General features: G+C 67.0%; 53 protein-coding genes, 1 other RNA gene and 1 pseudogene (1 of these 55 cut by a window edge). 16 read left to right on the forward strand and 39 right to left on the reverse strand.

Features of this window, described 5'->3' with window-relative positions; translation table 11 throughout:
• The 6 genes from ftsA to murC form a co-directional block, all read right to left on the reverse strand.
• Positions 1–715: the 5' portion of a cell division protein FtsA gene (gene ftsA / locus ACT53N_RS18100; RefSeq protein WP_476065184.1), read on the reverse strand. 614 nt of this gene lie to the left of the window's left edge; 715 of the gene's 1,329 nt are visible here — the first part of the coding sequence; it begins with the start codon at positions 713–715; its stop codon lies off the left edge, out of view.
• A gap of 30 nt (positions 716–745) precedes the next feature.
• On the reverse strand, positions 746–1,654 hold the full coding sequence (gene ftsQ, locus ACT53N_RS18105; RefSeq protein ID WP_476065185.1) for a cell division protein FtsQ: 909 nt from the start codon (positions 1,652–1,654) through the stop codon (positions 746–748).
• Complete coding sequence (locus tag ACT53N_RS18110) at positions 1,623–2,582, reverse strand: D-alanine--D-alanine ligase (protein ID WP_476065186.1); 960 nt, start codon at positions 2,580–2,582, stop codon at positions 1,623–1,625. Before ACT53N_RS18110 ends, ftsQ begins: the two co-directional genes overlap by 32 nt.
• Positions 2,583–2,806: 224 nt before the next feature.
• Positions 2,807–4,210, reverse strand: coding sequence for a M28 family metallopeptidase (locus ACT53N_RS18115; protein WP_476065187.1), 1,404 nt, complete (start codon positions 4,208–4,210; stop codon positions 2,807–2,809).
• 129 nt (positions 4,211–4,339) lie between these two features.
• Positions 4,340–5,242 (reverse strand): UDP-N-acetylmuramate dehydrogenase, encoded by a 903-nt coding sequence (gene murB / locus ACT53N_RS18120; protein ID WP_476065188.1) that lies wholly within the window; start codon positions 5,240–5,242, stop codon positions 4,340–4,342.
• Positions 5,239–6,657 carry a UDP-N-acetylmuramate--L-alanine ligase gene (murC, locus tag ACT53N_RS18125; protein ID WP_476065189.1) on the reverse strand — a complete coding sequence of 473 codons (1,419 nt, stop codon included), beginning with the start codon at positions 6,655–6,657 and terminating at the stop codon, positions 5,239–5,241. The genes murB and murC overlap by 4 nt, the downstream gene beginning before the upstream one ends.
• 195 nt (positions 6,658–6,852) lie before the next feature.
• Between murC and ACT53N_RS18130 the strand changes: the two genes are divergently transcribed.
• The gene (locus ACT53N_RS18130) at positions 6,853–7,308 is read left to right on the forward strand and encodes a hypothetical protein (RefSeq protein WP_476065190.1); all 456 of its coding nucleotides are present in this window, start codon (positions 6,853–6,855) and stop codon (positions 7,306–7,308) included.
• 13 nt (positions 7,309–7,321) lie between these two features.
• Here the strand turns inward: ACT53N_RS18130 and ACT53N_RS18135 are convergent, their stop codons facing one another.
• The 3 genes from ACT53N_RS18135 to ftsW all read right to left on the reverse strand — a co-directional run bounded on the left by ACT53N_RS18135 (position 7,322) and on the right by ftsW (position 10,112).
• The gene (locus ACT53N_RS18135; RefSeq protein WP_476065191.1) at positions 7,322–7,765 is read right to left on the reverse strand and encodes a pseudoazurin; all 444 of its coding nucleotides are present in this window, start codon (positions 7,763–7,765) and stop codon (positions 7,322–7,324) included.
• An 86-nt stretch (positions 7,766–7,851) separates the two neighbouring features.
• Complete coding sequence (murG, locus tag ACT53N_RS18140) at positions 7,852–8,940, reverse strand: undecaprenyldiphospho-muramoylpentapeptide beta-N-acetylglucosaminyltransferase (protein ID WP_476065192.1); 1,089 nt, start codon at positions 8,938–8,940, stop codon at positions 7,852–7,854.
• Positions 8,940–10,112, reverse strand: coding sequence for a putative lipid II flippase FtsW (gene ftsW / locus ACT53N_RS18145; protein ID WP_476065193.1), 1,173 nt, complete (start codon positions 10,110–10,112; stop codon positions 8,940–8,942). Before ftsW ends, murG begins: the two co-directional genes overlap by 1 nt.
• Before the next feature lie 91 nt (positions 10,113–10,203).
• On the opposite strand from ftsW, the gene ACT53N_RS18150 reads away from it, so the two are divergent.
• Positions 10,204–10,602: a hypothetical protein gene (locus ACT53N_RS18150; protein ID WP_476065194.1), complete on the forward strand. Its 399-nt coding sequence runs from the start codon at positions 10,204–10,206 to the stop codon at positions 10,600–10,602.
• A 97-nt stretch (positions 10,603–10,699) separates the two neighbouring features.
• Positions 10,700–11,716, forward strand: coding sequence for a sensor histidine kinase (locus ACT53N_RS18155; RefSeq protein WP_476065195.1), 1,017 nt, complete (start codon positions 10,700–10,702; stop codon positions 11,714–11,716).
• A 3-nt stretch (positions 11,717–11,719) separates the two neighbouring features.
• On the opposite strand, the gene ACT53N_RS18160 is transcribed toward ACT53N_RS18155, so the two are convergent.
• The 13 genes from ACT53N_RS18160 to ACT53N_RS18220 all read right to left on the reverse strand — a co-directional run bounded on the left by ACT53N_RS18160 (position 11,720) and on the right by ACT53N_RS18220 (position 25,729).
• Complete coding sequence (locus ACT53N_RS18160) at positions 11,720–13,576, reverse strand: chloride channel protein (protein ID WP_476065196.1); 1,857 nt, start codon at positions 13,574–13,576, stop codon at positions 11,720–11,722.
• A gap of 3 nt (positions 13,577–13,579) precedes the next feature.
• Complete coding sequence (gene murD / locus ACT53N_RS18165; RefSeq protein ID WP_476065197.1) at positions 13,580–14,995, reverse strand: UDP-N-acetylmuramoyl-L-alanine--D-glutamate ligase; 1,416 nt, start codon at positions 14,993–14,995, stop codon at positions 13,580–13,582.
• A gap of 14 nt (positions 14,996–15,009) precedes the next feature.
• A complete protein-coding gene (gene mraY, locus ACT53N_RS18170) occupies positions 15,010–16,122 on the reverse strand; it encodes a phospho-N-acetylmuramoyl-pentapeptide-transferase (RefSeq protein WP_476065198.1) in 1,113 nt (370 codons plus the stop codon).
• Positions 16,122–17,510, reverse strand: a complete 1,389-nt coding sequence (locus tag ACT53N_RS18175; protein WP_476065199.1) for a UDP-N-acetylmuramoyl-tripeptide--D-alanyl-D-alanine ligase — start codon at positions 17,508–17,510, stop codon at positions 16,122–16,124. Before ACT53N_RS18175 ends, mraY begins: the two co-directional genes overlap by 1 nt.
• Positions 17,503–18,963 carry a UDP-N-acetylmuramoyl-L-alanyl-D-glutamate--2,6-diaminopimelate ligase gene (locus tag ACT53N_RS18180; protein WP_476065200.1) on the reverse strand — a complete coding sequence of 487 codons (1,461 nt, stop codon included), beginning with the start codon at positions 18,961–18,963 and terminating at the stop codon, positions 17,503–17,505. Before ACT53N_RS18180 ends, ACT53N_RS18175 begins: the two co-directional genes overlap by 8 nt.
• On the reverse strand, positions 18,960–20,729 hold the full coding sequence (locus ACT53N_RS18185) for a peptidoglycan D,D-transpeptidase FtsI family protein (protein WP_476065201.1): 1,770 nt from the start codon (positions 20,727–20,729) through the stop codon (positions 18,960–18,962). The genes ACT53N_RS18180 and ACT53N_RS18185 overlap by 4 nt, the downstream gene beginning before the upstream one ends.
• Positions 20,726–21,172: a cell division protein FtsL gene (gene ftsL, locus ACT53N_RS18190; protein ID WP_476065202.1), complete on the reverse strand. Its 447-nt coding sequence runs from the start codon at positions 21,170–21,172 to the stop codon at positions 20,726–20,728. Before ftsL ends, ACT53N_RS18185 begins: the two co-directional genes overlap by 4 nt.
• Entirely contained in the window at positions 21,169–22,104 is a 936-nt protein-coding gene (gene rsmH, locus ACT53N_RS18195; RefSeq protein ID WP_476065203.1) for a 16S rRNA (cytosine(1402)-N(4))-methyltransferase RsmH, read from the reverse strand. Before rsmH ends, ftsL begins: the two co-directional genes overlap by 4 nt.
• Positions 22,101–22,568 (reverse strand): division/cell wall cluster transcriptional repressor MraZ, encoded by a 468-nt coding sequence (locus tag ACT53N_RS18200; RefSeq protein ID WP_476065204.1) that lies wholly within the window; start codon positions 22,566–22,568, stop codon positions 22,101–22,103. Before ACT53N_RS18200 ends, rsmH begins: the two co-directional genes overlap by 4 nt.
• A 385-nt stretch (positions 22,569–22,953) precedes the next feature.
• Positions 22,954–23,336: RNase P RNA component class A (gene rnpB, locus ACT53N_RS18205), an RNA gene on the reverse strand.
• 172 nt (positions 23,337–23,508) lie between these two features.
• Entirely contained in the window at positions 23,509–24,111 is a 603-nt protein-coding gene (locus tag ACT53N_RS18210; RefSeq protein ID WP_476065205.1) for an FMN-binding negative transcriptional regulator, read from the reverse strand.
• On the reverse strand, positions 24,111–24,839 hold the full coding sequence (locus ACT53N_RS18215) for an N-acetylmuramoyl-L-alanine amidase (protein ID WP_476065206.1): 729 nt from the start codon (positions 24,837–24,839) through the stop codon (positions 24,111–24,113). Before ACT53N_RS18215 ends, ACT53N_RS18210 begins: the two co-directional genes overlap by 1 nt.
• Positions 24,836–25,729, reverse strand: a complete 894-nt coding sequence (locus ACT53N_RS18220) for a DMT family transporter (RefSeq protein WP_476065207.1) — start codon at positions 25,727–25,729, stop codon at positions 24,836–24,838. The genes ACT53N_RS18215 and ACT53N_RS18220 overlap by 4 nt, the downstream gene beginning before the upstream one ends.
• A 197-nt stretch (positions 25,730–25,926) precedes the next feature.
• Here ACT53N_RS18220 and ACT53N_RS18225 point away from each other — a divergent pair, with 197 nt between their 5' ends.
• Positions 25,927–27,423: a flavin-containing monooxygenase gene (locus tag ACT53N_RS18225; protein WP_476065208.1), complete on the forward strand. Its 1,497-nt coding sequence runs from the start codon at positions 25,927–25,929 to the stop codon at positions 27,421–27,423.
• 75 nt (positions 27,424–27,498) lie between these two features.
• Positions 27,499–28,437, forward strand: a complete 939-nt coding sequence (locus ACT53N_RS18230; protein ID WP_476065209.1) for an oxygenase MpaB family protein — start codon at positions 27,499–27,501, stop codon at positions 28,435–28,437.
• Here ACT53N_RS18230 and ACT53N_RS18235 read toward each other — a convergent pair.
• From ACT53N_RS18235 to ACT53N_RS18245, 3 genes and pseudogenes are all read right to left on the reverse strand, one after another.
• Positions 28,437–28,529, reverse strand: a pseudogene (locus ACT53N_RS18235) (hypothetical protein); the annotation flags it as partial. The gene ACT53N_RS18230 and the pseudogene ACT53N_RS18235 sit on opposite strands and share 1 nt — an antisense overlap.
• Positions 28,530–28,686: 157 nt before the next feature.
• Positions 28,687–29,280, reverse strand: coding sequence for a DUF3052 domain-containing protein (locus ACT53N_RS18240; protein ID WP_476065210.1), 594 nt, complete (start codon positions 29,278–29,280; stop codon positions 28,687–28,689).
• Between the two features lie 4 nt (positions 29,281–29,284).
• Positions 29,285–30,082, reverse strand: coding sequence for a crotonase/enoyl-CoA hydratase family protein (locus ACT53N_RS18245; RefSeq protein WP_476065211.1), 798 nt, complete (start codon positions 30,080–30,082; stop codon positions 29,285–29,287).
• Positions 30,083–30,254: 172 nt separating this feature from the next.
• On the opposite strand from ACT53N_RS18245, the gene ACT53N_RS18250 reads away from it, so the two are divergent.
• Genes ACT53N_RS18250 through ACT53N_RS18260 form a run of 3 tightly spaced genes read left to right on the forward strand, consistent with a single transcriptional unit; the run spans position 30,255 to position 34,162 of the window.
• Positions 30,255–30,617, forward strand: a complete 363-nt coding sequence (locus ACT53N_RS18250) for a response regulator (protein ID WP_476065212.1) — start codon at positions 30,255–30,257, stop codon at positions 30,615–30,617.
• 51 nt (positions 30,618–30,668) lie between these two features.
• Entirely contained in the window at positions 30,669–31,283 is a 615-nt protein-coding gene (locus ACT53N_RS18255) for a pyridoxamine 5'-phosphate oxidase family protein (protein ID WP_476065213.1), read from the forward strand.
• A gap of 26 nt (positions 31,284–31,309) precedes the next feature.
• Positions 31,310–34,162, forward strand: a complete 2,853-nt coding sequence (locus ACT53N_RS18260; RefSeq protein ID WP_476065214.1) for a M16 family metallopeptidase — start codon at positions 31,310–31,312, stop codon at positions 34,160–34,162.
• A 100-nt stretch (positions 34,163–34,262) separates the two neighbouring features.
• Here ACT53N_RS18260 and ACT53N_RS18265 read toward each other — a convergent pair whose 3' ends face one another.
• The 3 genes from ACT53N_RS18265 to fliX all read right to left on the reverse strand — a co-directional run bounded on the left by ACT53N_RS18265 (position 34,263) and on the right by fliX (position 37,069).
• Complete coding sequence (locus ACT53N_RS18265) at positions 34,263–35,867, reverse strand: M28 family metallopeptidase (protein ID WP_476065215.1); 1,605 nt, start codon at positions 35,865–35,867, stop codon at positions 34,263–34,265.
• Positions 35,868–35,993: 126 nt separating this feature from the next.
• A complete protein-coding gene (dksA, locus tag ACT53N_RS18270; protein WP_476065253.1) occupies positions 35,994–36,422 on the reverse strand; it encodes an RNA polymerase-binding protein DksA in 429 nt (142 codons plus the stop codon).
• Between the two features lie 212 nt (positions 36,423–36,634).
• Positions 36,635–37,069, reverse strand: a complete 435-nt coding sequence (gene fliX / locus ACT53N_RS18275; protein WP_310209637.1) for a flagellar assembly regulator FliX — start codon at positions 37,067–37,069, stop codon at positions 36,635–36,637.
• A 230-nt stretch (positions 37,070–37,299) separates the two neighbouring features.
• Here fliX and ACT53N_RS18280 point away from each other — a divergent pair, with 230 nt between their 5' ends.
• From ACT53N_RS18280 to flbY, 3 genes are read left to right on the forward strand one after another with little or no spacing between them, the layout of a single operon-like run.
• The gene (locus tag ACT53N_RS18280; protein WP_476065216.1) at positions 37,300–38,412 is read left to right on the forward strand and encodes a flagellar basal body P-ring protein FlgI; all 1,113 of its coding nucleotides are present in this window, start codon (positions 37,300–37,302) and stop codon (positions 38,410–38,412) included.
• The gene (locus tag ACT53N_RS18285) at positions 38,412–38,744 is read left to right on the forward strand and encodes a rod-binding protein (RefSeq protein ID WP_476065217.1); all 333 of its coding nucleotides are present in this window, start codon (positions 38,412–38,414) and stop codon (positions 38,742–38,744) included. The genes ACT53N_RS18280 and ACT53N_RS18285 overlap by 1 nt, the downstream gene beginning before the upstream one ends.
• Positions 38,745–38,748: 4 nt before the next feature.
• Positions 38,749–39,198 carry a flagellar basal body protein FlbY gene (flbY, locus tag ACT53N_RS18290; protein WP_476065218.1) on the forward strand — a complete coding sequence of 150 codons (450 nt, stop codon included), beginning with the start codon at positions 38,749–38,751 and terminating at the stop codon, positions 39,196–39,198.
• Between the two features lie 2 nt (positions 39,199–39,200).
• On the opposite strand, the gene ACT53N_RS18295 is transcribed toward flbY, so the two are convergent.
• The 5 genes from ACT53N_RS18295 to ACT53N_RS18315 all read right to left on the reverse strand — a co-directional run bounded on the left by ACT53N_RS18295 (position 39,201) and on the right by ACT53N_RS18315 (position 43,070).
• Positions 39,201–39,830: a class I SAM-dependent methyltransferase gene (locus ACT53N_RS18295; RefSeq protein WP_476065219.1), complete on the reverse strand. Its 630-nt coding sequence runs from the start codon at positions 39,828–39,830 to the stop codon at positions 39,201–39,203.
• Between the two features lie 16 nt (positions 39,831–39,846).
• Positions 39,847–41,106 carry a DUF3422 domain-containing protein gene (locus tag ACT53N_RS18300; RefSeq protein ID WP_476065220.1) on the reverse strand — a complete coding sequence of 420 codons (1,260 nt, stop codon included), beginning with the start codon at positions 41,104–41,106 and terminating at the stop codon, positions 39,847–39,849.
• A gap of 61 nt (positions 41,107–41,167) precedes the next feature.
• Positions 41,168–42,775, reverse strand: a complete 1,608-nt coding sequence (locus tag ACT53N_RS18305) for an ABC-F family ATP-binding cassette domain-containing protein (RefSeq protein ID WP_476065221.1) — start codon at positions 42,773–42,775, stop codon at positions 41,168–41,170.
• A complete protein-coding gene (locus tag ACT53N_RS18310; protein WP_476065222.1) occupies positions 42,732–42,845 on the reverse strand; it encodes a hypothetical protein in 114 nt (37 codons plus the stop codon). Before ACT53N_RS18310 ends, ACT53N_RS18305 begins: the two co-directional genes overlap by 44 nt.
• Before the next feature lie 63 nt (positions 42,846–42,908).
• Positions 42,909–43,070: a hypothetical protein gene (locus ACT53N_RS18315; protein WP_476065223.1), complete on the reverse strand. Its 162-nt coding sequence runs from the start codon at positions 43,068–43,070 to the stop codon at positions 42,909–42,911.
• Between the two features lie 268 nt (positions 43,071–43,338).
• On the opposite strand from ACT53N_RS18315, the gene uvrA reads away from it, so the two are divergent.
• Positions 43,339–46,245 carry an excinuclease ABC subunit UvrA gene (uvrA, locus tag ACT53N_RS18320; RefSeq protein ID WP_476065224.1) on the forward strand — a complete coding sequence of 969 codons (2,907 nt, stop codon included), beginning with the start codon at positions 43,339–43,341 and terminating at the stop codon, positions 46,243–46,245.
• Positions 46,246–46,337: 92 nt separating this feature from the next.
• On the opposite strand, the gene ACT53N_RS18325 is transcribed toward uvrA, so the two are convergent.
• On the reverse strand, positions 46,338–47,237 hold the full coding sequence (locus ACT53N_RS18325; protein ID WP_476065225.1) for a hypothetical protein: 900 nt from the start codon (positions 47,235–47,237) through the stop codon (positions 46,338–46,340).
• A gap of 167 nt (positions 47,238–47,404) precedes the next feature.
• On the opposite strand from ACT53N_RS18325, the gene ACT53N_RS18330 reads away from it, so the two are divergent.
• Positions 47,405–48,019: a glutathione S-transferase family protein gene (locus tag ACT53N_RS18330; RefSeq protein WP_476065226.1), complete on the forward strand. Its 615-nt coding sequence runs from the start codon at positions 47,405–47,407 to the stop codon at positions 48,017–48,019.
• Positions 48,020–48,021: 2 nt separating this feature from the next.
• Here ACT53N_RS18330 and ACT53N_RS18335 read toward each other — a convergent pair whose 3' ends face one another.
• The 3 genes from ACT53N_RS18335 to ACT53N_RS18345 all read right to left on the reverse strand — a co-directional run bounded on the left by ACT53N_RS18335 (position 48,022) and on the right by ACT53N_RS18345 (position 50,757).
• On the reverse strand, positions 48,022–48,906 hold the full coding sequence (locus tag ACT53N_RS18335) for a hypothetical protein (RefSeq protein WP_476065227.1): 885 nt from the start codon (positions 48,904–48,906) through the stop codon (positions 48,022–48,024).
• A 9-nt stretch (positions 48,907–48,915) separates the two neighbouring features.
• Positions 48,916–49,668, reverse strand: coding sequence for a hypothetical protein (locus tag ACT53N_RS18340; protein WP_476065228.1), 753 nt, complete (start codon positions 49,666–49,668; stop codon positions 48,916–48,918).
• Positions 49,669–49,818: 150 nt separating this feature from the next.
• Positions 49,819–50,757, reverse strand: coding sequence for a hypothetical protein (locus ACT53N_RS18345; protein ID WP_476065229.1), 939 nt, complete (start codon positions 50,755–50,757; stop codon positions 49,819–49,821).
• Positions 50,758–50,855: 98 nt separating this feature from the next.
• On the opposite strand from ACT53N_RS18345, the gene trmFO reads away from it, so the two are divergent.
• Positions 50,856–52,265 (forward strand): methylenetetrahydrofolate--tRNA-(uracil(54)-C(5))-methyltransferase (FADH(2)-oxidizing) TrmFO, encoded by a 1,410-nt coding sequence (gene trmFO, locus ACT53N_RS18350; RefSeq protein WP_476065230.1) that lies wholly within the window; start codon positions 50,856–50,858, stop codon positions 52,263–52,265.
• Between the two features lie 7 nt (positions 52,266–52,272).
• On the opposite strand, the gene ACT53N_RS18355 is transcribed toward trmFO, so the two are convergent.
• Positions 52,273–53,046: a DUF1365 domain-containing protein gene (locus ACT53N_RS18355; protein WP_476065231.1), complete on the reverse strand. Its 774-nt coding sequence runs from the start codon at positions 53,044–53,046 to the stop codon at positions 52,273–52,275.
• Entirely contained in the window at positions 53,043–54,371 is a 1,329-nt protein-coding gene (locus ACT53N_RS18360; protein WP_476065232.1) for an NAD(P)/FAD-dependent oxidoreductase, read from the reverse strand. Before ACT53N_RS18360 ends, ACT53N_RS18355 begins: the two co-directional genes overlap by 4 nt.
• A gap of 119 nt (positions 54,372–54,490) precedes the next feature.
• Between ACT53N_RS18360 and ACT53N_RS18365 the strand changes: the two genes are divergently transcribed.
• The gene (locus tag ACT53N_RS18365; protein ID WP_476065233.1) at positions 54,491–55,534 is read left to right on the forward strand and encodes an SAM-dependent methyltransferase; all 1,044 of its coding nucleotides are present in this window, start codon (positions 54,491–54,493) and stop codon (positions 55,532–55,534) included.
• A complete protein-coding gene (locus ACT53N_RS18370) occupies positions 55,531–55,938 on the forward strand; it encodes a DUF2177 family protein (RefSeq protein WP_476065234.1) in 408 nt (135 codons plus the stop codon). The genes ACT53N_RS18365 and ACT53N_RS18370 overlap by 4 nt, the downstream gene beginning before the upstream one ends.
• Positions 55,939–55,983 lie beyond the last annotated feature (45 nt).

Genomic DNA, 55,983 nt, shown 5'->3' on the forward strand with positions numbered 1-55,983 from the left:
ACACGGCCACGGAGGTCGAACCGCCGCCCATGTCGATGCAGACGGCGCCCAGATCCATCTCGTCCTCTTCCAGGGCCGCCAGGGCCGAGGCGAACGGCGCGGCGACAATGCCTTCGAACGACAGGTGGGCGCGCTCGACGCAGTGGGCGAGCGTATGGAAGATGTTCTCGTTCACCGAGACGACCAGCAGCTCCAGACCCAGTGCGCGGCCGAACATGGCGCGCGGGTCGCGGATGCCGCGCTGGCCGTCGACCGACCAGGCGATCGGCAGGAGGTGGATCGGCTTGCGGCCCGGAATACGGACCTGGGCCAGGGCCGAGGCGATGGCGCGCGACAGGTCGCCGTCGCCGATCGGACGCGCGCCCAGCGAGACCTGGGTGTGGACGCGGTGGCTGGCGAGCTGGCCGCCCGCGGTGCAGACGCTGACGCCCTGCACGTGGACTCCGGCCACGGTCTCGGCGCGCTCCACGGCCTGGGCGATCGCTTGAGCGGCCTCGTCCAGATTGACGATCGCGCCGCCACGCACGCCGCGCGACTGCACATAGCCGACGCCCGCCGTGGTCAGGGTGCGGTTATCCCGGTGGATCCCGTCGGCCTTCATGATGAAGCACGTCACCTTCGACGCGCCCAGATCGACGGCCGCGATGGCGGGCTGGCGCACGAGCGTCGCCTTCAGGCCTTCACGGGCCTGTTTCCGATCCTCCATTCGCGACATTGCTATTGCCACCTCAGCCCATCACGTCACTTACGCCCCGTCGGCCGCAGGCTGCCCGGGCAGCACCGCGTCGCGGGGTCTCACAGCCACCATTTCGGGGTCGCGCAGATCGATCCGCGCAAAACCCATGTCCAGGATTCGCTGCCGTTGGTCGAGCTGATCCAATTGAATCAGCGCGGATTCTTCGTCGATCGCCGGTAGCTGGATCAGCGAGCCGTCCTTCAGCCGCAGATCCCAGCGACGGTCGTCCACCCGAACCATCGCTTCCAGGCGATCGCGCAGGCGCGGCCGCGAGGCGACCGCAGGCAGGATCAGGCCAGCGGCCTGGTCGGCGCCCTGCCCCACCACCAGCGGCAGTTGCGGGAACCGCGCCGGATCCGCCTCGGTGATGACCTGGCCCTCGCCGTCGATCACCTTCATGCGACCCTTGTTCTGCCAGACCGCGAGCGCAGGGCGCTCCTCGACGGCGATCAGGACGGTGTCAGGCAGCATGCGCACGACCTTGGCGTCCTTCACCCAGCCCACGCCCTGAACGCGCGTCCGAATGTCGGCGAGGTCCATCCCCAGGGTCGGTTGGTCGAGATAGAGGCCCGACGCCTTGAGGATATCAGCCTGCGCCGTCGCCGAGGCGCCGCGGATGTGAACCGTCTTCAGCTTGAAACCGGCGGAGGCGAAGCTGTTGTCGACGCCATGGACCATGGCCGCGCCGATACGCTCGGCGCGGTGGCCGGTCGCCAGCATCACCACAAGGCCAAGGCCCAAGGCCGCGCCCGCCACGGTCAGGGCCACCGTGGGCGACAGGCCCACGCCCCGCGCGGCGTGCAGCTTCGCAGCCGGCTGCGCCTTCCGGGGCGCCGGCTTGCCTTTGCTCGGACTTACGGGCGCTTCGGCCCGGGGTCGCCTAGGCTTAGGCGGTCCCCCCCGCACTACAGCGGGCATAAGCGTCCTCCACGATCCACAAAACTAACTGGTCAAACGGGATCCCGACGTGGTCGGCCTGCTCGGGAGCGAGCGAGGTCGGCGTCATGCCGGGCTGCGTGTTGACCTCTAGAAGGACCAGAAGGTCGTTAATGTCGTCATAACGGAAGTCCGACCGGGTTACCCCTCGGCAACCAAGAGCGGTATGGGCCAGCTCGGCCATCCGCATCGCGCGATCCCTTACAGCATTGGGGATTGGGGCCGGCAGAACGTGGATCGAGCCCCCTTCGGAGTACTTGGCCTCGTAGTCATAAAAACCTGTGGATGCACGGATATCGGTTACCGCGAGCGCCCTGGGACCATTTGACTCACCCAGAACGGCGACCGCCAGCTCCAGGCCTTGGATGTAGGGCTCGACCATCACCTCCTCGCCGAAGGTCCAGGCGGGCGAGGCCAGGTCTTCCGGCGGCCGGTTGGCGCCTTCGTGGACGATGAACACCCCGACCGACGAGCCTTCGGCGTTGGGCTTCACGACGTAGGGGGGCTGCAGCACATGGTCGCGCGCGACGTCGTGACGATTGAACAGGCCGCCGCCCGGCACCACCACGCCCGCTGCAGCCAACACCGCCTTGGCCTTGGCCTTATCCATCGCCAGAGCCGAGGCCAAGACGCCCGAGTGGGTGTAGGGCAGCTTGAGGGTTTCCAGCACGCCCTGGACGCAGCCGTCTTCGCCCCACTCGCCGTGCAGAGCGTTGAAAACGAGATCGGGCTTGGTCGCCGTCAGCACCTGGGCGACGTCGGGGCCGGGATCGATGCGCGAAACCTTGGCGCCCAGCCGCTCCAGAGCGTCGGCGCAGGCGGCGCCCGACACCAGGCTGACCTTGCGTTCCGACGAGGGGCCGCCAAGCAGGACGGCGATATGGCGGCCGGACAGGGGCTGCTGGGTCATTTGGCGGGAGACTCTTTGGAAAGGGCTGCGACGTTCAGCCACTCCTAGTCAGCCCGGACGCGCCTGCCAACCGCAAGACGCTGAACCAAGTCATGTCATCCCGGCCAAGCGCGAAGCGCGCAGCGCCGGGACCCAGGGGCCACCGCATTGCCGTTGCCCCCTGGGTCCCGGACAGCCTCTGCGAGGCTTCCGGGATGACACCGGTTTGGAACCTCGACCGACGCCTACTTCGCCGCCGGCGCCGCCGGCTTCAGCGCGCGGAAATCGACGTCGCTGTCGGCCACCAGATAGACCAGCGATGTCCAGGCTGCGACGTTCTGGGCCAGTTCGGCGGGGCGAACCTTGTCCAGCGTGTCGTCCATGGTGTGGTGGTAGTCGAAGTAGCGGCTGGCGTCCTGGTTCAGGTTGATGACCGGAACCCCGGCGCGCTCGATGCCGCTGACGTCGGCGCCGGCGCCGGCGGCGGGCGTGCGATCCACGTAGATCTTCAGCGGCGCCAGCACGCTGGCCGCAGCCTTGACTACAGGATGGTCCAGCGAACCCGCCGGAACCTGCAGGCTGTAAATGCGGTCCGCACCGCTATCGCTCTCGCCGGCCAGGACCATCTTGGAAAGCTCGTCCTTGTGGGCGGCCAGATAGGCCTCCGACGAACCACCGCTCTCTTCCGAACCCCACATGACCACGCGGACCGTGCGCTTGGGACGCTTGGGCAGGTCGCCGATCAGCTTGGCCGCGGCCGTGGTGATGGCGATGCCGGTGGCGTCGTCCAGCGCGCCGGTGCCGACGTCCCAGCTATCGAGGTGACCGCCGATGACGATGACCTCGTCCGGCTTTTCCGAGCCCTTGATATCGCCCGAGATGTTCCAGGCGACGTTGTTCGGATTGACGCTCGACTCCAGCTTCAGCTTGACCCGCATCGGGACTTTGCGCGCCGCCAGGCGCTCCAGCTGTTCTGCTTCGGGGACGCCGATCGCGGCGGCGGGAATGGTCGCCACGCCTTCCCCGCTGGCGGTGCCGCCGGTGTGCGGGACCGTCGAGTCGGAGGTCGAGATCGAGCGGATCAGCATGGCCACCGCGCCGCGCTTGGCGGCTTCCACCGGGCCGATACGACGCGAGATGCCCGCCGCGCCATACCCGGCGCCGTTCTGGGTGCGGACCATGGGCTGGGTGATCACCACGATCTTGCCCTTCAGAGCGCCTTCAGGCGCGACCATCATGTCGGCGAAGGTCTTGAACAACGCCACCTCGGCCTCGATGCCGCCGGCCGGCGTCGACACCGTGCGGCCCAGGCCCACCGCGCCTAGCTTCATGGCGTACGGCGCGACCAGCTCGGCGCTCTCCTCGCCCCGGCTCCACGACGGCTTGGCGAATTCCTCGACCTTGATGTTGGTGAAGCCCAGCGCCTTGAACTTGGCGACGCCCCAGTCTTTCGCCTTGGCCATGGCCGGCGAGCCAACGAGGCGCGGGCCGATATTGGTGGTCAGGTCCTCGGTGATGTCCCAGGCCAGATAGTCGCGCAGGGCCTTGTCCCGCAGCGCCTCAGCGGTCTTGAGATCCTGGGCGTGGGCGACGCCCGACATGAGGGCGATAGCGGCGGAAGCGATCAACAGACGACGGAACATGAGCAAAGATTCTCCCCAAAGGCGGGGGAGTCATAACACTCGTGCGCGTCGGGGGGAGTCAGCAATGGGGCGGGGGGAGATGAAGAGCCCGCGCGCTGCTCAAAATCCTCCGCCGCTAGGGGGAGGATTGGGTCACTACCCCACACGCCCAATGCGCTTGATTTCCCAATCCAGCTGGACGCCGGTCTTGGCCAGGACATCAGCGCGCACCGCCTCGCCCAGGCCCTCCAGATCCGCCGCCGTCGCCTCGCCGGTGTTGATCAGGAAGTTGCAGTGCAGCGGCGAGAACATCGCTCCGCCAAACGGCTTGCCCCGCCAGCCGGCCTCATCGACCAGCTTCCACGACGAATGGCCCGGCGGGTTCTTGAAGGTTGAGCCGCCGGTCTTTTCGCGGATCGGCTGGGTGGTCTCGCGCCGGCTGGTGATCTCGGCCATGCGAGCCTTGATCGCCTCGGGTTCGTCGGCGGTCCCCTCGAAGATCGCGTCCAGCACGATGACGGTGTCGCCGTCCTGAAGGGCGCTGTGGCGGTAGGTGTAGTGCAGATCCTCGACCGTCAGTTCGCGGACGCCGGAACGGTCCATCACACGCACCGACTTGACCACATTGACGGTCTCGGAGCCGTAGCAGCCAGCGTTCATGATCACCGCGCCGCCGATCGTGCCCGGCACGCCGACATAGAATTCAAGCCCCGCGATCCCGGCTTCGGCGGCCTTGCGGGCCAGGATAGCGTCGGGCACGGCGCTGCCGGAGCGGATCCGGTTACCGCCCAGCGCCTCGACCGTGTTGAAGCCCTTGCCCAGACGGATGATCACGCCCTCGACGCCGGCGTCGCGGACCAGCAGGTTGCTGCCGACGCCGATCGCCATGACGGGAACCGAGGGATCCAGCGCTTTCAGAAAGTCCGACAGATCCTGCTCATCTGCGGGCAGGAACACCACGTCAGCGGGACCGCCCACGCGGAACCAGGTGAACGGCGCTAGCGGCTCGTCGATCAGCAGCTTTCCACGGACAGTCGGGAGTTTGGTCTTCCAGCTCACTTGGTCAGCGCTTCCAGCTGCCCCGGCAGGGCGTAGGACCAGGTGGTGATGTCGCCGGCGCCCAGCAGGACGACGAGGTCTCCGCTTTGGGCCTCGGCTGCGATCAGGCGCGGCAGGGCCGTCGGATTCTCCAGCGGGAGCGCGCGGCGGTGGCCGAACTTCTTGAGACCCGCGACCAGCGCGTCGCGATCCACGCCCGGAATCGGCTGCTCGCCAGCCGTATAGACGTCGGCGACGATCACCGTGTCCGCGTCGTTGAAGCAGCTGGAGAATTCGGTCATCAGGTCGCGCAGGCGCGTGTAGCGGTGCGGCTGGACCACGGCGATCACCTTGCCGGTCGACACCGCGCGGGCGGCCTTCAGCACGGCGGCGATCTCGACGGGGTGGTGGCCATAGTCGTCGACGACGCGGATACCGTTGGCCACGCCCGTGGTGGTGAAGCGGCGCTTGACCCCGCCAAAGCTAGCCAGACCGCGCGCGATGGCTTCGGCGTCGACGCCAAGCTCGCGGGCCACGGCCACGGCGGCGGCGGCGTTCAGCACGTTGTGATGGCCGGCCATGGGCATCTTCAAGCCGTCATAGCGGACGACCTCGCCGTCGCGCGGCGAGACCACGATGTCGAACGTCGCGCCCTCCGGCCCCATGGCGATATTGGAAACCCGCACCTCGGCCTGCGGATTCGTGCCGTAGGTCACAAGGCGGCGGTTCTCGATCCGCGCGGTCAGGGCCTGCACTTCGGGATGGTCGGTGCAGACGGCGGCGAAGCCGTAGAACGGGATGTTCTGAATGAAGTCCTGGAAGCCCTTCTTGACCGCGTCGAAGTCGCCCCAGTGGTCCAGGTGCTCGGCGTCGATATTGGTGACGATGGCCACCGTCGACTTCAGGCGTAGGAACGAGCCGTCGCTCTCGTCGGCCTCGACGACGATCCAGTCGCCCTCCCCGACCTTTGCGTTGGTGCCGTAGGCGTTGATGATGCCGCCATTGACGACTGTAGGATCCAGCCCGCCGGCGTCCAGCAGGGTGGCGACCATCGAGGTCGTGGTGGTCTTGCCGTGCGTGCCGCCCACGGCCACCGAGAACTGCAGGCGCATCAGCTCGGCCAGCATCTCGGCGCGGCGCACCAGCGGAAGCCGCTTGTCGCGACCGGCGACCATCTCGGGGTTATCAGCCTTGACGGCCGTCGAATAGACGATGGCCGACGCGCCTTCGACGTGGGCGGCGTCGTGGCCGATGAAGATCCGCGCGCCCAGCTTTTCCAGCCGCTCGGTATTGGCGCTGGCCTTGGCGTCACTGCCCTGAACGGTGTAGCCGATACGCAGCATGATCTCGGCGATGCCGGACATGCCAATGCCGCCGATGCCGATGAAGTGCACGGGGCCGAGTTCGAAGGGGACGGGGCGTCGACGCTGGATCATGAAGAGCCGATTAGACCATTTGAAACGGCGACGGAACGGTCAGCGCGCGAAATCCTCGTCCTTCGACAGGCTCAGGATGAGGATTTTCGAATGACGCGCCGAGCCGACCGCGGACCTATGCCTGAGACCATCAATAGACCTCATCCTGAGCCTGTCGAAGGACGAGGTCGGCCCCTGCCCTTGCTGGGTGCGCTCTTGGCGACGCTGATCGCATCCTCCGCTGCCGCCCAGACCCCCGCCCAGCTTGAGCTGCGCCTGGCCGATGTAGGGCGCTTCGCCATGTTCGTCGACATGGGCGGCGTCCAGTGGACGGGCCGCACCGCGCGGCTGCGCGTGCTGCAGGTCACCGAAGGCGGCTTCAAGGCCGGCGCCGAAGAGTTCTGGGGCGGCTGGCGGCACGAAGTCATCGACTGCGACGCCCGCACCATCGCCCACGCAGGCTTTGGCAGCGTCCGGGCGGGCGGGCGCGAAGGCCCAGTGACGGGCGCTCAACGTCCGGCCCAGCCGCTGCCTGTGGGCAGCGCCGACGAAGCAGCGGCAAGGATCGTCTGCGACGGATGGAAGCCCTACGCCAAGGTCCCGGTGGCGCGCAGCGTCGAGGAGGCTGTACGGATCGGCCGCCCGCTTATCGAGACAGGGGCCGAGCCGTAAGCGCTGCTAAGCCCTATCGTAGCGCGTTGAACGCCGCCGTCAGACGGCGCTCGGTCATCGGCGGGGCGGAGGCGAGAACCTTGGCGGAGACCGCCGGATCCACCTTGGCGTCGCCGACCTTGGCCACGAAAACCATGCCCATGCCCCAGTGCGGAAGGCATTTGAAGCCGTAGACGCCTGGCTTGGCGACCTTGACGACGACCTCCTTGCCCATGAGGCCCTTCACCGGCGCGACGCCAGCCGGCGCAAGGCCCGGAATGGTTTCAGCGTTGTGTCCGGCGTCGGTCGGCACAAAGCGGATCGTATCGCCGGGTTTGAGCTTGGCGGTCGAGGGCTCGAACACCATCGGCCCCTCGGGGCCCTGGTTGCGCATCTTGACGGTGAGCTCGGTGGCCGAGGCCGAGGCGGCATGGGCGGCGACCGCAACAGCGCCGACGAAAATCAATGTCCTGAACATGGCGAGCCTTCTTTGCGCGCGCGGTCATACCCGCTGCGCACTCGCCTTAGGCTGCTATGCCGGTGACAGCCTTGCGCAGCCTCAAGTCAGGGCCGCGCCGTTTTCTCCACCAGATCCGCCAACTCCTCCGCGGCGTTCGGCTTGGCGGCGGACCGCGCCCCCGCCGCCATCTTTTCCAGGCGCTCGGGCTTGGATAGCAGAGCCTTGAGCGCGGCGGCCATCACGTCGACCGTCAGCTCGTCTTCCAGGCACACCGCCGCGCCGCCGGCCTCTTCCAGCAGACGGGCGTTGAAGCGCTGGTGGTCGTCGGCGGCGATCTTCAGCGGCACCAGGATCGAGGGCCGGCCAGCCACCGCCAGCTCGGTGCAGGTTGAAGCGCCCGAGCGGCCAATGACCAGGTGCGACTGACGCAGATAACCGGCCATGTCGCGGAAGAACGGCGCGACCTCGCACTCGACCATCGCGTTGCGATAGGTCTTGCGGGCCTGCTCCATGCTCTCGGCGCGAGCCTGCTGGAAAACCTTCAGGCGGCCGCGCATCTCCTCGGGCAGCTTGGCGACGGCCTCCGGGATCAGCTCGGAGAGCAGCCGCGCGCCCTGGCTGCCGCCGGTGACCAGCAGGCGCAACTGCACCTCCGGCGCCAGATAGGGCACGTCGAACAACTCGCGCACCGGCGGTCGCACAGGGTTGCCCACCACATGAGCGCGGGCCTTTACGGCGGGCGCGGCCTTCTCCAGGGTGGGAAACGCGCACGCCACTTCGTTGACGCGCGGAGCGAGGAAGCGGTTCACGCGGCCCAGCACCGCGTTCTGTTCGTGGATGACCGTCGGGCGGCCTTGCGACAGCGCGCCCAGCAGCGCCGGCAGCGCCGGATAACCGCCGAAGCCCACGACGACGGCCGGGTCCAGTCGCTTGAAGGCGGCACGGGCCTCCAGCACGCCCTGCATGACCGTGAAGCCGGCCTTGATCATGCCCAGCGGATCGCTGGATTTGGCCGTCGCGGCCGACAGCGCCAGGCGCTCCTCGGCCGGGAACTTGTCGGCGTACAGCGCGCCGCGATCGTCGGTGGCCAGCACCACGCGCCAACCACGGGCGGACAGCGCCTCGGCCAGGGCCTGAGCGGGGAACATATGGCCGCCGGTTCCCCCGGCGGCGACAACAGCCAGCTTGCTCATCAGGCGTCCGCGCGACCGAAGCCGAACTCGCCGCTTGCGCCATAGGCGCCGGGGCGCTTGCGCACCAAGGCCAGGGCCATGCCCAGCGTCAAACCCATCGCGAGCATGGAAGAGCCCCCGTAGCTGATGAACGGAAGCGTCATGCCCTTGGTTGGGATCATGTTCAAGTTCACGGCGATGTTGATGAGGGCTTGCTGCCCCAGAAGAACGAACAAACCGGCCGCCGCGACCTGCTCGAACGGGTCGTTGAGCTTCATCGCCTTGTACAGTCCGCGCACTACGACGAAGGCGAAGAGACCGATCAGCGACCACGAGAAGATCAGACCGTACTCCTCGGCCGCCACCGAATAGATGAAGTCGGTGTGCAGGTCGGGCACGTGGCGCTTCATGACCCCCTCGCCCGGTCCGCGCCCGAACAGCCCGCCGGCGCGGATGGCCTCGGCGGCGCGGGTGACCTGATGGGTATCGGCCTGATCGGGGCTGAGGAACTTCTGCACGCGAGCATGCACGTGGTCGAACAGGAAGTAGGTCGAACACAGCCCCGCAAACGCCACGCCGCCCAGCCCCATGATCCAGGAGATCGGCACCCCGGCCATCCAGAAGGCCGCGCCAAAAGCGATGGTGATCAGCACGGTCTGGCCGACGTCCGGCTGGATCAGCAGCAAGGCCACGGCGATGAAATAGAGCAGGAAGGCGATCGAGACGCCGGGCACGCCCTCGCCCTTCTGGCCCTCGGCGAACATCCAGGAGACCAGCACGATCAAGGCCGGTTTCATGAACTCCGACGGCTGCAGGGTGAAGCCGCCGAACTGCAGCCAGCGCGTCGCGCCTTTGGCGTTATGACCGACGAAGGGCAACGCGATCATCACCGCGATCGCGCCAATGTAGATAAAGAACGCCGCCCGCCGGATGCCCTTGGGCGACAGCATCGACACGATCAGCATAAGCACTGTCGAGGCCGTCGCGAAGAAGCACATGCGCAGGGCGAAGTGGAACTGGTCGTCGATGCCGATCCGCTGGGCCGCGGCGGGGCTCGAGGCGAACGACAACAGCATGCCCAGGGTGACCAGCAGGGCGGTCGCACCCAGCAGCCAGCGATCCGTCGTCCACCACCACAGGCCGATCGCGGTGCGGTCGGTGCGGGCGAAGGCATGTGTCGCGTTGGAGGCCATGGGCGGAGAGTCGGTTCGGAGGGTTAATCAAACCTTGCTTCACCGATCTAACCCCGTGGACATGCGGCGAAAAGCGCGGGATGAGGGATCCATGGCCTCCTCCGACGACCTTCGCCTGCTGGAAACCATCACCGATGCGGACCAGCGCAACGCCTTGGCCCTGCGGCTGGCGCAAGCCGCAACGCCGGGCCTCGACGCCGTGCTGGTCAAGCTGATCCAGCGCCCCGACCTCGCTGACAAGCGCGCGCCCCTAGTTCACGCCCTGAGCTTCGTCGACTGCTCCGACCACGTCGCCCTTCTGGTGGAGCTTGTGGCGTCAGGCGGCTTCGACGCGGCGCACGAGGCGCTTCAGGCGCTGGAGACCGTCGACGAGGCTGACGCCGACGATGTCGAGCAGGCGCGCGCCATTCTCGACCGAGCGCGAAGCGTCGCCAATCTTGAGGGCTGGCGCGAAGTCCTGCTCGAGGAACTGGCCGAGCTCTTCGACTAGGCGCCCGCAAGATCCCTGAAAAGTACGCGCACGCAAAACCAGCGCTTGTATTCTTCCCGCGTCGCGTGATCATTAGCATCTCGGGCAGGGACGTGGCGTGGCCGACGAAACATCGGACAAGACTGTTCTAGAAGGCGCTGGGGCTTATTTCCTCAGCGTGGTCGAGGCTAGTCAAGACTGCATCCGCGTCATCAGCGCGGAGGGCTACCTCGAATACATGAACGCCCAGGGCAAATCCTTGCTTGAGATCGCGGATTTCGAGGGCCGCAATCGCCATCAGTATTGGCCTGACATGTGGCCGCTCGAAAGTCGCGCCACCGTTGAGCAGGCCCTGCGCGCCGCCATGGCCGGGAACGCTGTCGCCTTCCGGGCCCCCTGCCCCACGGCGAAAGGCGCGCCACGCTGGTGGGACACCACGGTCTCGCCGATTCTCGAAGACGGCCGAGTCATTCGCGTATTGGCCACATCACGCGACGTCACCGGAGAGCGTCTCGCAGAGAGCCATCGGCAGCTGCTGGTCAACGAATTGAACCACCGGGTGAAGAACACCCTGGCCACCGTACAGTCGATCGCCAACCAGTCGCTGCGCAACGCCGGGGTCGAGCCGTCAGTCCGCGAAGCTCTGGAAGGCCGCCTGATGGCGATCGCCGCCACGCACAATGTCCTGACCGACCAGAACTGGTCCGCCGCCAGCCTTCGCCAGATCGTCGACGGCTCGGTGACGCCTTATCGAACCTATCCCGCGCAGCTGACCATCAGCGGCGATGACTTGAAAGTCTCACCCAAGCCCGCCGTGGTCATGGCCTTGGCCTTTCATGAGCTGGCCATCAACGCCCTGAAGTATGGTGCGTTGTCGGCCCCTGACGGCCATGTCGATATCCACTGGTCGGTCGATCCGGATGATCAGTTGCTGATCGAGTGGGCCGAGCGAGGCGGTCCCAAGGTTCGTCCGCCCGAGCGCCGGGGCTTCGGCTCGCGGATCGTGGAGCTGGCCCTGCCCAATGAACTGGGCGGCAAGGTAGCGCTGGACTACCGAAGCGACGGCCTGCGCTGCTCCATCCGCTCGCCGCTGTCGGCCTTGGACAAGAACGACGCCTTCATGCCGCTGGCGTGACCCTCAGGTCGTTTCGCCGGTCAGTTCACGCCGGGCCTTTTCCAGTTCTTCGGCGTAGCGGCGGGTCACGTGCGCTTCGGTGATCAGGCCGATCACCTCGCCGCCTTCGTCCACCACGGCCAGTTCGTCGGCGCCGGTTTCGTCGAAGGCGGTCATGATCGCCTTGATTGACAGTTCCGGTGCCAGGGCGACCCGGGTGTGAGCCGCCAGACTCGCCACCGTGGCGTCGCGTTCAGGCGGTTCGGCATAGACGGCGGCGGTGGCGACGATGCCGGCGTAGCGTCCCGTTTCATCGGTCAGCACCGCACGCTTGGTCGAGCCCAGCGGAAACCGGCGACGGAACTCGGCAAGGCTGGTGCCCGCCGCGATGGTCTTGACGTCGCGGCGCATCATCTTGCCGGCGGTCAGGTTGCGCATCCAGCTGACGTCATGGGCGCTGCGGATCGTCTCGCCGCGCAGGTGCAGTCGCCAGGTCGAGAACGAATAGCCGAAGGTCTCGCGCACCACGGCGCTAGCGATCAGCGAGGCGGCCAGCGTGGCGCCCGTGACCGTAAAGTCGCCCGTGGCCTCCAGCACCAGGAACGACATGGTGAAGGGCCCGCCGACGATCGCCACGCCCAGCGCGCCCATGCCAACAAGCGAGGCGGCGATCGGGTCAAGATGCACCGTGCCCGTGGTCAGGTTAACCACCTGTGCGAAGGCCTGTCCCATCAAAGCGCCCAGGAACAGGGCCGCGAAGAACAGGCCGCCCCGGAAGCCTGAGCTCAGCGACACGATGGAGGCCACGGCCTTCATCAGGATCAGCACGAGCAGCACCTTCAGCGGCAGATCGCTGTTCAGATCCAGATGCAACGCGCCGTGGCCGCCGGACAGGGTCTGAGGCGTCGCCAGGGCGAGCGCGGCGAGCGCGACGCCGCCGATCGCGGGCTTGGACCAGCGCGGCAGCGGCGCCTTGACCGCCCACCGATCCGCCACCGCCACCGCCCGCATCAAGGCGACGCCGAGGATCGCCGCCACCAGACCCAGCACGCCGTACAGCGCGTAGTCAGCGGGTGACGAGATCGCGACCACGGAGGTCTTGAGAAGATAAGGCGTCGAGCCCAGCGCCTTGGCCACAAGGACCCCGGCCAGCGCGGCCGCAGCCACCGGCGCGATGTTGGCGACCGTGTAGGCGCCGATGACGATCTCGAACGCATAGAAGGCGCCGGTCAGCGGCGCGCCAAACGCTGCGGCGATGGCCGCGCCCGCGCCGGCCCCGACCAGGATCCGCAGGTCGCCCCGGCGCAGGTTCAGGCGTTGCCCCACCCAAGAGGCTGTCGCGCCGCCAGCCTGAGCGTAGGCCGCCTCGAGACCGACCGAAGCCCCCGATCCGTTCGAGATCAAGGTCTGGATACAGATGAAGAGGCTGTCGCGGATCGAGAGCCGTCCGCCGTGCAGGGCGTTGGCTTCGACGGGGTCGACGGCGTGGTTGGGGCGAAAGCGCAGGACTGCGGCCGTGAACAGGCCCAACACCAGCCCCCCCAGCGGAATGGCCAGCAACCGCCAGGGCTCAATCATGGTCTGGGCCGAGAGGCGTTCGTTGGGATCGAAGTTGAAGATCGCGACCTGGGTCCCATGCGCGAGCGCGCCCAGCGAAACCGCCAAGGCGCCGGCCACAAGGCCCACAACGGTGGCTACGGCGATGACCCAAAGCTCAGAAGAGCGCGTCCGACGGCGCAGCCAGGCCAGCCAAGGCAAGGCCTGACGTCCGGCGTCGCGCAAGCTAGCGCGATCGATCGCCGCGACGCGAAGAACAGATCGCCACGGAGGCGAAGCGGCCTTGGGCGACTCCGGTTCGGGGGCCTCGGCCGGCGCGCTCATCGCCTAGGCGACGGCCGCCTTGCCGCCACCCGTCGCCAATCCGTTCACGGCCGCGCGGAACGCCTCGCCACGGGCCTCAAAATCGCTGAACTGGTCGAACGAGGCGCAGGCGGGCGACAGCAGAACGATCGCCTCCTCCCCGCTAGCGGCCGCGTCGGCGTAGGCCTGCTGCACCGCGCGCTCCAGCGTGCCGCTCATCACGCATTCGGCCTTACCCGCGAGAGTCCAGGAGAACGGCTCGGCGGCCTCGCCGATCAGATACGCCTTGGCGATGCGCGGGAAGAGGTCCTTCAGGTCGTCGATGCCGCCCGCCTTGGCCACGCCGCCGGCGATCCAGTAGAACTTCGGATAGCTCGACATCGCCTGCCGCGCGGCGTCGGCGTTGGTGGCCTTGCTGTCGTTGACGAAGCGGACCTTGCCGATCTTGCCGACGGTTTCCATCCGGTGCGCCAGGCCTGGGAAGGTCATCAGGCCGTCGACCGCGTCCTGCATCGAGATGCCGATGGCGCGCGCGGCGGCGTAGGCGGCGGCGGCGTTCTGCCAGTTGTGGCGGCCCGGCAGGCTGCGGGCGCGCAGGATGTCGGCGACCTCGACCACGCGCTCGCCCGTGGCGTCGTAGAGCACGCCCTGTAGCGCGTAAACGCCCCGGCCCATCGCCTTGCCGGCGCTGATCGGCCAGATCGTGCGACGGTTGGCGGCGGTGATCTCGGTGCAGATCTGCTGGCACCAAGCGTCGTCGACGCCGATGATCGCCGTATCGCCCTTGCCCTGGTTCAGGAAGATCCGGCGCTTGGCGGCGATATAGCCGTCCATGCCGCCGTGACGGTCCAGGTGGTCGGGCGAGATGTTCAGCAGGACGACCGCGTCGGGCTTCAGGCTGGAGGTCAGGTCCAGTTGGTATGAGGACAGTTCCAGCACATAGACCGCGCCGCCGTGCATATCTTCCAGACCGAGCACGCCGAGACCAATATTGCCACCGACCCGGGTGTCGCGTCCGGCCGAGGCGCACAGATGCCCGATCAGGGCTGTGGTCGTCGACTTGCCGTTGGTGCCGGTGATGGCGATGATCTTGGGACGCTTGTGAGCCGGCGCGGCATTGACGGTGCGGGCGAACAGCTCGACGTCGCCCAGCACCTCGACCCCGGCGGCCCTGGCCTTTTCGACGGTCCAATGCGGCTTGGGATGGGTCAGCGGCACGCCCGGCGACAGCATCAGGGCGGCGAACTGGCTCCAGTCGGCGGCCTGCAGATCGACCACAGGAAAGCCTTCGGCGGCGGCCGCCTCCCGGCTGGCGGACTTCTCGTCCCACAGGGCGACCTTGGCGCCCCCCGCGATCAAGGCGCGCGCCGCCGTAAGGCCGGTTCGGCCCAGGCCGAACACAGCGACGGTCTTGTCCTCGAAACCGCGGACGGGAATCATCAGTACGCCACTCCCTACCGCAACTTCAGTGTGGCCAGGCCGATGAAGGCCAGGATCATCGACACGATCCAGAAGCGGATCACGACAGTGGACTCAGGCCAGCCCAACTTCTCGAAATGGTGGTGGATCGGCGCCATCAAGAAGACCCGCTTGCCGGTCTTCTTGAAGTAGGCGACCTGGATCATGACGCTCAGCGCCTCGGCCACGAACAGGCCGCCGACGATGCCGAGAACCAGCTCGTGCTTGGCGCAGACGGCGATCGCGCCCAGGGCGCCGCCCAGGGCCAGCGAACCGGTGTCGCCCATGAAGATCTTGGCCGGCGGGGCGTTGTACCAGAGGAAGCCCATGCCGCCGCCGATGATCGCGCCGCACAGCACTGCCAGCTCGCCGACGCCCGGCGCGAAGTGCAGGTTCAGATAGTCGGCGAACTTGTAGTTGCCCACGAGGTAGGCGATCAGACCGAAGGTCGAGGCGGCGAACATCACCGGCACGATGGCCAGGCCATCTAGGCCGTCGGTCAGGTTCACCGCGTTGGAGAAGCCCGCGATGGTGAACGCGGCGAAGGCCACGTAGAACCAGCCCAGATTGATCACCAGCGCCTTGAAGATCGGGAAGACGAGACTGGTCTCGAGGTTCGGCGTCATCGGCGACTTGGGCGCGAAGACGATCAGGATCACCGTGGCGATGATCGCGACGATGAACTGAGCGATCAGCTTCTGGACGCTGGAGAGGCCCGCCGTGGTCTGCTTGGTGACCTTGGCGTAGTCGTCCATGAAGCCCAGCACACCAAAGCTGCCGGTGACCAGCAGCACGACCCAGACATGGACGTTGCGCAGGTCGGCCCACAGCAGCGCGCCGACGAACAGGCCCGCCAGGATCATGAAGCCGCCCATGGTGGGCGTGCCCGCCTTTTCAGTGACGTGACGCGCGATGCCGTCGGTGCGGATCGGCTGGCCCTTGCCCTGCTTGGCCTTCATCCAGCGGATGAAGCGCGAGCCCATCGCGACCGCCACGATGTAGGCCGTCAGCATCGCCATGCCTGACCGGAACGTCAGATATTTCAACAGGTTCAGAGCCGGAAGGTGCTCTTGCGAGCGCGCCAGCCATTCGTACAGCAGGTACAGCATCAGCCCTGTTCCCCAAGATCGAGCGCAGCCAAGGCGGCGGCGAGAACGCCGGCCTTTGAGCCGTTCGACCCCTTCACCATCACCACGTCGCCGGGCTGCACGGCCCCCGCCAGCGCCGACGTTAACTTTTCAGCAACCTCCGCGTAGCCGCCCCGCCGAGTCGGAGGAAGCGCCTCCCACAGCGATTTCATGTGGACGCCCGCGAGAAAAACCATGTCGACGTTCGCAGCCGCGATCGGCTCTGCAAGCTCGGCGTGAAACCGTGCGCTGCCCTCGCCCAATTCGAGCATGTCGGTTAGCGCGATCACCCGGCGGCCAGCGACCTTGCGTGCGCCCAGGGTCCTGAGCGCGGCCTGCATCGAGACGGGGTTGGCGTTATAGCTCTCGTCAACCAGGGTGAAGGCGCCGCCTGGGATGCGGATCGTCTTCTCCGCGCCGCGCCCTTCGATCGGCGCGAACGCCGCAAGAGCCGCCAGGGCGGTCTCGCGTGGCACGTCCAGCGCCTCCAGCATCAGCAGCACGCAAAGGCTGTTAGGACCCCAGTGGACGCCCGTCTGGCGGATCGGGAAGCTGAGCGCCTCACCCCGCAGGTTAACGGACACCACGGCGCCGTCGCCCTCCACAGTAAAACCGGTGAGCCGCGCTGTCGCGCCAGCGGCCTCGCCAAAGCTCCAGACGGTCGCGCCGACCTTTTCGGCCTCGGCTTTCAGGAAGTCGAACCAACGGTTGTCGGCGTTCAGAACGGCGACACCGCCCGGCTGCAGACCCGCGAAGATCTCGGCCTTGGCGCGCGCGACACCCGTCTCGCCATCGGGGAAGTTTTCGATATGAACCGGCCCCACCGTGGTGATCGCCACCGCGTGCGGCTGGACGAAGCCCGACAGCGGGACGATCTCGTCAGCGTGGTTCATGCCCACTTCGAACACTGCGCGCTCGGTGTCGCGCGGCATCCGCGCCAGGGTCAGCGGCACGCCGATATGGTTGTTGTAGCTTTTGACCGAGGCGTGGGCTTTGCCCGCCAGGCGCAGGCCCGCCTCGATGGCGCGCGTGACGCTGGTCTTACCGACCGAGCCCGTCACGGCACCGCGCTTGCACTGGGGCGCACGCTCGCGGGCGGCCACGCCGAGGGCCTCCAGCGCCTTGAAGGTGTCGGCGACCATCACGGCCGGCGCCTCGACGGGCTTGGCCGCTAGGACGCCGGCCGCGCCGTTGGCCATCGCCTGCGGAACGAAGTCATGACCATCCCGCACGCCAACCAGCGGCACGAAGAGATCGCCCGGCTCCACCGTCCGGGTGTCGATCGAAACGCCGGAGACCGAGAAGTCGCCAGCCACCTTGCCGCCGACCGCTCGGGCGATCTCGTCAGCTGTCCAGAGCGCGTCAGGCATCGACACCCTCCAGCGCCTGCAGGGTCTCGGCCACGTCGTCGAACGGATGCACGACGCCGGCGACGATCTGGCCCTGCTCGTGGCCCTTGCCAGCGACGACCAGCACATCGCCCTCGGCCATCAGCTCGACAGCCGCGCGGATGGCGGCGCGACGGTCGGCGATCTCGCGCGCGCCCGGCGCAGCCTCCAAGATGGCGGCGCGGATCGAGGCGGGATCCTCCGAGCGCGGATTGTCATCGGTGACGATGGCGATGTCGGCGAGGCGGGCGCCGATCGCGCCCATCAGGGGACGCTTGCCGCGATCGCGATCGCCACCGGCGCCGAACACCGCGATCAGCTTGCCAGCGGTATGCGGACGCAGAGCCTCAAGTACGGTCTGCAGGCCGTCGGGCGTGTGGGCGTAGTCGACATAGGCCTCGCCGCCCTTGGGACCGCGTCCGACGCGCTGCAGGCGTCCGGCCGCGCCTTCGAGGCTTTCGAGGGCCTTAAGAACCTTGGCGCTGTCCTCGCCGGCGGCGATGCACAGCCCGGCCGCGACCAGCACGTTCGAGGCCTGGAAGGCGCCGGCCAGCGGCAGCTTGAGGTGATGGACCACGCCGTCGGCCTCGACGACCAGGTCCTGACCGGCGGGCGTCGGCGTCCGCGACAGCAGGCGCAGCCCCTGCCCGTCCTCGCCGACGGAGAACACGCTCTGGCCCGAGGTGACTGCGGCGGCGGCGAAGTTCGGGAACGCCTCGCTGTCGGCGTTCAGCACCGCCATGGCGCCCGCAGGGGTAAGCGTGTCGAACAGACGCAGCTTGGCGGCGCGATAGGCCTCCATCGAGCCGTGATAGTCGAGGTGGTCCTGGGTGAAGTTCGTAAAGCCGGCGGCGCTCAGCTTGACGCCGTCGATACGACGCTGGTCGACGCCGTGCGAGCTGGCCTCCAGAGCCAGATGGGTGACGCCCATATCGGCGAGGCGCGCGATCATCTCGGCGACATCACCGGCGTCGGGCGTGGTCAGACCCGGCGGGGTCAACTGCTGGTCGGGCTGGCCGGGTTGGCTGACCACCACGCCCAGGGTGCCCATGCTGGCGGCCGTGTGGCCCAGCTTGGCGAAGATCTGACGGCAGAACCCAGCGACCGAGGTCTTGCCGTTGGTGCCTGTGACGGCCACGCACATGGCCGGCTGCTTGCCCCAGAAGGCCGCCGAGGCCAGCGCGTAGGCGCGACGCGCGTCCTCGGAACGGACCACTGGAACGCCCAGCCCCTCGAGTCCGCCCTCGGGCGCCAGGATGGCGGCTGCGCCCTTGGCCACCGCTCCTTCGGCGAAGTCGCGGCCGTCGACCTTGGTCCCCGGCAAGGCGGCGAACAGCCAGCCCGTCGTGACCTTGCGGCTGTCGGCGGTGACGCCCGCGATCACCGGATCACTGGCGAAGGGACGGTTGAACAGGTCTGACAGTCGTCTGGTCATAGGCCCGCCTCCGGCGCGGCGTTCTTGGGCGAGCTGGCGATGGTCACCAGCTCGGTCTTGCGTTTGACGCCGAGGAACGGCGCGATGCGTTCGATCACCCGGCCTGCCGCCGGCGCGGCGACCCAGCCGCCGGTCGAGAAACCGAACGACCTGGCGTTGCCCTTCGGTTCGTCCAGCAGGATCAGCACGAAGTAGCGGTCGGCCTCCAAGGGACCATCCGTCGGGAAGGTGGCGGCGAACGAAGAGACCTGACGCTGGTGGTTGTAGCGCCGGATCGCGGGGTCGTACTTCTCGCCCGTGCCGGTCTTACCGCCGACCGACAGCCCGGGCACGTCGGCCTTGCCGCCGCTACCGCCCTCGCCGGGCACGACATTGGCGCGCATGATCTTGAGCATCTCGGCCGAGGTGTGCTCCGACAGCACGCGCTTGCCTTCGGGACGCACGCCCGGCGGCAGCTTGCGGATCGTCAGAGGGCGCATCTCGCCCCCGTTCAGCAACGCGTTCATCGCCTGGGCCAGAGCCAGCGGAGAGATGTTCATGCCGTGACCGAACGAGGTCGAGGCCACGGTGTCCTGGTCCCACTTGCGAGGGGTCAAGGGGCGCGCCGACTCCTGCAGCTCGACCTTGGCCGGCTTGGTCAGGCCCAGATTGATGAAGTACTGGCTGAGGCGCTGGCCGCCCACGCGCTCGGCCAGCATCGCCGTGCCGATGTTCGACGAGTGCTGGAAGACCTCGACGAGGTTCAGCACCGCCCGCGTAGCGTGATAGTCGTGGATCGTACGGTAGCCCAGCTTGTAGGGCTCACGAGCGTCAAAGGTCGAAGCGGCCGTCGCCACTCCGGTGTCGAGACCGATCGCCACGGTGAAGGCCTTGAACGTCGACCCCATCTCATAGACGGAGGCTGCGGCGCGGTTGAGGCGCTGATCGTTGGTGGCCGCGCCAGCCTCGTTGGCGTCGTAGTCGGGCCAGCTGGCCATGCCCAGGATTTCGCCCGTGTGGACATTGGTCACGAGACCGACAGCGCCTTTGGGCGTGAATTCCTCGGCGGCCTTGCGCAGCTCGTCTTCGAGCGCGGCCTGTACGCGTACGTCGATCGACAGCTGGGTGGGCCCGCTTTCGCCGCCGGCGGCCTTGCGGATGGGATCATCCAGAGCGCGCTCGGCGCCGGCCAGGCCCTTGCCGCCGCTGTCGACGAAGCCGATCAGATGGGCCGCCGTCGGGCCCAGCGGATACATCCGCCGCTCCTGCTCCTCGAACGACACCCCCGGCAGACCCAGGTTGAAGATGGCGTCCTTCTCGTCCGGCGTCAGACCGCCCAGGACGAAGGCGCGGTGATCGCCAAAGACCGCCTTGTCGAGGCGCTTGGCGGGCACTTGTGGCAACGCCTTGCCGAGCGCCGCGCGGGTCTCCTTGGCGTCCCACACCTCGCGAGGGTCGACGTAGAGCGCATAGTGGGCCAGGTCCACGGCCAACAGCGCGCCGTTACGGTCAACGACGTCCCCCCGCGCGCCTTCGACGCCGAGGGTGTAACCATTGCCCTGCCCCGCGCGCGAAAACAGCGCCGACCAGCCTGCGCCCAGGCTCACCCCGACAAAGCACAGGCCGAAGAAGCCCATGACCAGGAAGATACGGATGCGGGTGTCGTCCTCGGGCCGGGCGGCGGCGCGAGAACGTTCGAACGCATGCTCCAGCCGCCAGACGCGCTCGACCACCCAGCGCCAGAGCGGAGATTGAATACCGCCGGGACCCAGGTTCGAAAGGCTCATCGCAACGCCCCTTGCGCGACGGGCGGCGGCGGGACGACAGCATCGTCCGGCAAGGCCTCGGGTCCGTCAGCGGCGAGCGCTTCCGGCGTGACCGGCGTAGCGGACACAGGCGCCTTGGGCAGCTCACGGCGGCGCGCCACGTCGATCAAGGCGTCTTCGGTGATCTCGTGGTCTGGCGCGATCGGCTTCAGCTGCATCATCTGCGCCAATTGCTCGATCCGGCGGGGCTGCTCCAAGTGCGCAACCTCAGCGGCGAGCAGTCGCTTGCGGGCGGCCTCCTCCTCGATCTCCTGCTCGATGCGGGCGATCTCCTGACGCTCGCGGCCGGCGAAGGTCTTGGCCAGATAGACGCCGGTGACCAGGCTGAGCAGGATGCACAAGCCCACCACTTCCACGACGCGGAAGCCCCGGACCCGTCGGTTGAAAACGCCGACGGCGGTCATGCGGAAGCCTCCCACACAGGGGCTTCGGTGCGAACGGCCGCGCGCAGCTTCGAGGAGCGGGCGCGCGGGTTGACGGCCAACTCAGCCTCGCTCGGGGCGATAGCCTTGTTGGAAATCAGTTGGAAGCTAGGAGCCGCGCCCGCTTGCACCGGCGGCGCATGGCGAGAACCGCCCGGCGTCTTGCCTGCCCGCTCGGCCAGGAACGCCTTGACGATCCGGTCTTCCAGCGAATGGAAGGTCACCACCACCAGCCGCCCGCCGGGCTTGAGCACCCGTTCGGCGGCGGCGAGGCCAGCCTCGAGCTCGCCCAGCTCGTCATTGACCGCGATGCGCAGCCCCTGGAACGACCGGGTGGCCGGATGGACCTTGGCGCCCTTGCGGCCGCCGACGGCGCGCTCGATCACCTCGGCCAGGTCCAGGGTGCGCTCGAACTGGCGCTCCTCGCGGCGGCGGATGATGAAGCTGGCGATACGGCGCGAGGCGTGCTCCTCGCCATAGACATAGAGGATCCGCGCGAGCTCGGTCTGGTCCAGCGTATTCACGAGATCGGCAGCGGTGGGGCCGGCATCGCCCATTCGCATGTCGAGCGGCCCGTCGCGCATGAACGAAAAGCCGCGCTCGGCCTGGTCCAGCTGCATGGACGAGACGCCCAGATCCAGCATCACGCCCTCGGCGCTCTCCGGCCCCAGCTCTTCGAGCATTTCGGAGAAACGAGCCTGGACCAGACGGAAGCGATCAGCCGGCAAGCCTTCGGCGAACTGGCGGACGGTCGGATCGCGGTCAAAGGCCACGACGCTGGCGCCGGTCGGCAATACCGCGCGGGTGTAGCCGCCCGCCCCGAAGGTGCCGTCGACGACGACGTCGCCGGGCTTGGCGTCCAGCGCCTCGACGACCTCGTCCAGAAGGACCGAGATATGCGGGGCGGCGCTCACGATGCGCCTCCGAACTTGGCCGCGCGCTGCTGGGCGCGCAGGGCCGCCAAACCTTCGCGGGCTAGGTCACGCTGCTGCGCGCGATGGGCCTGGAAGGCCTCGCGCGACCAGATCTGAAAACGCTCACCCATACCGACGACGGCCACCGAATCCGTAAGGCCGAACATGTCGCACAGATGGTCGGGCAGCGTAATGCGACCAGCTGTATCAAAGGTCAGCCGGGCCATGCCGCCCAGGATGCTGGTCTCCAGCGCGGTGCGGGTGGGATCGCCGAACGGCATCTCGTCGATCAACGCCAGATAGCGATCGAACAGCGCCTTGCCGCCCGCCTCCAGACAGTCGGCCTCGATCGAGGGGAAGCAGAAGATGCCGTCGAAGGGACCCGAGACGGCCGCGCGGAATTCCTGCGGCACGACGATGCGCCGCTTGCTGTCGAGCTGTTTCTCGAACGTCGAGAGAAACACTGAAGCTTAAACCCCGCCAGACCCAAGCCGGTCAGCGAGCCACCACCCTCGCTCCGACGAGAATTGGGTTAACATGGGATGAACTGGGATACAATGACACCTCATAGCAATTCATCGCAATTTCAAAGATGTCGCACCCCTTGTTCACGGAGGCGCAAAGTTAATCCACAGAACATACACAGAACTCATGAATGAGCGAGGCGTGCGGTGTCAGTTGAGCCCATGGCTGGGGAGGGAGAGCGCGCTCCCTTCGTCACGCGGCCTCGCCGCGCGACACCCCCCGTTGCACGGGTGAGGAGGAAGCCGCGCATCCTCCCCGGCCTGCGGGGGAGGTGGATCGCCGCAACAGGCGGCGAGACGGAGGGGGCGCTCCCCCCCGTCAAAATGGACCAGATGATCTGTAAGCCGGGTTCTGTTCCGCCCTCGAAAGGACGGTGACGATCATTCCTCTAGGCCGGCCATTGCTGGACGGCTCTCGCGACCTACCCGGATCCTCTCGGCCAGTGACGGCCTAGTCGACGCGAGGCCGACGCGGGATCCCTATTCGGTCTTGCTCCAGGCGGGGCTTGCCATGCCGTCCCTGTCACCAGGTCCGCGGTGGGCTCTTACCCCACCCTTTCACCCTTACCGCCCGCGAACGGGAGGCGGTTTGCTTTCTGTGGCGCTATCCCTGGGATCGCTCCCGGTGGGCGTTACCCACCGCCTTGTCACCGTGGAGCCCGGACTTTCCTCGGCGTCCGAAGACGACGCGACCGCCCGATCATCTGGTCCGGGACGGTGTTTGACGGGGTGAGGGAGAAACGTCAACTGTACCTGGAGATTCAAACGCTTCGTCATCCCGGCCGAAGCGGAGCGTAGAGCCGGGACCCAGGAGTGCGGGAGCGCCGCGCTGGCGGCCCCTGGGTCCCGGATAACGCTACGCGCTTCCGGGATGACGAGATTAGGGGAGCTTTTTCATCAGCTCCGCGATCGGATGATCGCCCAGCCCCTTCACCGCGCCCAGGCGGTCGGCGTCGGACTTGTTTTGCGACAGCTTGAAGGTGCCCTCCAGCCGCTCGACGAACAGGCGCCCGCCCATGATCCCGCGCAGGAGCCCTTCGAACTTGCCGGCCTTCATCTTGTGACGGGTCCAGGGCGCCTTCGGCGCGAGCAGCGCCTCTTCCTGAGCCGAGAGATCATCCAGCTGGGCGATCAGTTCCTCGTCATTCAGCGGCGCGACCGAGCCCTCCGCCTCCACCGACAGATAGTTCCAGGTCGGAACCTGATCGGGGCTCTCGTACCAGTCAGGGCTGACATAGGCGTCCGGGCCCGTCGCCAGGACCACCGCCCGGAAGCCCTGTGTCAGGTGCGGCGTCAGGACATTGCCGCGCGACAGGTGAAAGTCGAGCGCGATCTCGCCATCCAACTCGCGGATCACAATCGGCGACTGGGCGACAAACGGCCGTCCGCCCACGCTGGCGGCGATCGTCACGAACGGATGCGCGCGCAGGAAGGCGAGCAGGACCGCGCGATCCTCAACATGAAACGGCTTGGCCGGATGCATCAGTCGGCCGCCGCGCGCAGCAGGCCCACCAGACGCGCCCGGGTCTCGCCGTCGGCGATCCCATCGAAGCGGCTCTGCAGCCAATGGCGCTGGAAAGCCGAGACCACAGTGGTGGTCCATTCGTCGTACTTTCCGCTGGGCGCGCAGTCATAGCCCAGGCGCGTTAGGCCAGCCTGCAGCGCGAAGACGCCAGTTCCCTCCTCGCCCTGCCCCAGCGGCGCGCCCGGCGACGGCGGCGGCTCGATCCACAGGCCATGGCCGCTCTCGGCCAGGCGCTTCCAGGGGAAGAGCTCGCCCGGATCGATCTTGCGCGCGGGGGCGACATCAGAGTGGCCGAGGATGCGGCTGTCAGGGATCATCCAGCGCGAGCGGACGTCGGCCAGCAGGTTGATCACCGCAGCGATCTGGGCCTCGGGGAATGGGCGATAGCCGAACTCGTGACCAGGATTGACGATTTCGACGCCGATCGAGGCCGAATTGATGTCCTTGACGCCCTTCCAGAAGGCGGCGCCGGCATGCCAAGCCCGACGCTCTTCGGGCACCAGACGCACGATGCGGCCGTCTTCCTCGACACAGTAGTGGGCGCTGACCTTGGCCTCAGGATCGCGCAGACGCTCAATCGCCTCCTCGCCGGTCTCCATACCGGTGTAGTGCAGGATCACCGTGTCAGGCACGGCCTTGCGGGCGTCGAAATTGGGCGACGGGGCCTCGATCAGGGACAGGCTCATTGCAGGCGGCTCCGCAGCGAAATCAGCAGGGGCATGACCTGATTCCGCCGAAGCGCGATGATCAGAACACCCAGAAGCGCCAGAGCCGCGCCGATCCCCATCCGCAGATCGAAGTGGTCGTGGGTGACCACGACGCCCAGACCGATCGTGAAGAGCGGCGTCATCAGGGTCAGCGGCGCGATCAGATTGGCCTCATAGCGCTGGATCAGGCCGTAATAGGCCGTGTGGGCCAGGATCGAAACCACCACGGCCGAGAACACCACCGCCGCGACGAACGGCCAGCCCGCGGCAAAGCCCGCCGCCACCTGCCCCGGCTCCATGAAGGCGCTCATCGCCGCCAGCGGCCAGAGCGAGGAAAAGCCGACCCAGGCCTGGAACTGCAGCGGCTTAACCCCCTCGATCTGCTTCATCATCACCGCGCCCAGCGAACCGGTGAAGGCGGCGGCGACGATCAGCCAAAGGCCCGCCGAAAGCTCGATGCCCTTGGGGCTCCACATCACGACCACCGCCCCCATCAGGGTGAGCGCGATGCCCAGGCCCCGGCGCCAGCGGATCTTCTCGCCCAGCATCACCACCGACAGCAGGGTCGTGAACGGCACGCCGACCTGGATCACCACCGAAGCCGCCGACGGCGAAGCGGTCTGGAAGCCCATGAACAGCAGGGCGAAGTTGCCGCCGCCCATCAGCAGGCCGACCAGCACCATCTGCCAGGTCGGCCGGGGCGCGGGGAGCAGCCAGGGCAAGGTCAGCGCCGCCACCAGGGCGAAGCGCACGGCGGCATAGTAGAGCGGCGGTACGCCCCAGTGGGCGACCACCAGCTTGGAGATGATGTTGCTGCCGGCCCAGATCAGGCAGATCAGCACCAGAAGGCCAAAGTCACGAAGGGACATGGAACACCGCTTAAGCCCCCGCCCCTTCCGTACGCAATCAAAACCCGCATCGCCGCCGACGGGTCCCGGTTGACGTTCGGTCAAAACGGTCGTTTGTTGGTGAACAGCGTTCACATAAGCCGCGTCGGGTCAACCGTCGGGCGCACGCGTTGGGACCATGGAAGCGCGCCGCGCTTCCCAAAGGGGGCGGGACACATATGGCCATGCAGCATGTCGACGTACTGATCGTGGGCGCGGGACTTTCGGGGATTGGCGCGGCCTATCACCTGCAAAAGCACTGCCCGGGAAAGACTTACGCGATCCTGGAAGGACGCGAGGCGATCGGCGGCACCTGGGACCTGTTCCGCTATCCCGGCATCCGCTCCGACAGCGACATGTACACCCTGGGCTACAGCTTCAAGCCTTGGAAAGCGGCCAAGGCCATCGCCGACGGCCCGTCGATCCTCGACTATGTGCGCGAGACCGCGCGCGAGAACGACATCGATCGTCACATTCGCTTCAAACATCTGGTCAAGCGCGCCAGCTGGTCCACGGAGACCGCAACCTGGACCGTCGAGGCCGAGCACAACGGCAAGCCCGTCACCTTCACCTGCCGCTTCCTGCACATGTGTTCGGGCTACTACCGTTATTCGGCGGGCTATACGCCGGACTTCGCCGGGACCGACCGCTTCAAGGGCCGCATCGTCCATCCACAGCATTGGCCCGAAGACCTCGACTACAGCGGCAAGAAGGTCGTGGTGATCGGCAGCGGCGCCACCGCCGTCACCCTGGTGCCGGAGATGGCCAAGACCGCCGCCCACGTCACCATGCTGCAGCGCTCGCCGACCTATGTGGTGTCGCGCCCGGCCGAGGACGGGATCGCCAACTGGCTGCGCTCGAAACTGCCGGCCATGACCGCCTACGGCATTACGCGCTGGAAGAACGTGATCTTCCAGCTCCTCTTCTTCAACCTCGCCCGCAAGAAGCCCGAGAAAACCAAGGAGCGCCTGCTGAGCATGGTGCGCGAGCACTTGGGTCCTGATTACGACGTCGAGACCCACTTCACGCCGCGCTACAATCCCTGGGACCAGCGCCTGTGTCTCGTGCCCGACGCCGATCTGTTCGACGCCCTCAAGACCGGCGCGGCCTCCGTGGTCACCGACCACATCGACAGCTTCACCGAGACCGGCATCCTGCTGAAGTCCGGCAAGACCCTGGACGCCGATGTCGTCGTCACCGCCACCGGCCTGCAGCTCCAGCTGCTGAGCGGCATGGAGGTCGTGGTCGACGGCAAGGTCGCCGACCTGTCGCAGTCGATGAGCTACAAGGGCATGATGTTCAGCGACGTGCCGAACCTGGCCTCGGTGTTCGGCTACACCAACGCCAGCTGGACGTTGAAGGCCGACCTGACCAGCGAATATGTCTGCCGCCTGCTCAACCACATGGACCGCACCGGCGCCGACTACTGCGTGCCGCGCCTCGACGGCGAGGTGGACGCCGCGCCGTGGCTGGACTTCTCGTCGGGATACATCACCCGTTCGATCGGCCAGTTCCCCAAGCAGGGCACGCGCAAGCCGTGGAAGGTACACCAGAACTATGCGCTGGACCTGATGACCCTGCGCATGGGCAAGGTCGAGGACGGGGTGATGCAGTTCGGCCGCAAGACCGGCGCGGCCGCCAAGGCGAAGGCCGAGAAGGTGCTGGAACCGGCCTGATCGGGTTGGCAGGGTCGCAGCGGTTCAGTTGCGGTCCGCCTCCTGAGCGCCGAGATTGCAGCGCAAGGAGCGCTGATGGCCCGCCCATCCACCTATCTCGGCTGGAAGATCGACTACGCCAACCCGCCCCGCGAGCCCGCCTTGCTGGACCCCGGCTCGATGCACTGGCGTGTGTACAAGAACCCGATCGCCCTGGCGGTCGGGGGCGTGGCGGCGGTGCTGCTGGAGTTCGCCGAACCGCGCATCCGGTCGGGGGTATGGGACCACTCGACCTTCAAGGCCGATCCTCTGGGCCGGGCGATGCGCACCGGGACCGCCGCCCTGATCGGGGTCTATGGCCCGGCCTCGGCGGCGCGGCGGGTGATCCAGGGCGTCAACAATATGCACGCCCGCGTGTCGGGCGAGACGCCGGGCGGCGAAGGCTACCGGGCGCTGGACCCCGACCTCTTGAACTGGGTCGCCGCCACGGCGGTTTATGGCTTCGTCACCGCCTATGACCGGTTCGTCGAACCGCTGACCGAGGCTGAGAAAACCCGCTTTTATGAAGAGGCAGCGCCCGTCGCCCATCTCTATGGCGCGACGGTCTCGCCGGACTCGGAGGCCGCGTTCATGGCGATGCTGCAGGCGCTGTCGCCACGCTTCGAGCCGCATCCGATCGTCGATGAATTTCTACAGACGATCGGCTCCGGCAAGGCCGCCCCGGCCGTGCCGAGACCCCTGCACCGCGCTCTGGCGCGAGCCGCCGTCTTGCTTCTGCCGCCAATAGTGCGGCGCAAGCTGGCGTTGGGGCGTGAATACGATCTTACCTGGACAGACGCGGCCGCCCTGAAGGCCGCTGGCAAGCTGGCCGACCGGATCGCGATCAGAAGCGCCCCACCCTGCCAGGCCAGCGTTCGGCTGGGCCTGCCCTACGACTTCCTCTATCGGAGCGAGGCGGAGCAGCGGCGACTGCTAAGGGCTTTGCAGCGTGGGCTCGCTTCCGGCGTCGCCGCCGATGTTTCCAAGGTCCGCTAAGGGCGAAGAGCAGCCTCCAGCCTACTTCTGGAAACCCGACCTCCCCGGCGAATGCCGGGGCCCAGATCGAACCCACCGAGGCTTACTCGCAAGGCGCGGCGGCTGAGCGCGTCATCCCTAACCGCCCCGGATGAATCTGGGCCCCAGCATTCGCCGGGGAGGTCGGGATAGATGGACGTGAGGCTGCATATTTGAACCTCCTTTTTGGGTCCGAACAGCCCCCAGCGTCGTCCCCTTAAGCCGCTGCCTTTACCCGCCCTTGCGCCGCACGAACCGCAGCGCCGTGTGCGTACTCGAGAACCCGCAGACCTTGGTGTCCGAGAACCCCAGGCCGCGCGCGGCGCCGAGGATGTCGGTGTCCTTCAGCGGCGCGCCCTTGCCCTTTTGCGAGACGACCCAGATCGCGCCCTTGTCGGCCAGCGCGCCCTTCCAGTCGTCCATGCGGTCGAGATCAGCCAGGTCCTCGGCGGCCAGGAAGAGGATGTCGATATCCTCGTCGGCGTCGACCGGCTCCACCCGGCTCGAAAGCTCTTCCAGGAACACCTCGTCCTCAACCCCGTCGATCACCACGGTCATGCCGGGCTTCACGCCCAGCTTGTCCAGGCGCGAGGGCGGGTTGAGGATGGCGTACACCCACTTGTCGGCTTGGCCGGGATCCAGGGTGAAGCGCGTGCCGTCGCTCAAGACGAGATCGTCGCCCTCGGCGCGGACGTTCTTCAAGGCGTGGCCCTGATAGATGCCGCGCACCGCGCCGCGGAAGATCAGCTTGGGCGGCTCCCACAGGAGCTTGCCCTCGCTTTCGCCATCGCTGAGCTGACCCCAGGCCCGCGCTTCCTTGCCCATGACCTCAGGCGCCCTTGAAGACGGGGCTGCGCTTTTCGAGGATCGCCTCGACGCCTTCCATGTGGTCCTCGGTGTGGTGGGCGATGGCCTGGGCCGCCGCGCTCATTTCCATCAGGGTGTCATAGCTGGCGGTCTGGCCGTGCTTGAGCAGGCTTTTGGCCATGCGCAGAGCGTGCGGCGGTTGCTGGGCGATCCGTTGAGCTAGGGCCAGGGCCTCGCTCATCAGGTCGCCGGCAGGGACCGCCTTGCTGATCAGCCCCCACTCGGCGGCCTTGGCGGCGTCGATGACGTCGCCGGTGAAGAGGAGCTCGGCGGCGCGGCTCATGCCGATGGTGCGCGGCATCAGCCAGGCCCCGCCGTCGCCGGGGATCAAACCAAGCTTGAGGAACGTGACGCCGAAGCGGGCGGTGTCGGCGGCGATGCGGATGTCGGTCATGCAGGCCACATCGCAGCCCAGGCCGATCGCCGCGCCGTTCACCGCCGCGATCGAGGGAACCTCCAGGCCGTAGATGGCGCGCACGATGCGGTGGATGTTCTTGCGATAGCCGTCGCGCACCTTGACGCCGTTGCCGCCGAACGCGCCTTCGCGAGCCTTCATCGCCTTGACGTCGCCGCCGGCCGAGAACGCCCTGCCGGCGCCGGTCAGGATCACGCAGCGGATGTCTTGGTCGTCATTGATCGCCTCGCAGGCCGCCGCCACCTGATCGCCGTCGCCCGGCGCGCCCAGCGCATTCATGGCGTCAGGGCGATTCAAGGTCAGGATGGCGATGTGACCACGCTTTTCGGTGAGGATCAAAGACAAGGGGCGCTCCTGCTAAGGCTTGTTTTTCCCTTCCATACCCCGCTTTAAGGCCCAAGGCAGCCGAAGCGATCGAAAAGACGGGCGCTTTTCATCAGATCACGAAAACGCGACTAGCGCGCCGCATCAAGACCACATTCAAGTAAGCGTTGGGACGACGGAGAAGGCTGCGGCGATGACCGAGCACGAGAAGGCCCGACACGTGTTGATCATCGAGGATGAAATCCTCGTCGCGTTCGAGGTCGAAGCCCTTCTGGCGGAGCAGGGCTTTACCAGTTTTGACATCGCCGACAGCCCCGGCGACGCGCTGGCCCTCGCGCTGGCCAATCCCCCCGACCTGATCACCGCCGACTACCGCATCGTAGGCGGCACCGGCGTCGAGGCCGTCGAGGCGATCCAGCGTCAGCTCGGTCAGATCCCGGTCGTCTATGTCACCGGCAACGCCGACCAGGTGCGCGACGGTCTCAAGCCCGTGGTCGACAAGCCGATCTCGCCGCGACATCTGGCCGAGGCCTGCGCGCGCGCTTTTGCAGCCTGAGTTGTCGCGCCCGCCAGAGCCTCGTAGAAGCGGGGCTGCGGGGGGGATGCGATGAACGAGATCACGACCGTCGAGGCGCTTGAGGCCCTGTATCAGCCTGCGCCCGTTCCGGCTTCGACCGTCAAGGTCACCGACCACATCACACCGCACTACGCGGCCCTGATCCAGGCGTCGCCGTTCGTCGCCTTGGCGACCGTGGGCCCGGAGGGCCTGGACTGCAGTCCGCGTGGTGATCTGCCCGGCTTCGTCCGCATCGCCGATCCGCGCACCCTGATGCTGCCAGACCGGCGCGGCAACAACCGTCTGGACAGCTTGCGCAACATCGTACGCGATCCCCGCGTAGCGCTATTGTTCCTGATCCCAGGCTCCGGCACGACCTTTCGAGTCAACGGCCGCGCGGTGTTGAGCGCCGATCCGGCCCTGCTGGACAGCTTCGCCGTGGACGGCAAGCCGCCGCGCACCGTGACCGTGGTCACCATCGAGGAAGCCTATTTCCAATGCGCCCGCGCGATCGTGCGCTCCGGGCTCTGGACGAAGGAAAGCCAAGTAGACCCCGGGTCTCTTCCAACGCCCGGCGCCATGCTTGCGGCCGCCACGGGCGGCGAGATCGGCGGCGAGACCTATGATCGCGCATGGCCGGAGCGGGCGGCCAAGACTCTCTGGTAGGCGCAAGGGTCAAACTGCGACCCCTGATGCTTGCCATCCCCCTAAACCGCAACCTACGGTGCGCTCGCTCATCGGGGAGCGCCCTCCAAGCTGGAATCACCATGAAGAAGCTGTTCGCGTCCGCCGCCATCGCGGCCTTTGTCGCCGCCTCGCCGGCGCTGGCCGCCGCACCCGCCAAGGCCGCGCCGCCGAAGGCTGCGGCCAAGGTGACGGGCGCCATGCCGTCCGCCCTGCCGAGCATCGACATCCCCCACACGACCTTCAAGCTGTCGAATGGCCTGACCGTCATCGTCCACGAGGACCACAAGGCGCCGATCGTCGCGGTGAACATCTGGTATCACGTCGGCTCCAAGAACGAGCCGGTGGGCAAGACCGGCTTCGCGCACCTGTTCGAACACCTGATGTTCAACGGCTCGGAGCACTTCAACGACGACTGGTTCAAGGCGCTGGAGAAGCTGGGCGCCACCGACATGAACGGGACCACCAACGAGGACCGCACCAACTACTTCCAGAACGTGCCGACGGCGGCGCTGGACCAGGTGCTGTGGCTGGAAAGCGACCGGATGGGCTGGCTGGTCAACGCCATCGACAAGGCCAAGCTGGATGAGCAGCGCGGCGTCGTCCAGAACGAGAAACGCCAGGGCGAGAACCAGCCCTACGGCCAAGTCTGGGACATCATCACCGAGAGCACCTATCCCAAGGATCACCCGTATGGCCACTCGGTCATCGGCTCGATGGCCGATCTCGACGCCGCCTCGCTCGACGACGTGAAGACCTGGTTCAAGAACTACTACGGTCCGGCCAACGCCACGCTGGTTCTGGCTGGCGACATCACCGTCGCGGAGGCCAAGGCCAAGGCCGAAAAGTACTTCGGCGATATCCCTTCGGGCCCGCCAGTCACGCGCCAGAAGGAATGGATCGCCAAGCGCAGCGGCTCGCAGCGCGCCGAGATGCAGGATCGCGTGCCGCAGACCCGGATTTACAAGGTGTGGAACACGCCGGGCTTCGGCGCGGCCGACACCGACTATCTGGACCTGCTGGGCGAAGTGCTGGTCTCGGACAAGACCTCGCGTCTCTACAAGCGCCTGGTCTTCACCGACCAGACTGCGACCGCCGTCAGCGCCGGGGTTAGCCCCAGCGAGATCGGCGGCCAGTTCCTGGTCACCCTGACCGTCAAGCCCGGCGGCGATCCGGCGGCCGTCGAAAAGGCTTTTGACGAAGAGTTTCAGCGCCTGCTGCGCGATGGACCCACGCCTGAGGAAGTGGCCAAGGTTCGCACCAACAACCTCGCCAATGTCGTGCGGGGCGCCGAGCGGATCGGCGGGTTTGGGGGCAAGTCCGATATTCTGGCTCAAAACCAAGTCTATTTGGGCGACGCCGGCGCCTATAAGCACAGCCTGGAGCGCGTGAAGGCGGCCAAGGCCTCTGATCTGGTCGCCGCTGGCCGCCGCTGGCTCAGCGACGGCGACTTCACCCTGACCGTAAGCCCCTTCCCCAACTACAAGGCCGCCGCCGTCGGCGCCGACCGCAAGGCGATGCCCGAAGTCGGCGCCCAGAAGCCGCCGAGCTTCGTGAAGCTGCACCGGGGCGTGCTCTCGAACGGCCTGAAGGTCGTGCTGGCCGAGCGTCATGAGACACCGCAGGTTCAACTGAGCCTACTGTTCGACGCCGGTCAGGCGGCCGAGAGCGCCGGCAAGGCCGGCGTGTCGTCGCTGGCGGTCGGCATGATGACCGAAGGCACCACTCAACGCGACAACCTCACCCTGAGCCGCGAACTGGCCCAACTGGGCGCGTCGGTGCGGACGAGCAACGGCCTCGACACCTCGACGGTCTCGCTGAACACCCTGACCACGACCCTCGATCCGGCCTTGGCGCTCTATGCGGACATTCTGCGTAATCCGGCCTACACGCCGGACGACCTGACCCGCCGCAAGCGCCTGTCGATCGCCGGTATCCAGCAGGCCAAGCAAAACCCGAACGCCATGGCCTCGCGGATCCTCCCGGTGCTCACCTATGGCCCATCCAGCCCCTATGGCGTGCTGTCGACGGAGGCCAGCGTCGGCTCCATCACGCGCGACGACCTGATCGCCTACCAGAAGGCCTGGCTGCAGCCGAAGGACGCCACGCTGATCGTTGTCGGCGACACCACGCTGGACCAGATCATGCCGAAGCTGGAAGCGCAGCTCGGCAGCTGGACTGGCGCCCAGGCCAAGGCCAAGCCGCCGGTGACCGCCGCCCCGACGAAGGGCGCGGTGTATCTGATCGACAAGCCCGGGGCTCAGCAGTCGATGCTGATGGTCGGCAACCTGGTCGCGCCGCGCGATCCGAGCGACGAAGCTGCGATCGACGTCATGAACACCCTGTTCGGCGGCGATTTCGTCTCGCGCCTGAACATGAACCTGCGCGAGGACAAGCACTGGTCATACGGCGCCCGCAGCCTGGTCACGGGCGCGCGGGGCACGCGCCTGTTCATGGCCCTGGCGCCCGTCCAGACTGACAAGACCGCCGAGTCGTTCGCCGAAGCCCGCAAGGAGCTTTTGGGCATCATCGGCGACAAGCCGGTCACCGCAGCCGAACTGGCCAAGGCCCAGAACAGCCTGACCCTGTCGCTGCCCGGCTCGTGGGAAACCGCCGCTGGCGTCGGCGGGTCGATCTCGGAACTGGTCAACTTCAACCTGCCCGACAGCTATCCCGAGAACTACTCGAACTATGTTCGCTCGGTGACGCTCGACGCCGCCACGGCCGCCGCCAAAAAGGTGATCAAGCCCGACGAATTGGTCTGGGTCGTGGTCGGGGATCGGGCCAGCGTCGAGCCCAAGCTCAAGGCCATGGGTCTTGAGCCTCGGAACATCGACGCCGACGGCAATCCGGTGAAGTAGGTCACGGACGCCGGCCCTCCCGCGCAGAGGGGGCCGGCGCGCTACAAAAAATGGCCCCAGGATCCTGGGGCCATTTTCAGTGAGCGGAGCGCGAGGGAGCCTACTTCCCGGTCGCGAACCGCCGGAAGAAGCTGTTCGGGAGCCACTGCGGACGCTCGGGCGTGTTGGCGATCTCGCTGATCAGGGTCGCCATATAGGCGTTGAACCGCACCGCCGTCGGGAGATCAAAGGGCTGGGAGAGATCATCCTTCGGCCCATGATAGCGCTCGGCGCGCCATTGGCGGTCAGCCGCCGCTTCTGGCGACCCGACCGGATGCGCCAGACGGCCGGCCAGGGCCGGGACGCCGGTCCGGATAAAGCTGTACTGATCCGAACGCACGAACGAGAGTTGGTTCGGCGCCGGATCGGGCATGACGGTGAAGCCTTGGCTGGCGGCCGCGCGGCGGGCGACAGGCCCCAGCGTCGATTCCTCCTCGCCCATCACGATTATGTTGGTCGCCGGACGCGACGGCATGAACATGTCCATGTTCACATTGGCGACGATAGCGGACTTGGCCACGGTCGGCCGCTCGGCGAAATACTGCGAGCCCAGCAGCCCCTGCTCTTCAGCGGTGACCGCGACAAACAGGATCGAGCGCTTGGGCGGCGTCCCCGCCTGCAAAGCCGCGGCCTGCTCGATCAGCGAGGCCACGCCGCTGGCGTTGTCCATCGCCCCGTTATGGATCGCATCCCCATCGATGGCGCCCCCCACGCCCAGGCCGTCGAGGTGAGCGGTGAGGACGACATATTCCTTAGACAGGACGGGGTCCGAGCCTGGCAGCAAGGCGACGACGTTCGGCGATAGGGCCGAGGTCGTCTCGCGCGCCACTGTCGCCTTGATGCTCTGGTTCAGCGCGAAGCCGGGCAGCGCCTTGCCGGCGTCCGCCAGGACCAGCAGGTCTTCCAGAGTCCGCCCCGACGCGACAAACAGCTTGCCTGCATGCGCAGGGTTTATGGCGGCGGTAAAGAACTCGCCCTTCACCGGGTTCAGCGCGGGATCAGCAAGCCGCATGGCCGGTTCGGTCGCGCGAAGCTTGGAGCGCGCCCATGGGATCTCGACCTGCTTGGGATTCTGGATGGAGATCAGGCCAACGGCGCCGGCCTTCTCAAGCGACTCCCAGCGTTCCCGAGCGGCGTGAGCGCGCAGCGAGGCTGGAACGTTCGATGGGCCGCCGCTCAGCACCACCGCGACCTTGCCGCGCAGATCGACGCCGGCGAAGTCATCGTGTCCGGCTTCCGGCATGTGCAGACCATAACCGATGAAGACCAGCGGCGCGTCCGGAAGACTGGCGGGTTGGGCGATCCGGGCGGTGAGCACCAGATCTTCCCCCAGAACGAGCGGCGCCGACACGCCGGCCGTGGTCAAGGTTACGGAGGAGCGATCCGGGAAGACGCGCTGCACGGCGAACGCCACCGATTGCAGATAGCCCTGCGTCCCAGCGGGTTTCAGGCCATGGGCGGCGAAGCGGTCGGCGACATAGGCCGCAGCGCGGTCGTAGCCGGGCGTGCCGGCCAGACGTCCCTCCATGTTGTCGTCGGCCAGCACCTTGACGTGCGCCCACCAGCGCTCGGTCGCGGGCGTCTCTCTGGCACAGGCGATAGAAGCCGAACCGGCGGCGACAAGGGCGGCCAGGAGGGCCAAGCGATACGAGGAGCGTTTGGTCATGGCCTAACTTTCCGAAAGCTCGCCGTCCCTGGCAAGAGCCAGCGCCCAAACAAAAGCGGCCCGGGCTCCCCGCCCAAGGCCGCTTGAAACACATCAGTCGCCCCTAGGGGCCAGCCAGATCAGCGCTTAGTCGTCGCGGTGGACGCGTTCGCGGCGCTCGTGGCGTTCCTGGGCCTCGACGCTCATGGTCGCCGTCGGGCGAGCCTCAAGTCGAGCCAGGCCGATGGGCTCGCCCGTCTCCTCGCAATAGCCATACGAGCCGTCCTCGACGCGGCGCAGGGCCTGGTCGATCTTTGAGATCAGCTTGCGTTGACGATCACGGGTACGAAGCTCAAGAGCCCGGTCAGCTTCCGAGGACGCACGATCGGCCAGATCGGCGTGGTTCTCGGTTTCTTTCTGGAGGTGAGAGACAGTTTCGCGAGATTCGCGGAGGATCTCTTCCTTCCAAGCCAGCAGCTTTTGCTTGAAATACTCAAGCTGCCGGTCGTTCATAAAAGGCTCGTCCTCGGAAGGACGGTAGTTGGATTTCTCTACTAGAACTTCGGCCGTTTGCATTAACGCCTCACGCCCCAATGAACTCAGCCCTCGAAGGCCGGGTGCTTATACCAAAAGGTGAGCCGCGTTCAATGAACCTCGCGTGAGCGGCGCGTTCAGGGGAACACTTTCGCCCGCGGGCACCAAAAGCGCGACGATGATGCAGAGAAAACGCGCGAGCGGACCGAGCGTGGCATGGAGATCGTGCGGTTCGGATCTCCCAGCAAGCCATGCTACCCGGCCCGGACCTGCAGCTTGGCCAGTTCGACAGCGGCGCGGGTCTCGATCTCGTTGAGAACCCCCTCTAGGCGGGGGTCGTCGGTGGCGTCGCGTTGCTCGCGGATGGCGCGCGAGAGGCGATCCAGCGCGCCATGCGAGATCTCGCCGTCGATCAGGGCTATGCGAACCTCGCCCAGGATGTCCAGGATGTTGTCGGCGCGGCGCACCGCCCGCTTGCGGCGTTCCAGCGGGCCGCCCACCGGGCCTGCGGCCTGCAGGGCGAGCAGCGCATCGACCGATCCGACGCCCGTCAGGCCGCCCACCGAAGCGGTGCTGGCCGCGCCGCTAGCGGCGTTGACAGAGGGCAGCGAAAAGCCTGACGAGCCACCGGCCGGCTTGGCCCGCGACGCGCCGGTCGCCGAGACGCCCCCCGTGCTGGAAACCTTCATCCGACAGCTCCACAAGCCAAGCGCGCGAGTCACTGACCTCGCCACCCGCATCACTATCAGCCCCGGCGCTTGAAGTATGGTTAATGCCGGGCAGAATCTGCCGCGAGGCGCCGACTATATGGTCGCCAATCGCGGAATCCCTTGAGTCACAAGGGCTTGGACACGCTGAAGAAACTGGCCCGCTTCTGGCATGGGGCGGCGCGGGGACGTTTCCCCGCCACGGGACAGCCATGCCGCGTTCATTCTTTCGCACCGTTCTGACCGCCCTGGTCGCCGCGTCTTGCCTGGTGGGCGCGCCCGCCCTGGCCAAGTCGCGGATCAAGGACATCGTCGCCTTCGAGGGCGTCCGCGAGAACCAGTTGATCGGTTACGGCATCGTCGTCGGCCTGAACGGCACCGGCGACAGCCTTCGCAACGCGCCGATGACCAAGCAGAGCCTTGAGGCCATGCTGGAGCGGCAGGGCGTCAATGTCCGCGACAACAACCTGAACACCAAGAACACCGCTGCGGTCATGGTCACGGCCAACCTGCCGCCGTTCTCGGCCTCGGGTTCGAAGGTCGACGTGACCGTCTCGACCCTGGGCGACGCCAAGAGCCTGCTGGGCGGCACCCTGCTGGTCACCAGCCTGCAAGGCGCGGACGGTCAAACCTACGCGGTCGCCCAGGGCACGGTGCAGACGGGTTCGGTCTCGGCCGGCGGCGCCTCGGGCAGCTCGGTGACCAAGGGCGTTCCTACGGCCGGCCGTATCGCCGGCGGTGGCGTGATCGAGCGCGAGACCGGGTTCCAGATGGTCAATATGGACATCATGCGCCTGACCCTGCGCAATCCGGACTTCACCACCGCCCGCCGCATCGCCGACGCCATCAACGCCAAGTTCCCCGGCTGCGCCCAGGCCCAAAACCCCACGATCATCGCCACCCGCCCTCCCCCCGGCATGGACATGATCAGCTTCATGACCAACATCGAGAACCTCACGGTCGAACCCGACGGTCCCGCCAAGGTGGTGATCGACGAGGTGGCCGGCGTCATCGTCATGGGCGACGACGTGCGCATCAGCCAGGTGGCCATCGCCCAGGGCAATCTGACGATCACGGTCCAGGAGACCCCCGGCGTCAGCCAGCCGGCCCCGTTCAGCCAGGGCCAGACCGCCGTCGTTCCGCAATCGACGGTCAATGTCGAGGAGGAGAAGGGCAAGAAGCTTGTCACCCTGGGCGGCGCGCCGTCGCTGAAGAGCCTGATCGGCGGTCTCAACGCGCTGGGCGTCACGCCGCGCGACATGATCTCGATCCTGCAGGCGGTGAAGGCCGCCGGCGCTCTGCAAGCCGATATCGAGGTGATGTGATGAGCGCCCTCTCCGCCCTGACCAGCACCCCGCGCATCGACGCCGCCGCGGTCACCGCCAAGCAACTGGCGATGTCGGCCGAGGAAAAGGCCAAGCGCGCCCAGATCGCCGAGACCGCCAAGACGTTCGAGGCCTCGTTCCTATCGGTGATGACCCAGCAGATGTTCGAGGGGGTGAAAACCTCCGCGCCGTTCGGCGGCGGCAACGGCGAGGCCATGTTCAAGTCGATCCTGACCGATGCGATGTCCAAGGAGATCGCCAAGGCCGGCGGCGTGGGCCTCGCCTCCACCATCCAGCGCGAAATGCTGAAGCTTCAAGGCCTGAAGGAGTAGAGTCATGGCCATCGCCGCCGTCGACGCCGACGATCGCGTCCATCAGTTGATCCTGCTCACCGAGCGCCTGACCGACCTGATCGCCAAGCAGGCCGTCGCCTTCGAGACCCACCGTCCGCACGACGCGGCCCAGTTCGTCGAGGAGGCCTCGAAGCTGGCCAATCTCTACCGGCATGAGTCGATGCGGGTGCGGGCCAATGTGGGCCTCGTCGAAAGCGCGCGCCTGGAGCTTCGCCAGCGCCTGATGCGGGCGACCGAGGCCTTCGACGCGGTCCTCGCCCGGCAGTCGCGCGCCGTGGAAGCCGCCAAGATCGTCACCGAGGGCCTCGTCCATGCGATCGCCCAGGAAGTCGCCAGCCAGCGCGCCGCGCCGGCCACCACCTATGGCGCCGGCGGCATGGTCAACGACCGCCCGCAGCACGGCGCGGCGATCACGCTGAACCGCAAGGCTTAAGCCTAGATCAGTTCGAAGACGGCGGCCTCCCGGCTCGCGCCGGCAGGATCGCCATAGTCGGTGACGGCATGGCGCGCCACCACCCGCAAACGCTCCGTCGGCAGCGACGCCCGCCAAGGATCGCCGATCAGCACGGCGACGCCGGCCGCGCGGCACCGGCGCAGGAAAGCCTCGGTCCGCGTCGCCAGGTCCAGCGCGTAAAATAGATCCCCGACCAAGACGAGATCGACCTCGGGCGGCTCGCCCTCCAGAAGATCGTTCCGCACGCATCGGACCGCGACGCCATTGGCCTCGGCGTTCAACCTCGCCGCTGCGACAGCATGGGGATCGACATCGACCGCCATGACTTCCGCCGCGCCCGCCAGGGCCGCCGCGATCGCCACCAGTCCCGATCCCGCGCCTAGATCCAGAACGCGCCGCCCCGCCACGACCTGGGGGTAATCCAAAACATGCCGCGCCAGGACCAGTCCACCGCCCCACGGCCGGGTCCAGTAGGGCGAGCCGAAATCAGCGTCGGCTTCAGCCAGACGTGACAGGCCGCTACGCGGTCCGGCGCAATGCAGCCGCACCTCGGGAACGCCGGGCGCGGGCTCCAGCGGCAGACGTTCGCGAATGAAGGCGTCGAGGTCCAAGCCCGGGACTAAGGACCTAGTCCCGCCCACCGATCAACCGCTTCTTGCGGCGATGCAGGCCAGCGGCGGCCACGATCAGGACTAGAGGGACGAGGCCCGACAACAGAAGCTCTGCGGCGCCGGGCCAGCCGTGGAGCCAGGGTTTGAGCAGATAGCCCAGCAGGCCCAGGACGTAGTAGCCGACCGCGAAGATCGACAGGCCCTCGACCAGCCCCTGCAGCTTAGTCTGCAGCTGCAAGCTGGCGTCCATGCCGCGCAAGGTTTCCTGGTTCTGGCGGTCCTGGGCCAGGCCAAGCTTGGTGCGCAGAAGGTCGCCGCTACGCGCGATCCGCAGCGACAGATCATCCAGGCGGCGATCCGCCGCCTCGCGGGTGCGCATGGCCGGCAGCAGGCGGCGGGCGATGAACTCGCTCATGGTCGAATGGCCCGGTACGCGGCGTTCGCGCAGCGCCTCCAGGCGGTCCAGCGTCAGTCGGTGGTACGACTCCGTCGCGCCGCGCCGGAACTGGTTCTTGGCGGCGCGTAGCTCGACCTCGGCCGACAGGATCAGGAGCTGGTCCAGCACCGCCTGGCTGTCATCCCCCTTCGCCAAGCCGCTGGTGATCGCCGCCAACCGTCCCTCGGCGCCGTCCAGCCAGGCCAGCAGTTCCCGCGCCGGTGGGAATCCGATGAGGGCCAGCTTTCGATAATTGCCGATCTCAAGCAGGGTCTGGACCAGCCGCGACACCTCGTCATGGGCGAGGCTGTGATTGGCGACGTGGATGCGACCCGTCCCGCCCTCGCGCAGACGGAAGTCGGTCCAGATCCGCGCCGCGCCGTCGAACACCTCGCACGAGACGCAGCGGTGCAAGTCGATATGACGCCCCAGAGCGGCCTCGGACGCCGGCTCCGCACCGGGCGCGGACACCGAGATTTCAACGCCCCGAAAGACCTCGCCAGGCGCGCCGTACAGCCAGAAGAAGGTGTCTGTCGGCTGCGCCTCGAACCCCAGCGCGTCGCCGAGCGGCCCGTAGGCGAACCAGGTCCATGTCGAGAACTCCTGGTGACGCTCCCAAAGCCAGCCGCCGTTCTCGTCAGCCACCAGAACCCGGCCGAGCGCCGGATCCTGGCCTGGCGCAACCAGGGCGATTAAGGCGGCTTCGTCGGCGCGTTCGGCGGTGTCTACCAGGAACACCCACTGGCGCAGCCGGACCGGCGCGCGGTCCAGCGGCAGCGCCCTCAGATGCATCAACTCGCTTAGCGCCACCCTCAGCGGATGATTTCGACCGCCGTCCATATCGCCCTCGCCTTGCGTCGCGGATCATCGAGTCTCGCTCAATGTTACCGGTCACATAGACTTAGCCAACATCGTTCGCGTCGTCACGCCTTTTGAGCGCGATCCGCCGCTCGACTCCGATCGCATCCAGAAAATCCTCGTCGTGACTGACGACCAGAAGCGCGCCGTCATAGGCCGACAACGCAGTCTCGATCGCCGCGATCGAGTCCAGGTCCAAGTGGTTGGTCGGCTCATCCAGAATCAGCAGCTGCGGCGGCGTCGCGGCGCAGAGTACGCAAGCCAGGGCCGCCCGCAGACGTTCGCCACCGCTCAAGGTCTCCGCCGGCTGATGCGCCGCAGCATTGCGGAACAGGAACCGCGCCAGGGCCGCATGCGCCGCGTTGAGGTTGGCGCCCGGGTTCAGTCGCTGGAAGTTCTCCAGGATCGTCTCGTCGTCGCGCAACAGGGCGGCGCGCTGGTCGAGGAGGGCGAACGGCGCGCCGAGCCGTACCGCGCCCCGCGTCGGCGTCAGGGCTCCGGTGATCAGGCGGATGAGCGTGGTCTTACCTGCGCCGTTCGGGCCGTTCAGCGCCACGCGCTCAGGACCGTAGATCCGCCAGGACAACCCGCCGAGAATGGGCCCGCCGCCCGGCCAGGCGAAGGCGACATCGTCCAGCGCCAGCACCGTCCGTCCCTCGGGCAGGCCGCTGGGCGGAAGCTCGAAGCCAAGCGCTCTGGCCCGCTCCACGCGCGCCGCAGCCGACGCCTTGGCGGCATGCGCCTGGGCGGCCAGCTTTTCGGCGAGCTTGTCTTCCTTGGCGCCGCTGTTCTCGGCCCGCTCGGCCATGGCGCCGAGCAGGATCTTCGGCGTCCCACCCCGGTCTGCGAAACGACGACCGGCGGCGTCTCGACGCGCCTTGCGCTCGCGGGCGACCTGCGCTTCGCGGGTCACGCGCCTCAGCTCGCGCTCGGCATGGTCCAGATCGCGCTGGGCGGCTTCGGCCTCCAGCGCCTTGCGCTCGACATAGAGATCATAGCCCCCGCCATAGGACCGCGCGCCCAGGGAGGAGAGCTCGACGATCCGATCCATGTCGCGCAACAGGGTCCGATCGTGACTGACGACCACCGCCCCGCCCCGCCAACGCGTGAGCAGTCGAGCCACAACAGCGCGAGCCTCGGCGTCCAGGTTGTTGGTCGGCTCGTCCAGCAAAAGAACGTCGGGCGCGGCGAGCAGCAGCCGCGCGAGGCCTGCGCGCGTCGCCTGGCCTCCTGACAAGGAGGCCGCCGGTCGCTCCACCGATAGCCCCGCCAGACCGACATCATCCAAGGCCTGGTCAAGCCTTGAAGGCAAGGTCCAGTCGGCGTCCGCTAGGTCGGCGTCATCGCCTTCGCCACATTCGATCCGCGACAGGCGATCCCAGGCCGCCCCGGCGCCGAGCAGGTCAACCAGACGAGTCTGCTCGGAGAGGTTAGGAAGCTGCTCAAGAACGCCAATTGCGCCGGTCCTGGCGATGGTTCCGGACCTTGGCGCCCGCCCGCCGACGATCAACGACAGCAGCGTGCTCTTGCCCGCGCCGTTGCGCCCAACCAGACCGATACGCTCGGCCCCGATGGTCAGGTTCAGATTTTCGAAGAGAAGCCGGCCGTCAGGCGTGGCGGCGGTGACGGAATCCAGAGTGATGAAGGACATGCGAGCCCACGGTCAGGAAAACGGGAAGGACGAAGCGGTCTTCCGTCTTGCTGATCATGGGAGCCTCCATCGGATGGGAAGGCGTGGTGTCTACGCGCGCGAACAGCGTTCGGCAAGCACCGCGATTAGTGTCCTAGTTCGGCGTCATGGTGTTCAGGACGTAGATCAGAGATCCGATCCCACCGACGAACACCAGCATGTCAATGACGATCGAGCGCGGCTTCGGAGCCTTCAGCGCGTCGAACGCCTCATGCTTGGCTTCCTGCTTCCCGCTTTCGGCGGCCTTCTTGGCCATGAGCGTTCTTCCCTCAACGCCGGGATTCCGCCCGGGCGTGACCGAAGAAACATGCTCAGCCTAAAGATGACGCTTCCAAACAGGGTTTAGGGATTGCGAACGAACGCCGTTCAGGCGCGCACTGCTGACAGTTTCTGTCAGCAGCCGGCGCAGCGCGCGCGCGCGCGCGACATTTGTTCGCATCTTGTTCTTGTGTTAATCCGCGCGTTGAGCCCTACATATAGCCGCTGCGCCGCGACCGATGTCGCGGTCCAACGTTCCGGACATCATGGCTGAGCAACTGAACTTCATCCGCGTTCGCGGCGCCCGTGAGCACAATCTGAAAGACGTCAGCGTCGACATCCCGCGCGGCGAGCTGGTCGTGCTGACCGGCTTGTCGGGCTCGGGCAAGTCGTCCCTGGCTTTCGACACGATCTACGCCGAGGGCCAGCGCCGCTATGTGGAGAGCCTCTCGGCCTATGCTCGCCAGTTCCTGGAGCTGATGAGCAAGCCGGACGTCGATCTGATCGAGGGCCTGTCGCCGGCGATTTCGATCGAGCAAAAGACCACCAGTCGCAACCCGCGCTCAACCGTCGGCACGGTCACCGAAATCCACGACTATATGCGTCTGCTGTGGGCGCGGGTCGGGGTCCCCTACTCGCCCGCCACGGGCCTGCCGATCGAGAGCCAGACCATCAGCCAGATGGTCGACAAGATCACCGCCCTTCCCGAAGGCACGCGCCTCTACCTGCTGGCCCCCGTCGTTCGTGACCGCAAGGGCGAGTACAAGAAAGAGATCGCCGAGTGGCAGAAGGCCGGCTTCCAGCGGCTGAAGATCGACGGGCAGTACTACCCGATCGAGGACGCCCCGGCGCTGGACAAGAAGTTTAAGCACGACATCGACGTGGTCGTGGACCGCGTGGTGACCAAGCCCGACATGGAGCAGCGCCTGGCCGACTCGATTGAGCAAGCCCTGCGTCTGGCCGACGGTCTGGCCGTCGCCGAGTTCGCAACGCTCGAGGAAGGCGAGACCGAACCCAAGCGCATCCTGTTCTCGGAACGCTTCGCCTGCCCGGTCAGCGGCTTCACGATCGCCGAGATCGAGCCGCGGCTGTTCTCGTTCAACAATCCGGCCGGCGCCTGCCCGGTCTGCGACGGCCTGGGCGCGAAGCTGGCCTTCGACGCCGACCTCGTCATCCCCGACAAGGACCGCACCCTACATGGCGGTGCGGTCGCGCCGTGGGCCAAGGGTCCCTCACCGCTCTACACCCAGACCCTGCAGGCCCTGGCGCGGCACTACGGTTTCTCGATGGACGAGCCCTGGCACAAGCTGTCGACTGAGGCCCGCGACGTGGTGCTGAACGGCTCCAAGGGGACGAAGATCAAGTTCGTCTATGACGACAACGCCCGGAAGTACGAGGTCGAGAAGCCTTTCGAGGGCGTGCTGCCGAACCTGGAACGCCGCTGGCGCGAGACCGACTCCAGCTGGGTTCGCGAAGAGCTGGGCCGCTTCCAGTCGGACACGCCCTGCGAGACCTGCAACGGCAAGCGCCTGAAGCCGGAAGCCCTGGCGGTGAAGGTGTCCGGCAAGGACATCGCCGAGGTCTCGATGATGGCGATCCGCCCCGCCCGTGACTGGTTCAGCGGGCTGGAGGATCAGCTGACCGCCAAGCAGATGGAGATCGCCCGGCGGATCCTGAAGGAGATCAATGATCGCCTGCGGTTCCTGGTCGATGTCGGCCTCGACTATCTGAACATGTCGCGCGGCTCGGGCACGCTGTCGGGCGGCGAGAGCCAGCGGATCCGCCTGGCCAGCCAGATCGGCTCGGGCCTCACGGGGGTTCTCTATGTGCTGGACGAGCCGTCGATCGGCCTGCACCAGCGCGACAACACCCGACTGCTGACCTCGCTGCAGGGCCTGCGGGACTTGGGCAACTCGGTGCTCGTGGTCGAACACGACGAAGAGGCGATCCTCACCGCCGACTATGTGATCGACATGGGCCCGGCCGCCGGCGTTCATGGCGGCGAGATCGTCGCCCAGGGCAAGCCGGCCGAGATCATGGCCAATCCCAAGAGCCTGACCGGGCAGTACCTGACCGGCGCTCGCGAGATCGAGGTGCCCGAACAGCGCCGCCCCTTTAGCAAGAAGAAGATGCTGCGCGTCGTCGGCGCCACCGGCAACAACCTCAAAGGTGTCACGGCCGAGATCCCCGTCGGGACCTTCACCTGCATCACCGGCGTCTCAGGCGGCGGCAAGTCGACTTTCACGATCGAGACCCTCTACAAGGCCGCCGCGCGTCGCCTGAACAACGCCAGCGACGCCCCCGCCCCGCACGAGCGGATCGAGGGCCTGGAGCATTTCGACAAGGTCATCGACATCGACCAGAGCCCAATCGGTCGAACCCCGCGCTCGAACCCGGCCACCTATACCGGCGCTTTCGGCCCGATCCGTGACTGGTTCGCGGGCCTGCCGGAGAGCAAGGCGCGCGGCTACGGCCCGGGCCGCTTCAGCTTCAACGTCAAGGGCGGCCGCTGCGAGGCCTGCCAGGGCGATGGCGTCATCAAGATCGAGATGCACTTCCTGCCCGACGTCTACGTCACCTGCGATATCTGCAAGGGCAAGCGCTACAACCGCGAGACCCTGGACGTGGTGTTCAAGGGCAAGACCATCGCCGACGTCCTGGACATGACTGTCGAGGAGGCCGCCGACTTCTTCAAGGCTGTGCCGCCGATCCGCGACAAGATGGAGACGCTCAAGCGCGTCGGCCTCAGCTACATCAAGGTCGGCCAGCAAGCGACGACCCTGTCGGGCGGCGAGGCCCAGCGGGTGAAGCTGTCCAAGGAGCTGTCCAAGCGCGCCACCGGCCGCACGCTCTACATCCTCGACGAGCCGACCACCGGCCTGCACTTCGAGGACACAAAGAAGCTCTTGGAGGTGCTGCACGAGCTGGCCGACCAGGGGAATACCGTGGTCGTCATCGAGCACAATCTCGACGTGGTGAAGACCGCCGACTGGCTGCTGGACTTTGGCCCCGAGGGCGGCGACGGCGGCGGCGAGATCGTCGCGGTGGGCTCGCCCCAGGACGTGGCCAAAGTCGAGGCCAGCTGGACCGGGCGTTATCTGAAGGAACTGCTCGACCGCCACGAGGAGCGCCGCAAGGCGCGGGTGGCCGCGCTTAAGACCAAGCGGGCCTGACGCCAGCCCTTGCCTCGCAAGGCGCGGGTCGAAAGAAAACGCCCCGGAGACTGATCTCCGGGGCGTTTGTCGTTTCCAGTGGCGCTCGGGGCCTACCAGCCGCCGGTGTGCTCGGCGGAGGCCTCGCCGTCACGCAGCGTCTTGTAGATGGTCGGCGCCGGCGACAGCATGATCAAGGCGCTCAACACCGCCATGAAGCCCGAGAACAGCTGCTGCACGATGCCGGAAGGCGTGAAATAGCTGCTCAGCGATGTGGTGTCGGCGCGCAGCGCATTACCAGCCGCCGAGAAATCGCCCGTCACGATCGCGACCGCGGCGTAGACGATGATGACGATCAGCAACCAGACGATCATGCTCATGACAGCGGCGACCACATAGGCGCCCAGCAGCGACCAGAAGGCGCCCTTGGTGACCTGCATCGACCGGAAGAACACGATCTCGCCCTTATCGAAGGTCATGGCGCTGGCCAGCGACAGGCGAACCAGCAGGTAGATTGCACCCGCGACGGCGCCGAGCATCACAAGGGCGCTCAACAGGCCACCGCCGACCGCCGCCAGCAGACCCACAACCAGAGCCGACCCGAACAGCACGGCCATCATGAGCAGGCCGGTCAGGATCGAGACCACGATCTGGCGCAACTCGTCCTTGCCCACCCGCAAGTACGCGAAACGGTCGTCGCCATGGCGCTGGATCAGCCGGTTGAGCGCGGCCAGCGTGACCCCCTGAACGATCAGATTGTAGGGCAGCGTCCACAGCAGCGTGGGCGTCATCTGGTCCGCCAGCTTGGTCATCTCGTCGGGGCTGGGCCCGTCCGGGTTGGTCATGAGCGACATCGCCGCTTCCATCTGCGCCCCAAAGAAGTGGATCGTCAGTGCGTTGGCGATGATCGACACCACGGTCATCACCGCGATCCACACGCCCACCGTCTTCAGGTTCTCCCGCACGAGGCGGAAACCGGAAAAGGCCGCGTCGGAGGCCGAGAACTTCGCCATGACTTGCTCTTGGAATGGTGGGACCCAGTTTGGCCCTAGGCCTAACAAGGTTCGCGGCGGTTCAACAGGGCGTCCCGCGCGAAATCGACACTGACCGGCTTGCTTCCGATACGCCTACCTCTAACGTTTGTTTGAACGGCCCATAGAGAGCGGCCGAGGGAGGTCTGATGAAGCTCTATGGCGAAGCCATGCCCGCGCCCAATCCACGGCGGGTGCGCATCTTTCTGGCGGAGAAGGGTCTGGAGATTCCAGAGATCCGTATCGGGTTGCGCGAAGGCGGACATCGAAGCCCCGAACACCTGGCGCGCAACAGCCTGGGGCAGGTGCCGGTGCTTGAGCTGGACGATGGAACCACGATCAGCGAGACCATCGCCATCTGCCGCTACTTCGAGGTGCTGCACCCCGATCCGCCGCTCTTCGGGGTCAGCGCGCTTGAGCAAGCCCAAGTCGAGATGTGGACCCGGCGGATGGAATTTCGCCTGATGGTCCCTGTCGGGATGTTCTGGCGCCACGCCCATCCCCTGACCGCGCGCCTGTTGAAACAGAATGTAGAGTTCGGCGAGTCGAATCGCGAAGTGGTCGAGAAGGCCCAGCTCTGGCTGGATCGCGAACTGTCTGACGGCCGCCCCTATCTGACCGGCGAGACCTATACGATCGCCGACATCACCGGACAGACTACGCTGGATTTCGCCGACTTCACGGGCCTGGCGACACCGGTCGAGGCCAAGCACGTCCTGGCCTGGCGCGAGCGGATGGCCGCGCGGCCAAGCGCGAGCGCCTGAGTCTAGGCGTGCAGGCCCGCGTCGATCTCGTCCTGGTTCAGCTGGGCGAAGGCGCGGGCCGGAGCGGCCACCAAGATCACCGTCTGCAGCGTCAGAAAGATTGGGGCCAGCAACAGGTTGGCCAGCAAGGTCAGGATCAGCCACGAACTGCTGCCGGCCAGACCGCTGCCCCCCAGATTGACCACCGCCGCCAGCGACTTGCCGATCAACCCGGCCACCGCCGCGCCCAGCAGCGGCACGACAATCCAGATCACGATCGTCAGCACGAACATACCGAGCAGACGCCAGAACTGTCCGTGCGTCTGGATCCAGGCCGCGCGAATGTCGATATGGTGGTGCGAGAAGGCGTGCGGGCCAAGCAGTGAGAGGCGAACCGCCACCCATAGCGAGAAGCCGATCACCGACAGGGCGCCGAGGAAGGCGAACCAGCCAGCCGCCGCGCCCGAAAGCAACGATGAGCCCAGAACGACGACACCGGACGGGATAATCGTGCACAGCAGCGCCGTCGCCCAGGTGATCAGCGACACGATCAGCAGTTGGATCTCTTCCTTGCCAAGGCGCAGGTAGGCGAACCGATCATTCCTGGGCTCAAGCACCGAGCGGATGATGGCGGCCTGCAGCACCGCGCCCAGCAGCAGAGCCAGGGCGACCAGCAGCACCATCACCCCGCCCAGGTTCATCACCAGGTCGAGCAGCTCACGCGGATCAGCCGAGGAGCCGCGGCCGGCCAGCACCTGGCGGCCCTCTTCGCCCAGTCCGATCTTCACCAAGAGGCCCAGGATCGGCAGCATGACGAGCGAAAAGCCCGCCCAGGCGAGCACGGTCAGCGGCCGGCGGCGCATGGTCTGCAGGCCTTCAAGGGCGGCGTCGACGGGGCGTACAGACATCCAGGCGTCCTACTGTACCGCACTGTGGCGGTAGAAGTGGGCGAGCGCGCCGGTCCAGGCGGGCATCGCGTAGAAATAGGTGCAGGCGGCCATCACGACGGCCATGACGGGACCTTGGCCGGGGGCGAAACTCAACAGAGCGCTCAGCACGATCACCGGGATCGAGATCGCAAGGCCGATCACCAGGAGGATGTGCGTCCGGCCCCGCGTGAGCGAGAAGGCGCTCAACACGCGCACCCCGGCCTGATCAACCGTGGCGGGGGCCGACAGAGACAGGCGCAGCCCCAACCAGATCAAGACGAACAGGCTGGCCAGCGGCACGATCGCCACGATCAGACCAGCCGGCCCGGCCTGGGCGAAGGCCGCGCGCCAGGCCTCGGTGGTTGACGGATCGAAGTTCGGCGCGGCGGTCCGCGCAACGCCCAACGCGACGCCACCGACAATCACCAGCAGAATAGAGCCGATCAGGGCGAAGAGGCCCAGGATCATCAGTTGGGCGGCCAGCAGGCGCCACTCGTCCCGCCCCCAGCGCAGGCCCTTGAGCCCCGCCGCGCGCCTGAAAGCACGTCGGAACAACGCGCCCTGGGCGACGACCCCGGCGATCAGAGCGATCACGAATCGCGCTCCTGACGGCGCCGAGCCCGCAGCGAGGCTGAGCAACGCCGCAAAGGCCAACGCGCCCCAGCAGTCGCGCACTGCGCCGCCCACGTCAGAAAGGCCCGCCCGCAGGGTCGCGCTGACGCCCGCCGATCCTTCCGTCATCCCGTCATGTCCCTCAGGCGCGGCGCTCATCCCGATCAGGGACGAGTCGCCGCTATCCCTGACAATCTAGGGTCTCGTCGCGCGTCTGGCGATGGCGGCGCGCCACGCGCCCCGGATTTCGCGATAGCGTAACGCCCGCGCCACGGCACGTCAGGTCTCCGAGGTCAGCGCCCGGTGAACAGCCGCCCATGGCGCGTAGAAAATCGCCTGAACCACCGCGCTGAACAGCGCTGCGACCACCCCGATGACAGCGGCCCAAGGCCAAACGTCGCGCAGGATGTCCAGCGGCGGACGCGCCATGAAGGCCTCAAAGCCGCCGTCGCCATGCAGCGCCGCCAGCGATCCGCCAGCTGCGAAAACCGTGCCCAGCAGCACTGCGGCGACCAGGATCTCGACCCCGATCACGAACACGACCACCAGCAGCGCCACGCCCAGCAACCGCCAGCCCTGGCCTTTGGTGAAGGCCCAGGACTCGAAGAGTCGAAACTGGTTGTCGACGAAGGTCATCGGCGCGGCCATCGACAGGCGCAAAGCCACCCATACCAGGACAATCACGGCGACCGCAGCGCCGACGAAGGCCGTGCTGACCGCCGCCATCGCGCCATTCTCGCCGCCGCTGACGCCCGCCACCGCCGCAAGGACCGCGATGACCAGGGCCACAACGAAGGCGACGATCATGATCAGCACCTGCTCGACCAGCAACAGCAGGGTCAGCCACATCTCGCGTGAACCGATCCGGAGATAGGCCCACGAAGACTGATTGGGGGTGAGAACCGCACGGAACACCGCCGCGCAGAACACCGCCTTGATGAAAGACGACCACAGCCAGAAGAGCAAGTTGACCGCCGTCATGCCCGATTGCGCCTGCATCATCTGGCGCATGAACTCTGGGTCGGGCGCGCCCTCCTTCTGGGTCATCGCCATCTGCATCATCTGCTGGAACTGCGGCCCCAGCGCCACGAAGCCCAGGATCGCGGGAATGATCATCCCGACGGCCAAGGCTAGCGCCCAGCCGACCACCGCCAAAGGCTTGCGGCCGATCACGCCGAAGCCGGCCGTCGCCGCCTCGGTCACGGAAAACCTCGCCATGTCCCCTCCCCATGCTCGCCCGGCGCGCAGGGCCCGGCCCAGGATCATGAGCCTACACGAGGTTTCGCCAAACGACAGCCGGGGGTATAGGGCGCGCCATGACCACGAATTCGACCTATCAGCCCGTTCACGTCATCGGCGGAGGCCTCGCCGGTTCCGAAGCCGCCTGGCAGATCGCCCAGAGCGGCGTGCCCGTCGTCCTGCACGAGATGCGCAAGGACGATGCGAGCGGCAAAGTCATCACCGACGCCCACCAGACCGACGGCCTGGCCGAGATGGTCTGCTCAAACTCGTTCCGCTCGGATGACTGGCAGTTCAACGCCGTGGGCCTGCTGCACGCCGAGATGCGCAAGCTGGACAGCCTGATCATGAGCTGCGCCGACCAGCACCAGGTACCCGCCGGCGGCGCCCTGGCCGTCGATCGCGACGGCTTCTCCGCCGAAGTCACCAAGCGCCTGTCGCAACACACGCTGGTCACCATCGTTCGCGAGGAGATCGCCGGCCTGCCGCCCGCCGAATGGGACAACGTCATCGTTGCGACGGGCCCCCTCACCTCGCCCGCCTTGGCCCAGGCGATCCTCGACCTGACCGGCGAAGGCCAGCTCAGCTTCTTCGACGCTATCGCGCCGATCATCCACTTTGAGTCCATCAACATGGACGTGGCCTGGCGCCAGTCGCGCTACGACAAGGAAGGCCCTGGCGGCGACGCAGCCGCCTACATCAACTGCCCGATGAACAAGGAGCAGTACGAGGCCTTCATCGACGCCTTGCTGGCGGGCCCCAAGTCCGAGTTCAAGGAATGGGAGAACGTCCCCTATTTCGACGGCTGTCTGCCGATCGAGGTCATGGCCGAACGCGGCCGCGAAACCTTGCGTCACGGCCCAATGAAGCCGGTGGGCCTGACCAACCCACGCGACCCGACCGTGAAGTCCTACGCCATCGTCCAACTGCGCCAGGACAACGCCCTGGGCACCTTGTGGAACATGGTGGGCTTCCAGACCAAGCTGAAGCACGGCGTCCAGGCCGAGACCTTCCGCATGATCCCCGGCCTGGAGAACGCCCAGTTCGCCCGCCTGGGCGGCCTGCACCGCAACACCTTCATCAATTCACCCAAGCTGCTGGACAAGTCGCTGCGGATGAAAGCGATGCCGCGTCTGCGTTTCGCGGGCCAGGTCACCGGCGTCGAGGGCTATGTCGAGAGCGCCGCCATGGGCTTGCTCACCGGCCGCTTCGCCGCCGCCGACCGCAAAGGCGCGCCGATCGACGCACCCCCGCCGACCACCGCCCTGGGGGCCCTCGTCGAGCACATCACCGGCGGCCACCTGGACGCGGGCGTCGGTCCTGGCAGCTTCCAGCCAATGAACATCAACTACGGCCTCCTGCCCCCGCTGGAAGCGCCAAAGGTCGACGAGGACGGCAAGAAGATCCCGCTCAAGGAACGCGGCCGCGCCAAGAAGAGGCTGATGAGCCTGCGGGCCTTGAAGGACCTCGAAGCCTGGATGGCTTGAAGACGGCTCAGGTCGCGGCCGGCCGGCGCAGGCCGCGCGTGGCCTTGTCCTGCGGATAGTAGCGGAAGCCCTTGAGGATGATCTTGAGGGCTTCCCAGTGGATCGCCACCAGGATGCCGGCGACCTGCCAGGGGTGGGTGGCCAGGGCCTTGAGGATGGCGCCATCTGTCAGCGTCCGACGCTCACCGGCGAACGTGGCCGACAGGATGACGCCGGTCTCGTCCAGAACGTCGACACCGACGCTGACCGCCTCGGCCGGCGGCTTGGTCTCGAAGTCGTAGTGCAGATTCATGGGCAGGAACGGCGAGACGTAGAACGCCTTGCCCGCTTCCTGCTCTACCCAGCCGTCCAGACCGAGGCGCGCGGGCATCACATAGTCGTGGCGCTGGCCGAACGTATTCCGCACCGCGTGCACCGTGGCGACCAGACGGTCCTGAGCGTCGTGGCAGAAGAAGACAGTCAGGGGGTTGAACCCCTTGCCCATGATGCGCGGCATGGTCAGTACGCGGATGCTAGCGACGCCCTCGGCCAGGCCGTGCGCCGATAACCTGGCCAGAATCTCGTCCTTCAACGACGCGTTCGGGTCGTCAAGGTGGTCGCGATCGTTAAACCCGATCAGGTTCCAGGCTCGGCGCGAGAACAGCCGAAGCCGCTCGTTCAGGGCCTCGACCTCGTCGAGATCGAGCAGCAGCATGAACACGCCATAGCGCAGGTGATGGCGCTTGGGGCGGGTCCTGTCGTGGACGACGTGCCCCGCATAGAGCGCCGAGCGACAGGTCACGCAACCAGCTCGCGATCAGCAGCGGGCTCGGCGACGTCCAGAACGATGCGGCCCGACGGGTTGGGCACCAGCCACGGGCGACGCACGCCGCCCAGTTGCTCGGCGACGGCGAGACCGGCCTGCAAACCATCCTCATGGAAACCAGAGCCGAAGTAGGCGCCGCAGAACCAGGTGCGCCGACGCCCCTGCAGCGACCACAGGCGACGCTGGGCCAGCATAGCCGGACCATCGAACAGCGGGTGTTCATAGACCTGATCGTGCATCAAGCCCTCGGGGTCCCGCATCGGGTTCAACGAGAGGAAATAGGGCCGCTCGACGCCCAACGGCTGAAGGATGTTCATCCAGTAAGTGACGCCGCCCTCGCCGTCTTCGCCACGTCGGCCAACATGGTTCCAACTGGCCCAAGCGCGGCGTCGGCGGGGCATCAGGGCCGGATCGCTGTGCAGCACCGCGCGGTTGCGGCTGTAGCGAAACACGCCCAGCAACTCGCGCTCCTCGGCGCTGGGCGAGGCCAGCATGGCCAGCGCCTGGTCGGCGTGGGCGCCGATCACCACTTGGTCGAAGGCGCGGGTTTCGCCGGTCGCATCCTCGATCTTCACGCCGTCCGGCCCGCGATGGATCGCCTTGACGGGACGCCCGGTGAGGATCGGTCCCGACACGCCGGCGGCCAGCTTCTCGACGTAGCGCGCAGAGCCGCCGACGACGGTACGCCAGATCGGCCGCTTGTCGATCGGCAGCATCAGGCCGTGGTTATCGAAGAAGCGCAGCAGCGCGGCGGCTGGGAACTCGCGGATGTCGCGCAGCGAGGCCGACCAGATGGCGGCGGCCTGCGGCAGCAGGTGGTCTTCCTGGAACGCGCGACCAAAGCCCTGGCGGCGCAGGTAGTCGTCCAGCCGGCACAGTCCGCCCTGCTCCAGATCCGCCGGAATGTTCCGCCCCTCGCGATAGAACCGCACGACGTCCAGCAACATCTTGATGAAGCGCGGGTTCACAGCGTTGCGCTTCTGGGCCAGCAGCTTGGTGCTAGAATATTCGAGGGCGCCGCCGTCCAGCGAGACGCCGAAAGACATGTCGGTCTCGGTCGTCTCGACTCCGAGATGTTGGAACAGCGCCGTCAGGTTTGGATAGTTCGGCTCGTTGTAGACGATGAAGCCGGTGTCGACCGCCACGCCCTCTGCGACGATAGTGTTGGCGTGGCCGCCCAGTCGGTTGTCCGCTTCGTACAGCGTCACGTCGTGCCGGTGGGACAGAAGCCACGCGGCGGAGAGACCGGACACGCCAGAGCCGACCACGGCCACAGACTGACGGGGAACGAGGTTGACCAAGACAATCTCCCAGCGCGCCAAGGCGGCGCTGGTGAGAGGTACGCAGGCTCGCGACAGTCGGACGCATCCGAACAGCGCCGTGGCGCGTAACTGTCAACGATCCTCCCGGAGATTGACGCATGAGCCTGGTGAAGACCGCGATCCACGCCTTCGAGGACGCGCCGATGCCCGACGTCGTGTCGCGCGCCGCTATCGAGTTTCTGGTCGGCGACGCTCGCCGCCGCCTTCAGCAAGCGCCGTCCGATGCGACATCGGCCTTCGCCCGGGAGATGGAGACGCGCCCTATCGCGACCCACACCGTCAACGCCAACGAGCAGCACTATGAACTGCCCGCACCGTTCTTCGAGGCGGTGCTGGGCCCGAACCTGAAGTACTCGAGCGGCCTCTATCCGCCTGGCGCGACCACCCTGGCCGAGGGTGAAGCGGCGGCTTTGCGCGAGACCGCCGAACACGCCGACCTGCTGGACGGGCAATCTGTCCTGGAACTGGGCTGCGGCTGGGGCTCGCTGTCCTTGTGGATGGCCTCACGGTGCCCGAACTCCAGCATCACATCGGTGTCGAATTCGGCTTCGCAGCGCGCCTTCATCGAGGCCCGCGCGGCCCAGATGGGCCTGACCAACCTCAAGGTCATCACCGCCGACATGAACGACTTCCAGACCGACCAGCGCTTCGACCGCGTAGTCTCGGTCGAGATGTTCGAGCACATGTCCAACTGGCGCGCCCTGCTGACCCGGGTCCGCGGGTGGCTGAAGCCGGACGGCCTCTTGTTCCTGCATGTCTTCACCCACAAGAACACGCCCTACCGGTTCGAGGTCGACGATCCCGCCGACTGGATCGCGCAATACTTCTTCAGCGGCGGCGTGATGCCCAGCCACGACCTGCCACGCCAGTTCCCCGATCTCTTCACCGTCGAGCGCGACTGGCGCTGGAGCGGCGAGCACTACGCCCGCACCGCCCGCCAGTGGCTAGAGAACTTCGACGCCCGTCGCGCCACGATCGATCCGATCCTGACCGAGGTTTACGGCAAGCACGCCACGGTCTGGCGTCGGCGCTGGCGCCTGTTCTTCCTGGCGACCGCCGGCCTGTTTGGACATCGCGGCGGCGAGGAATGGGGTGTCAGCCACTATCGCATGCGCCCGGTTCCTGCGGAGTCGGCCCAATGATCCAGTTCGCCGTCGCCTATGTCGGGACCGCCCTTGCGATGCTGGTGCTCGACATCATCTGGCTGACCCAGATGGTCAACCGGCTCTACCAGCCTCGGATCGGCGAACTGCTCGCCGAGAAGCCGTCGATGCCGCCGGCTGTGGTCTTCTATCTGCTCTATGTGGCGGGCATCGTCATCCTGGCGGTGATGCCGGCGCTGCGCGAGGGCGGCTGGAAGCGCCTGCTTGTCCACGCCGCCGTCTTTGGCCTCGTCGCCTACGCCACCTACGACCTGACCAATCAGGCGACCCTGAAGACCTGGTCGACGACCATCACCCTGGTCGATATGGCGTGGGGGACCTTCATCACGACCGTTTCGGCCTCTGCGGGCTACATGGCGGCGCGCTGGTTCGTGGCGCGCTGAGACTGTCTGGGGAGCCATGACCTCGGCGAGGCGTTCGCCCTGGTC

The organism is Caulobacter sp. DMC95, assembly GCF_056313785.1.

Excerpts from the sequence above, each read along its gene's own strand:
- ACT53N_RS18310 (WP_476065222.1), bottom strand. The coding sequence starts at position 42,845 with ATGGAGGCTCCCATGATCAGCAAGACGGAAGACCGCTTCGTCCTTCCC.
- ACT53N_RS18335 (WP_476065227.1), bottom strand. The coding sequence starts at position 48,906 with ATGTCTGTACGCCCCGTCGACGCCGCCCTTGAAGGCCTGCAGACCATG.
- ACT53N_RS18215 (WP_476065206.1), bottom strand. The coding sequence starts at position 24,839 with ATGAGCCTGTCCCTGATCGAGGCCCCGTCGCCCAATTTCGACGCCCGC.
- ACT53N_RS18315 (WP_476065223.1), bottom strand. The coding sequence starts at position 43,070 with ATGGCCAAGAAGGCCGCCGAAAGCGGGAAGCAGGAAGCCAAGCATGAG.
- ACT53N_RS18370 (WP_476065234.1), top strand. The coding sequence starts at position 55,531 with ATGATCCAGTTCGCCGTCGCCTATGTCGGGACCGCCCTTGCGATGCTG.
- ACT53N_RS18300 (WP_476065220.1), bottom strand. The coding sequence starts at position 41,106 with ATGGACGGCGGTCGAAATCATCCGCTGAGGGTGGCGCTAAGCGAGTTG.
- ACT53N_RS18250 (WP_476065212.1), top strand. The coding sequence starts at position 30,255 with ATGACCGAGCACGAGAAGGCCCGACACGTGTTGATCATCGAGGATGAA.
- ACT53N_RS18225 (WP_476065208.1), top strand. The coding sequence starts at position 25,927 with ATGGCCATGCAGCATGTCGACGTACTGATCGTGGGCGCGGGACTTTCG.
- trmFO (WP_476065230.1), top strand. The coding sequence starts at position 50,856 with ATGACCACGAATTCGACCTATCAGCCCGTTCACGTCATCGGCGGAGGC.
- ftsQ (WP_476065185.1), bottom strand. The coding sequence starts at position 1,654 with ATGCCCGCTGTAGTGCGGGGGGGACCGCCTAAGCCTAGGCGACCCCGG.
- uvrA (WP_476065224.1), top strand. The coding sequence starts at position 43,339 with ATGGCTGAGCAACTGAACTTCATCCGCGTTCGCGGCGCCCGTGAGCAC.
- ACT53N_RS18150 (WP_476065194.1), top strand. The coding sequence starts at position 10,204 with ATGGCCTCCTCCGACGACCTTCGCCTGCTGGAAACCATCACCGATGCG.
- ACT53N_RS18240 (WP_476065210.1), bottom strand. The coding sequence starts at position 29,280 with ATGGGCAAGGAAGCGCGGGCCTGGGGTCAGCTCAGCGATGGCGAAAGC.
- ACT53N_RS18110 (WP_476065186.1), bottom strand. The coding sequence starts at position 2,582 with ATGACCCAGCAGCCCCTGTCCGGCCGCCATATCGCCGTCCTGCTTGGC.
- ACT53N_RS18230 (WP_476065209.1), top strand. The coding sequence starts at position 27,499 with ATGGCCCGCCCATCCACCTATCTCGGCTGGAAGATCGACTACGCCAAC.
- ACT53N_RS18265 (WP_476065215.1), bottom strand. The coding sequence starts at position 35,867 with ATGACCAAACGCTCCTCGTATCGCTTGGCCCTCCTGGCCGCCCTTGTC.
- murD (WP_476065197.1), bottom strand. The coding sequence starts at position 14,995 with ATGATTCCCGTCCGCGGTTTCGAGGACAAGACCGTCGCTGTGTTCGGC.
- ACT53N_RS18175 (WP_476065199.1), bottom strand. The coding sequence starts at position 17,510 with ATGCCTGACGCGCTCTGGACAGCTGACGAGATCGCCCGAGCGGTCGGC.
- ACT53N_RS18255 (WP_476065213.1), top strand. The coding sequence starts at position 30,669 with ATGAACGAGATCACGACCGTCGAGGCGCTTGAGGCCCTGTATCAGCCT.
- dksA (WP_476065253.1), bottom strand. The coding sequence starts at position 36,422 with ATGCAAACGGCCGAAGTTCTAGTAGAGAAATCCAACTACCGTCCTTCC.
- ACT53N_RS18220 (WP_476065207.1), bottom strand. The coding sequence starts at position 25,729 with ATGTCCCTTCGTGACTTTGGCCTTCTGGTGCTGATCTGCCTGATCTGG.
- ACT53N_RS18280 (WP_476065216.1), top strand. The coding sequence starts at position 37,300 with ATGCCGCGTTCATTCTTTCGCACCGTTCTGACCGCCCTGGTCGCCGCG.
- ACT53N_RS18365 (WP_476065233.1), top strand. The coding sequence starts at position 54,491 with ATGAGCCTGGTGAAGACCGCGATCCACGCCTTCGAGGACGCGCCGATG.
- murC (WP_476065189.1), bottom strand. The coding sequence starts at position 6,657 with ATGATCCAGCGTCGACGCCCCGTCCCCTTCGAACTCGGCCCCGTGCAC.
- ftsL (WP_476065202.1), bottom strand. The coding sequence starts at position 21,172 with ATGACCGCCGTCGGCGTTTTCAACCGACGGGTCCGGGGCTTCCGCGTC.
- ACT53N_RS18325 (WP_476065225.1), bottom strand. The coding sequence starts at position 47,237 with ATGGCGAAGTTCTCGGCCTCCGACGCGGCCTTTTCCGGTTTCCGCCTC.
- ACT53N_RS18305 (WP_476065221.1), bottom strand. The coding sequence starts at position 42,775 with ATGTCCTTCATCACTCTGGATTCCGTCACCGCCGCCACGCCTGACGGC.
- ACT53N_RS18330 (WP_476065226.1), top strand. The coding sequence starts at position 47,405 with ATGAAGCTCTATGGCGAAGCCATGCCCGCGCCCAATCCACGGCGGGTG.
- ACT53N_RS18345 (WP_476065229.1), bottom strand. The coding sequence starts at position 50,757 with ATGGCGAGGTTTTCCGTGACCGAGGCGGCGACGGCCGGCTTCGGCGTG.
- ACT53N_RS18260 (WP_476065214.1), top strand. The coding sequence starts at position 31,310 with ATGCTTGCCATCCCCCTAAACCGCAACCTACGGTGCGCTCGCTCATCG.
- murG (WP_476065192.1), bottom strand. The coding sequence starts at position 8,940 with ATGAGCAAGCTGGCTGTTGTCGCCGCCGGGGGAACCGGCGGCCATATG.
- flbY (WP_476065218.1), top strand. The coding sequence starts at position 38,749 with ATGGCCATCGCCGCCGTCGACGCCGACGATCGCGTCCATCAGTTGATC.
- mraY (WP_476065198.1), bottom strand. The coding sequence starts at position 16,122 with ATGCTGTACCTGCTGTACGAATGGCTGGCGCGCTCGCAAGAGCACCTT.
- ACT53N_RS18160 (WP_476065196.1), bottom strand. The coding sequence starts at position 13,576 with ATGAGCGCGCCGGCCGAGGCCCCCGAACCGGAGTCGCCCAAGGCCGCT.
- ACT53N_RS18135 (WP_476065191.1), bottom strand. The coding sequence starts at position 7,765 with ATGTTCAGGACATTGATTTTCGTCGGCGCTGTTGCGGTCGCCGCCCAT.
- ACT53N_RS18285 (WP_476065217.1), top strand. The coding sequence starts at position 38,412 with ATGAGCGCCCTCTCCGCCCTGACCAGCACCCCGCGCATCGACGCCGCC.
- ftsW (WP_476065193.1), bottom strand. The coding sequence starts at position 10,112 with ATGGCCTCCAACGCGACACATGCCTTCGCCCGCACCGACCGCACCGCG.
- fliX (WP_310209637.1), bottom strand. The coding sequence starts at position 37,069 with ATGAAGGTTTCCAGCACGGGGGGCGTCTCGGCGACCGGCGCGTCGCGG.
- ACT53N_RS18185 (WP_476065201.1), bottom strand. The coding sequence starts at position 20,729 with ATGAGCCTTTCGAACCTGGGTCCCGGCGGTATTCAATCTCCGCTCTGG.
- ACT53N_RS18340 (WP_476065228.1), bottom strand. The coding sequence starts at position 49,668 with ATGACGGAAGGATCGGCGGGCGTCAGCGCGACCCTGCGGGCGGGCCTT.
- ACT53N_RS18210 (WP_476065205.1), bottom strand. The coding sequence starts at position 24,111 with ATGCATCCGGCCAAGCCGTTTCATGTTGAGGATCGCGCGGTCCTGCTC.
- ACT53N_RS18180 (WP_476065200.1), bottom strand. The coding sequence starts at position 18,963 with ATGACCAGACGACTGTCAGACCTGTTCAACCGTCCCTTCGCCAGTGAT.